The organism is Aeromicrobium sp., from assembly GCF_047607065.1.
Lineage (GTDB): Bacteria > Actinomycetota > Actinomycetes > Propionibacteriales > Nocardioidaceae > Aeromicrobium.
The window spans coordinates 1-51,367 of the sequence record NZ_JASGDU010000016.1 but is presented as its reverse complement, the minus strand read 5'-3'; the positions used below and the strand labels follow the sequence as shown (position 1 = coordinate 51,367).

Genomic DNA, 51,367 nt, shown 5'->3' with positions numbered 1-51,367 from the left:
GGGCCGTGGGAGCTGGCGGCTTCGAGAAGCACGAGCCAGTTGCGGTCTGGTAGGTAGATGACGAGGTCGGGCATCTTGCCGTGCTCGTCAACCTCTACGTTGAGCGACGCGAGGGTATCGCGTTCGAAGAGCGCCCACTTGTCGCCTGCGTCGCCGATGTAGAGGACCTGTCCACCGGGGGTGAAGCGCGGGCAGAAGTCCTCGACCATCGCCTTGAGGAGGACGTTCTGGCCGCCCGGCGTCAGGGTGAAGACCGATCCATCGGCTAGGGTGAGCGGGATGCGATCCATCTCGCGCGCTGCTGCGTACCGGGCCTTGAGGCCGGGCAGCTCGGTGAGGTACCGATCGACAGCGGACGGCCACTCGTCGGTGTCGTACGTGCGCAGAACGTCCAGCGCTTCGGCTGTGACTTGGTAGTTCCACTTTGGCGAGTTGACAGGGCGTTGCGGCTCATCGGGGTTCTGCACGACGAGCTGCGCTTCCACAAACTGATGCAGCGTGAACCGCCGAACCGTTTCACGGGTGTTCGGCGCATAGTCCTTGCCGTACTCGTCGCGGATGAAGTCCATGATCGCGCGCGTGCCGAGCATCGGATTGGCAGCTTCGGCCCAGGACTCGGAGGGGGTGAGTTTCAGGAGCGCTAGCACCACGAGCGCTGATCGTTCGTTGCTGCGCTCGGCATCCATACCGAGCGTTTCAAGAATGATCCGAGCATCCTCCACGCGCTCATGGGCGGCGTCGTTCAGCTCGCTCACGCCGCGATCAACTCCTTGACCAGGGAGTCAACCTCCGACTGGGACGCGACGGAGTTGCGTCCCAGGTCGCGCAGTGCGTCGGCGGTGGGGAACCGGAGGGTTCGAAGGTCGGTGGCGTTGACCTGGGTGTGACCGGAGAACGTGCGGAAGAACTTGTCGATGACCGACGAGTTGAGCCACACAACGATGCCTTTGGCAAGGTCCTCGTCCATACCGTGCCCGCCGATGTGGAAGACGTTGAGGTGGTTCTCGAACGCCACCTCACCGGGGTTGTCCAGCGGCGACCAGACCGAAGCAACGATTCGTCGGCGTTCCTCCTTCGCGCTGAACCGCTTGACAACTGCGTACCAGCCCTCCGGCAGGAGCATCCCACGATCCTTGTCGTCAGTCGGGTGGAACCACTGCGGCTTGCGGATTTCTCTCGGCCAGACCACACCGCCGTCTCGAAGGTTGCCTGGATAGATCAGCGGTACAGCGCCAGGCTGCTCGACAGCACTGAGCGCATGGCGCGACCGGAAATCGACCACGCGACCGGTTGAGACTTGCACACCGAGATCGGTCAGGGAACAAGGCTGAGAAAGCACAACCTCGGCGACCGCCGTGTCGTCGGCGTCGGTCGCAAGCCGGATGAATCGGTTGGGATCGTTTGGGAAGACGACTTGCTCGTACGCGACGGGACGGGTTGAGACATCGTCGGTGTGGTCACGGCTGACGGAAAGCTCGACAACACCCGAGGCCGCGCCGCGCGTTCCAGCGAAGATCACGTTCTCCTGGAGGACGTCGGTGTCGGCGAACACCGTGGAGCGGGAGTCGAAAACGTGCACTCGGTCGAGAGCGATCGAGTCGAGCAGGTGAGCACGGAACGCGCCGAAGTACGGGCCGTTGAAGAACGAGCGGGGAGTGATCGCCACCACTTGCCCACCGATCCTGAGGGCAGCGACAGACAGGGAGAGGAACGCAGCGTACAGGTTCGGCGCATCGACACCGGCGGCACGCATGGCCGTCCGATGCGCGCTCGATACCGCAAGCTTTCCGTACGGAGGGTTCTCGATCACGAGATCGAACTGGCCGTCGAGGTGGAGCGAAGCATCCAGGCCGACGGAGTCGAGAATGAAGTCCGCTTCGACTGCCTTGGCGTGGACTCGGCCACCACCCGCTTGCTCACATGCCGTAAGCGTTGCCCGGAGGCTTGGCAGGACGAGAGGGTCGCGCTCGACCGCGACGATCTCAATCGACAGCTCTGGCTGTTCTGTGAGGGCGCGGCTGACGAGTGCGGCGGCAAGCACGCCTGAGCCTGCGCCTGGGTCGAGCACACGCAACGTCCCGCGCTCGGGCAGGCGGGGAATTGAGGCGATCAGCTGCGCGGCAACTGCGGGCGTGAAGAACTGCCCAAACTCGCTCTGCGTGCGCGCATCAAGCCCACCGAGGGCGGCGACTCGCTCGCTCTCGGCGACGCTCAGCAGGTCCACCATCAACACCCTCCCATCGTATCCGGGGCCACTGACACGCCGCCGGGAACACGCAGACCAGGCGAGCAGTCCTACGACTGATCGTTGACCGTGCGGTGTTCGAGGGCTTCGTGCAGGCTCCTTGCGTGTTGGCGGAGCCTCTCGAACTCCGGCTGGCCGGGGTCGTACTCCTTGCGGCTGCGGTCTTGTACAAGGACAGCGAGCGTCCAGATCACTCGGATCATCGCGTCCTCGTCGGCCAGTACCGACTTGATGCAGTCGATTCGCGGGTGGGGTACCTCGATGCGGCGTTCCCGGACGTCTGTGACCACGCGCTCGACCACCTGAACCTTGGCAGCCCCGTCACGGCGAGCGCGGCGGTTTTCGTACGCGGCCTTCCGGCAAGCAGGGGAACAGTAGATGCGCGGCCTGCCCGTCGGCTTCACATCCTTGAGCTTGCTGCCGCAGCGCGCGCACTTCGTCGGCAGTTCAACCGTGCGCGAAACGCGGGTGGTGCGGTCGAGACGCCGTTGCCTGGCCTTATGCAGTTCACGGAGCCTGGCCGCCTCGTGTGGGCGAAGCTCACTGAGGAGCACGATCAGACGTTGCTCCATAGCCCGTTGCCCGGGCCGTTCGAGGTCGTCGCTCTGGACGGCGAAGAACCTATCGAGTACCTGGCTGTTCAGGGTGGGGATCGCCGCCGTGGCTTCCAGGAGTTCGGCTTCATCGCCGGATTCGAGAGCGGCGAGCCAACGCCGGTAACGGGCATCGAACTCTGCCTCGTCGGGGTCATAGCGTTTGAGAGCCATGTTCTACGGTACGTCGGTTTCGTCACCGACGTAAGTGGCGAGTCCTTGATGTGCAAGAGGCGTGTCGTCTCTGGGGGGAACGATCTTGAAGCAGAGTTTCGTGCATCGTGCGGGCGGGCGTGCACCTGTCCTTCATGGCGAGCGAGACGAGGAATCTACGGCTGCGGGTGACGCGGCGTGATGAGCCTGACCTGGGCAAGCTCATCGAGTGGGTGCTCGGCATCGCCGAAGCCCGACACCGCGCCTGGGTCGCTGGTGAGCCCGACCCCTACAGCCTCCCGCCGCCAGAAGGCCTCGCGGAGGCGCCCTTGCCCCTTCGGTTTGTCAGGGGTGCGCGAGAGAATCGAGACCAAGCACCACACCCGCAAGGAGGCCCACCATGAGCACCACAGTCACCACCGACACTGCCGTTGAGGCGGACGCCCCGGTGCTGCTTGCGGTGTCCTACCTGCGTGTCTCGACGCGGGAGCAGGCCGAGCGTGGCGGCACCAACGAGGGCTTCTCCATCCCCGCGCAGCGTGAGGCGAACGCGAGGAAGGCCGACGAACTCGGGGCACGGGTCGTGCGGGAGTTCGTTGACGCGGGCGAGTCGGCACGCTCGGCGGATCGTGACGGGTTGCAGGACATGCTCGCGTTCATCGCCGCGTCCCAGGTGACGTTCTGCATCGTGCATAAGCTCGACCGGCTCGCTCGCAACCGGGCTGATGATGTGAAGATTCACGAAGCGCTCCTCGCAGCGGGGGTGACCTTGGTGTCGGCAACGGAGTCGATCGATCAGACGCCGTCGGGGATGCTTGTCCACGGGATCATGTCGTCCATTGCGGAGTTCTACAGCCGCAACCTCGCCACCGAAGTCACCAAGGGTCTGACGCAGAAGCTCGCTCAGGGTGGAACGCCGATGCGCGCCCAGGTCGGCTACCTCAACGTGCGCCAGACCGACGATGCGGGCCGCGAGATGCGCACTGTCGAGGTCGATCCCGAACGTGCACCGCTGATTCGGTGGGCGTTTGAGACCTACGCCAAGGGTGAGACGTCTGTCACCGGGCTGTTGCGCGACCTCACGGCCCGCGGGTTGACGACGGTGCCGTCTCCGAAGCGGCCGTCGAAGCCGCTGGGGAAGAACACGCTCTACAAGCTGCTCACAAACCCGTACTACGCGGGAGTGATCCGCTACAAGGGAGCCCTGCATCCCGACGCACACGAGCCGCTGATCGAGCCCACGCTGTTCGATCAGGTGCAGTCGCTGCTGAAGGCGCGTAACGCCAGGATGACCCGGCATGTGCAGCACGTGCACCACCTGAAAGGGCTGCTGCACTGCGGAAGTTGCGGGTCGCGGATGCTGCTGGACTTCGCAACGAATCCGCGCGGCACGACCTACGCCTATTTCATCTGCTCCGGGAGAGCCGCGAAGAAGACGACCTGCACCCGCCGGGCCGTGCCCGTCCAGGTCGCCGAACGACTGGTCGAGGATTCGTACAGGGGCATCACGATCAGCGAGGCCGACTACCTGCACCTCGCCGCCGAAATCGATGCCGCGTTCGATGAGCGGAGCGCCGGACGGGATCAAGAGTTCGCCGACCTCACGGCCAACCGCGCCGGGCTCGAAGCAGAGAGCGACAAACTGCTGGCCGCGCACTTCGCCGACGCCATCGACCTCTCGACGTTGAAGCGGCATCAAGACCGCATCCGCTCAGGACTCGCCGACATCGAACAGCGCCTCACCCATCACGACGAACACCACACCGGGGCGCGGGCGTTCCTCCACGACTCGCTGCGACTCCTCACCGACGCACACCGGGCGTATGCGCACTCGGACGACGGGAACCGCAGGCTCGCGAACCAAGCGTTCTACGACCGGCTGGAGATCAGCGAGGACGAGCAGCTACGTCCACGACTCACGGAACCGTTCAAGACGATCATCAACGAGGCCGTCGTGGACAGGGAAGCCAAACGGGAACACTCAACATCTTCCGATGTCGCGTGTTCCCGTAAGGCACTTTGGGTGGAGCATAGGGGATTCGAACCCCTGACCTCTTCCATGCCATGGAAGCGCGCTACCAACTGCGCCAATGCCCCGTAGTGGGAGTGGCCCGAAGGCCGATCACCGATCCTAGAGCACGCCGCCCCGACACGTCACATCGGGTCGGCATCGGCCCGTCGGCACCTGCCATCGGGCGACCCGCCGCTCGCTCATGTGGTGGGGACCTCGGGACAGTCGCGCCACAGCCGCTCCAGCGCGTAGAACTCGCGCTCCTCGACGTGCTGGATATGTACGACGATGTCGGTGAAGTCCAACAGGATCCAACGCCCCTCGCGGGAACCCTCGCGTCGCACCGCCTTGGCCCCGTGCTCGCGCAGCCGGTCCTCGACCTCGTCCTGCACCGCGCGCGCCTGCGGCGGACTCGTCACCGAGCAGATGACGAAGACATCGGTAATGTACAACTGCTCGGATACGTCGAAGGCCCGCACATCCGTACCGGCCTTCTCGGTCGCGGCCTCGGCGGCGAGGCGGGTCAGCGTCAGGGCGAGGTCCGAAGCGGTCATGGCGTCCCTTGGTCGGTCGGGGTGTAGAGGCGGTGCTTGCCGATGTACTGCACGACGCCGTCGGGCACGAGGTACCAGACGGGCTGGCCGCTGCGCACCCGGTCGCGGCAGTCGGTCGAGGAGATCGCCAGCGCCGGGATCTCCTCGATGGTCACCCGGCCGACCGGCAGCGCGGCGATCATGGCCTCGTCCAGGTCATGTCCGGGCCGGGTGCAGGCGACGAACTGCGCCAGGTCGAACAACTCGTCGTGATCGCGCCAAGTGAGGATCTGCGCCATCGCGTCGGCACCGGTGATGAAGAACAGGTCCGCATCGGGGTACCGGCCGACCAGATCGCGCAGCGTGTCGATGGTGTAGGTCGGGCCGTCGCGGTCGATGTCGACGCGGCTGACCTCGAACCGGGGATTGGCCGCCGTCGCGATGACCGTCATCAGATAACGATGCTCCGCCGGCGACACGTCGCGCCCGGCCTTCTGCCACGGCTGGCCGGTGGGCACGAAGACGACCTCATCGAGGCCGAAGGTCGCCTGGACCTCGCTGGCCGCCACGAGGTGTCCGTGGTGGATCGGGTCGAAGGTGCCGCCCATGACGCCGATCCGGCGGCGTTCGCCGGCACCGGGCGTCGGCTGACTCACGCTCAGGTGTGCTCGCGGCCCTTGCCGAAGGCGAGCAGGATCAACAGCAGCAGGATGAGGATGCCGAGCGCCACGCCACCGATGACGTAGGGACTGACGGCAGCCTCCTCGGCGTGCTCGGCCGAGGCGAGAATCGTGGTCAGCATGGGGTCAACCTACCAGCGCACGTGACCGTCGCTCTCGACGACGTACGTCGTGGTCGTCATCTCCTGCAGGCCCACCGGCCCACCGGCATGCGGTTTCCGCGTCGAGGTGCCGACACCGGCGCGAGAGAGAACCCCGCACGAGGCAACCGGCCGCTTTCATCGGCGGATGCCGGCGGTGCTGATTAGGCTCCTGCCATGAAGCGCACGGCAGCGATCCTGATCGGCACCGCGCTCCTGTTCGCCGGTGCCTGCGGCTCCGGCGGCGACTCGGCGATCGAGAACCTCCCGCCCGACGAGATCGGCCACCTCTCCACAGACCGTCTCCTCGACATCGACCAGTTCACCGTGAGCGGCGAGATGGTCGATGACGGCGAAGAGATGGAGGTCGCCCTCTCCTACGACGGCGAAGACGGCCACGGCCTCCTGACCATGGGCGACGTGGAACTCGAAGTGCTCCGAATCGGCGGCAGTTCCTACCTCCGCGGTAACGAGGCGTTCTGGGACCGCGAACTCGACCACGTCTCACAGGCGTTCATGGAGACCGTCGGCGACCGCTGGATCGACGTCACCGGTGAACCGGACATGGAAGACCTCACCGACCTGGCCGACCGTGACGCCTTCGTCGATAAGGCCCTCGAACTGAAGGGAGAGGTCACCGCCGGCGACACCCGGAAGATCGCCGGCGTCGAATGCCTCGAGCTGAGCGGGGGCGGGCGCCTTCTCTGGGTCGCACTCGACGACGCTCGCCCGATCATGCTCGGGACTTCCGGCGAGGAGGGCGACGACCTCACCTTCGGCTACGACGACGCCGACATCCCCGAGGCTCCGACAGGTGACGAGGTCGCCCGCTGGGCGAGCTGATCGCCTCCGCGCATCACCGTCCCGCGACTCTGGCGCACTCGGCCGAGGCGCCGTCCATCAGCGCACGTGGCCGTCGCCCTCGACGACGTACGTCGTGGTCGTCATCTCTTGCAGGCCCATCGGGCCGCGGGCGTGCAGCTTCTGGGTCGAAATGCCGATCTCGGCGCCGAAACCGAACTCCCCGCCGTCGGTGAACCGGGTCGAGGCGTTGACCATGACGGCGGCCGAATCGACGCCCAGGGTGAAACGACGGGCCGTCGGTGCCGAGGCGGTGACGATGGCCTCGGTGTGTCCCGAGGAGAACCGCCGCACGTGCGCGATGGCGTCGTCCACGGAGTCCACGACGCGCGCGGAGATCTCCAGGTCGAGGTACTCGGTCGCGTAGTCCTCGTCGGTCGCCGGCACGACCGCCGGATCGGCGGCCTGGAAGGCAGCGTCGCCGTGGATCAGGACACCGTGCTCGCGCAGCGCCGCGACGGCTCGCGGCACGAACTCACCGGCCACGTCGCGGTGCACGAGCAGCGACTCGGCGGCATTGCAGACGCTCGTGCGATGGGTCTTGGCGTTGACGACGATGCCGAGGGCCATGTCCAGATCGGCATCGGCGTCGACGTAGACGTGACAGTTCCCGGTGCCGGTCTCGATGACGGGCACCGTCGACTCCTCGACCACCGCGCGGATGAGGCCGGCGCCGCCGCGAGGGATCACCAGATCGACCAGGCCGCGGGCGCGCATCAGCTCGGTGGCCGAGGCGCGGTCGTCGCTGGGCAGCAGGCTGATGAGGTCGGCGGGCAGTCCCGCGGCCTCGACGGCCCCCCGCATGACGTCGACGATCACCGCATTGGACTGGGCCGCCGAAGCCGACCCGCGCAGCAGGACGGCACTGCCGGCCTTGAGGCAGATCGCCGCGGCGTCGGCGGTGACGTTGGGGCGGCCTTCGTAGATCATGCCGATGACGCCCATCGGCACACGGATCTGCGTCATGCGTAGACCGTTGGGCAGCACCGAGCCGCGCACGACCTCGCCGATGGGGTCGGGCAGCGCCGCGATGTCGCGCACCCCCTGGGCGAAGGCGGCGACTCGGCCGGCGTCCAGGCGGAGCCGGTCGATGACGTGCTCGCCGGTACCGGCCTCCCGCGCGGCGGCGACATCGGCGGCGTTCGCCTCGACGATCCGGTCGGTGGCGGCCACCAGCGCCTCGGCGGCCGCGATGAGGGCGGCGTCCTTGACCGCGCGGGTGGCCGTGGCCAACGGGATCGACGCCTCGCGCGCCCGCCGGGCAGCCGCATGGACCTCGTCGCGCATCTGCGTGCTCATGCCCCGATCCTAGGAGGCCGAGGCCGCCGCTCAGGCGCGCAGGGCGGCGGCGACGGCGGTCCGGGAGTCGACGCCAAGCCGGTCGAAGACGGCAGTCAGGTGCTTCTCGACGGCCTTGACGCCGATGCCCAACGCCTCGGCGATCTCGCCGTTCGTGCGTCCCTGCGCGACGAGTCCGGCCACCTCCGCCTGTCGCGGCGTGAGCGCCGTCGCCGCTCCTGCCGACACCTCCGGCACCCCCATCGGCACGACCCGTGCCAGGTCGACGCGCCTCGGCGCGGCCAGCAGTCGCAGCACCGTCGAGATGTCGCGCTCCACGGTCTTGACCGAGATGCGCAACACCTCGGCGATCTCTCGATTACGCCGCCCGAGGGCCGCGAGCCGGGCGACGATCTGCTGGCGGGCAGTGAGCCGATCCCAGCCGATGCCGGGCACCGGTCGCGGCACCGCGCCCAACCGGGTCAGTTCGCCGACGGCCCAAGCGGTGACGTCCTGCGGCCCGGCCCGGCTCGCATCGCGCGCGGCCTCGGCCGGGACCTCGCTGCCCTCGGCGCGCGCGACCGCCTGCAACAGGGCGGCCCGGATCACATACAGCTCGCCGCCGACGTCACCGGCCCGGTTCCCGGAAGCCTCTGCCTGTGCCAGCGCCATCGGCGTGTCTCCCAGGACCACCGCCAGGCGCGCCCGCGCGCGATGCAGGGCCGCTGCGGCCATCGGATGCGCCTCGACGTCGAGCCGGTCGGCGATGGCGACGTACTCGGCGGCCACCGCCACCTGGGCCGTCGCCAGGGACCCCTCGACCATGACGTCGATGGCGTAGGCCCGCGCGAACAGCGGCAGGTCCGGCAGGCCGCGGCCGCCGCAGGAGGTGAAGAGTAGTTCGGCTGCGGCCGTCGGCCGGCCCGCCCCGCTCAGCGACAGCGCCGCGATCAGGTAAGTCATCTGCTCGGCGAACGTCGCCGGACGAGGCACCCGGACCCGCAGCGACTCCGCCCACGTCTCGACCCGTTCGACGTCCCCGGCGAAGGCCGCAGCCATGCATTCGACGGACTCCACGACGAGCAGCGGGGCCGCCCATCCCTGGCGGTGCGCCCGCTCGCGCACCCGCGCGGCCTCGGCCAGCGATTCAGGCAGCCGCCCGAGGAACACCAGTGCCCGCGCCCGCACGAGCCGGGCCGTGAGGCTCCAGACCGACGCCGCAGGGAGGGCGTCAACGGCGGCCGCCGCCAGCTTCTCCGACTCGGCGACCAGCCCGGCGGTCATCGCAGTCTCCGCGCGCAGGTAGCGGACGAAGGCCGCGGCATCGGGGTCCTGCGGCAGGGGACCGGATAGGTGCCGCGGCGCCCGCGCCAGGCAGGCCGACTCGACCAGATCGCGCACCGCCACGGCCACGGACTCCGCACCGACCGACTCTCGTGGCAGGGCGGCCACGGCCTCCCGGTAGCGCCGCGCCAGCAGGAGGGCGTAGGGCCATTCGGGTCGCTGCACGTCGGCCGCGCCGACGACCCCGCCTAACAGCGCACGCACAGGCAAGGGGGTCACGACAGCAGCGTAGTGCGGCGGCCTGCCGTTCCTCGCGGGTCCTGAGGTGCCTCGAAGGGCGCACCTCAGCCAGCGGGCTGGCCGAGCAGCATGAGGTCGTCGCGGTGGACCACCGTGCGGTCGTAGTCCGGACCCAGTTCGGCGACGATGTCGTCGGTCGAGCGGCCCAGCAGACCGGGCAGCTCGTCGCTGTCGAAGTTCACCAGGCCCCGCGCCACCACGGCACCGTCCGGCCCGAGCACGTCGACGGGATCACCCGCGCTGAACTCGCCCGTGACCCCGGTGATGCCGGCCGCCAGCAGCGATGCCCCCCGGTCGGTCAGCGCCCGCACCGCACCGGCGTCGAGCCGTACCGCGCCCTTGGTCTGGCTAGCGTGCGCGAGCCACAGCAGCCGCGACGGACGGCGCTTGCCGGTCGGGGCGAACCGGGTGCCGACCGGCTCCCCGCCCAGCGCCGCAGCGGCCCGTCCCGCGCTGGTCAGCACGACGGGGATGCCCGCGGCCGTGGCGATGCGCGCCGCCTCGACCTTGGTCACCATCCCCCCGGTGCCGACCGCCGAGCCGACCCGCGCGATGTCGGCATGTGCCAGATCGGCCTCCGAAGCGACCTGCTCGATCAGCCGCGACCCCGGTTCGGACGGATGCGCGGTGTACAGGCCGTCGACATCCGACAGCAGCACGAGCAGATCGGCCTGAACCAGGTGGGCGACGAGCGCGGCCAGCCGGTCGTTGTCACCGAAGCGGATCTCGCTCGTGGCCACGGTGTCGTTCTCGTTGACGATGGGAACGATGCCGAGTTCGAGCAGCTTGGCAAAGGTCTGGTGGGCGTTGCGGTAGTGCGAGCGGCGGGTCACGTCGTCGACGGTCAGCAACACCTGCCCGACGGTCAGCTCGCTGCACGCGAAGCGCGCCGAATACTGCGCCATGAGCGCGCTCTGCCCGACGCTGGCGGCGGCCTGCTGCGTGGGCAGGTCGCGGGGGCGCTCGGGCAGTCCCAGCGGACCGAGGCCCGCCGCGATGGCACCGGAACTCACCAGCACCACGTCGTCACCGCGCGCCCGTACCGCCGCGACGGCATCGACCAGGCCCTCCAGTCGTTCGGGGTCGATGTGCCCGTCCGGCGTGGTTAGCGACGACGAGCCGACCTTGACGACGATGCGGCTCACTGGTCCGCCTCGTCGTACTCCTCGTCGAGGCGGTGTCCTGAGCCTGTCGAAGGGTCGAAGTAGTCGTCGTCGGACTGCGTGGCCCGCAGCTCACGCGCCTGCGCCTCCTGCGCACGCTTGGCAGCCAGCTCCTCGCGGCGCGCGCGGTTGGTCCGGCGGTCCGACGGATCAACGCGCAAGTCACCGCCCCGTGGGCCGAGTACTTCGGCTCCCACGGGCGTCTGCGGATCGAAGTCGAACACGACCGCGCCGTCGTCGTCGGGACCGCTGCCGCCGATGATGACGTCGTCGCCCTCCTGAGCACCGAGCTTCAGCAACGTGTCCTCGACGCCGAGCCGGTTGAGCCGGTCGGCGAGGAAGCCGACGGCCTCGTCGTTGCTGAAGTCGGTCTGACGCACCCAGCGGGCCGGCTTCTCGCCGCGCACGACCCACTCGGGGGCGTCCTCGGGGCCGCGACGGATGATCGTGAACTCCTCGCCCACGCCGGCCTCGGCCTGGGGCCGCAACACGATACGGGTCGGCGCGGCCTCGGGGGCCTCCGCGCGGCGGCGCGCCACGAGGTCGGCCATAGCGAAGCCCAGTTCGCGCAGGCCCGCATGGCTCGCGGCGGACACGTCGAAGACCCGCAGTCCGCGAGCCGTCAGGTCCTCGCGCACGAAGGAGGCGATCTCGGCGGCGTCGGGCACGTCGGTCTTGTTGAGCGCCACCAGCCGCGGCCGTTCGAGCAGGTCGGTGTCGGTGGCCTCGGCGTAGCGGGCCAGCTCGGTCTCGATGACGTCGAGGTCGCTCAGCGGGTCGCGGCCCGGCTCGACGGTGGCGCAGTCGATGACGTGGACGAGCGCGGCACACCGCTCGATGTGCCGCAGGAAATCGTGGCCGAGACCCTTGCCCTCGCTGGCACCCTCGATGAGACCGGGAACGTCGGCGACGGTGAACGTCACCTCGCCGGCCGTCACCACCCCGAGGTTGGGCACGAGGGTCGTGAAGGGGTAGTCGGCGATCTTGGGGCGCGCCCGCGAGAGGGCCGCGATCAGGCTGGATTTGCCCGCGCTCGGGAAGCCGATCAGGCCGATGTCGGCGACGACCTTCAGTTCGAGGGAGACCGTGCGCTCCTCGCCCGGCTCGCCTTTGAGCGCGAAGCCGGGCGCCTTGCGCTTCGAGGAGGCCAGGGCCGCGTTGCCCAGGCCGCCGCGTCCGCCGGCGGCGATGACGACCTCGGTGCCGACGCCGACCAGATCGGCCAGCTGCTCGCCCGTCGCGGCGTCGATGACCACGGTGCCGTCGGGGACGGGCAGTACGAGATCGGCTCCGCTGGCACCGCTGCGGTTCGAGCCGGCCCCCGGAGCGCCCTTGCCGGCGGCCCGGTGCGGCTCGTGGTGGTAGTCGATAAGCGTCGTGACGTCGGCGGCCACCCGGAGGATGACGTCACCGCCGTGCCCGCCGTTACCGCCGTCGGGGCCGCCGAGCGGCTTGAACTTCTCCCGATGCACCGAGGCGACGCCGTGGCCGCCCGCACCGCCGGCGACGTGCAGGGTCACCCGGTCGATGAAACTGGGAATGGCCATCGGTCAACTCCTGGGGTCGTGGCTCGGAAATGACGACAGGACGGCCCGCGCGAAGGCGGACCGTCCTGTGTCGGAGAACTTCTGCGTCAGCGCCGTATCACTCGGCCGGGACGATGTTGACGACCTTGCGGCCGCGCTTGGTGCCGAACTCCACGGCACCGGCAGCGAGGGCGAACAACGTGTCGTCGCCGCCGCGGCCCACGTTGGTACCGGGGTGGAAGTGCGTGCCGCGCTGGCGGACGATGATCTCGCCGGCGCTGACGACCTGGCCGCCGAAGCGCTTGACGCCGAGCCGTTGAGCGTTGGAATCGCGGCCGTTCTTGGTGGACGCCGCGCCCTTTTTGTGTGCCATGTGTCAGATCCTCACTTGATCCCGGTGATCTTGACCTGGGTGTACTGCTGGCGGTGACCCTGGCGCTTCTTGTAACCGGTCTTGTTCTTGTACTTCTGGATGACGATCTTCTTGCCCTTGGTGCCACCGAGCACCTCGGCCGTCACGTTGACCTTGGCCAGCGCGTCGGCGTCGGCCGTGACCGAGTCGCCGTCGACCAGCAGCACGGCCGGGAGCGAGACGGACTCGCCGGCGCCCTGCGCCACCTTGTCGATCTCGATGACATCGCCGACAGCCACCTTCTGCTGGCCGCCGCCACTGCGCACGATTGCGTACACCACGGGAAATCCTTCGTCGAAAGCCTTGCGGGAATGATGCGCGTGGGCCGCGCACCGACATCGTTGGGGGTGCAGCGCAGGAGAACCCGCACGCACACCGACGGCCCAGTCTACGGAGGCCGACCCCCGTCGGTCAAAACGGGGTGGGCCGAATCGCTCCCACCGCGAACAGTTCACGGCGCTCAGTGATCGCGCGGATAGGCGGAACCCGGTCATTGAGGTGCGAACTTGCGACCCGGTCCCTGAGGTGCGAGGGCGCCCCGCGCCCGAGCCTCGAAGGGACGTTGCGTTGGCTCATTTCGAGCCTCCGCTCGTTCCTCGCTACGCACCTCAACGAGCGGGCGGTACCCGGTCCCTAAGGTGCGAGGAGCCTCGAAGGGACCCAGCGGGCCTACTGGAGCAGGTCCTCGGCCACCGGGGGCGGCGGGGGCGGAGGCGGGGTCGACCCGGCGGCCGGCTCGGTCGTGGGTGTCTCGGACGGGGCCTCCGGCTCGTCGGCGGGGTCCTTCGTCGCTGCGGCCTTGTTCTGCTGCTTGTTCTGGCCCTGCTTGCCCTGATTCTGGCCGCCGTTGCCGCCCTTGTTGCCCCGGCCACCGCGGTTACCTCGGCCACCGCGCCGGCCGTCATCCTTCTTCGGCTCGATCGGCTCGGCCTGGATCTGCACGCCACGGCCCTTGCAGTGCTCGCACTCGGTGCTGAACGCCTCCACCAGGCCCGTGCCGATCCGCTTGCGGGTCATCTGCACCAGACCCAGCGAGGTCACCTCGGCCACCTGGTGACGGGTACGATCGCGGCCCAGGCACTCGACCAGCCGGCGCAGAACGAGATCGCGGTTGGACTCCAGAACCATGTCGATGAAGTCGATAACGATGATGCCGCCGATGTCGCGCAGCCGGAGCTGGCGCACGATCTCCTCGGCCGCCTCCAGGTTGTTCTTGGTGACCGTCTCCTCGAGATTGCCGCCCGAACCGGTGAACTTGCCGGTGTTGACGTCGACGACCGTCATCGCCTCGGTGCGGTCGATGACGAGCGATCCGCCCGACGGCAACCAGACCTTGCGGTCGAGGGCCTTGTGGATCTGCTCGTCGATACGGAACTCCGCGAAGGCGTCTGCGGCAGTGTCCTCGCCCGGCTCCCAGCGGTGCAGCCGCTCGGCCAGGTCCGGTGCCACGTGGTTGACGTAGCCGGAGATGTTGTCCCAGGCGTCACGCCCCTCGACCACGAGCGAGGCGAAGTCCTCGTTGAACAGGTCGCGGATGACCTTGATGACCAGGTCCGGCTCGGCGTACAGCAGCTCGGGGGCGCGGCCGCCTGCGGCGACCTTGCGCTCGATGTCGTCCCAGCGCGCCTTGAGCGAAGTGACGTCGCGGGTCAACTGCTCCTCGGTGGCCCCCTCGGCGGCGGTGCGCACGATGACCCCGGCTTCCTCCGGCAGCACGCCCGACAGCAGCGTCTTGAGCCGCGCGCGCTCGGTGTCGGGGAGCTTGCGCGAGATGCCGTTGTTCTGGCCGCCGGGTACGTAGACCAGGAAGCGGCCCGGCAGGCTGATCTGGCTGGTGAGCCGGGCCCCCTTCTGGCCGACCGGATCCTTGGTGACCTGCACCAAGATGACCTGGCCGGGCGTCAGCGCCTCCTCGATCTTGCGCTGCTTGCCGCCCGCGAGAGCCGACCAGTCGACCTCGCCGGCATACAGCACGGCATTGCGGCCCGCGCCGATGTCGACGAAGGCGGCCTCCATGCTCGGCAGCACGTTCTGGACCTTGCCCAGGTAGACGTTGCCGATGAGCGAGGTCTGCGACTCCCGTGCGACATAGTGCTCCACGAGGACCTTGTCCTCCAGCACGGCGATCTGCGTGTAGTCGTCGTGCTGGCGCACGACCATCGAGCGGTCGACCGACTCGCGGCGCGCCAGGAACTCGGCCTCGCTGACGATGGGCGCGCGGCGGCGGCCGGCCTCCCGGCCCTCGCGGCGGCGCTGCTTCTTGGCCTCCAGACGGGTCGAACCGGTGACGCCGGTGATCTCGTCCTCGGCGCTGCGGCCCTCGCGGACCTTGACCACGGTGTTCTCCGGATCGTCGGTCGAGGTGTTCGAGCTGTCCCCGGCCCGGCGACGGCTGCGGCGACGGCGGCTCGTGGCCGATCCGCCGCCTTGGCCGGCTGCCTCGTCGTCTTCGCCGTCGTCGGCGGTGTCCTCATCTGCGGCCTCGTCGGCCACGGTCTCGTCGCCGCCCTGGCCGCCTCCGGCCTTGTTACGGCGACGGCGACCGCCACGGCTGCGGCGGCGGCGCTTGGCGGCTCCGTCGTCGTCGGCGTCCTCGGACTCGTCGGAGTCACCGGATTCGGCGGCATCGCCGTCGGCGTCGGTATCGCCGTCGTCCTCGTCTGCCGGGCGGGCCGGAGCCAGGCCCGCAGGCGGTGCCTGGAATAGCAGTCCGCCGAGGGGGGCCGCGACGGCAGGGACGTCCTCGACCGAAGGCTCTTCGACCGTGGACTCTTCGGCCTGCGGCACCTCGGTCTCGGTGTCCTCGGCCTCGTCGCCGGTGACATCCTGCGGCTCCGGGGTCGTCACGACGCTGCCGGGGACCGCGAAGATATCGCCGCTGACGGCGGTCGGCGGACCGGCGGGCCTCCCGGCCGCGCGACGGCGGGGCCGGCGCGTGGTGACGGCGGGCGCCTCGCCTTCAGCAGGGGTCGCGTTGGTGGCCGGAGTCGAGTCCTCGTCGAGCATGTGCTCTCCATTCACCTCGACGGCCGCAGCCGCCGAGGAGTGTCACGCCCACCGCGAGGCGGGCTACAAAGTCTGGTGCGAAATCCGGCCGCCAAGCCGGACGGGCGGCGTTCGGGCCGTCAGGGTGCTGAATCCACCGCCGCGGTCGTCACCTGGTGGGTGCGTCGCGGTCGAGGCGGGGGCCATCACGATGCTGGTCCGGCGTGCCGTCCCGGTCGAACAGCGTCGGTGACGCAGGAACGACCGAAGGCCAGTATCGCACAGCCACCGGCCCGACACCTGCGTGTCACCGAACTCGGCTACCTGGCCTACGCCAGCGGATCGGCCACCCGGCCATCGTCGAGCGGCCCCTGCTCGATGCGTGTCGCCACCGGAGCGCCCGGAATCTCAGCCCCGAACTGGCGCAGCGACGCCACCACGTCGTCGGGCCGGACGGTGGGCACGGTGGCACGGACGACGGCCGAGATCTGCTCGCCGGACGCCTCCAGCCCGACCACGGCCGCCCGGACGTCGATATCGCGCAGACCCCGCTTGGTCATGCGCTCGACGGCGACCTCGGCGGCCGCGAGGAAGGCCCCGGCCGCCGCCTCGACCCCTGAAGCCCCCGACAGCTCGATGCGCCACAGCGAGGCCTCCAGCCGGTCGGCGAGGCTGCCGCCGCCCTCGGGCGCGGGAACCACCGCCACGACGTCCAGGCCCGGCGGCAGCGCCGCATCCAGGCTCGCGCGCACCTGCTCGGGGTCGCACACCCGTGTCAGCCCGATCTCCAGGAACTCCGCCTCGCTCGCGGCACCCGTGGGCGCGGCGTTGGCGTAGGAGATCTTCGGATGCGGGGTGAAGCCCGAGGAGTAGGCGATGGGGACCCGCGCCCGGCGCACCGCGCGCTCGAAGGCACGGCCGAAATCGCGGTGACTGGTGAACCGCAGCCGCCCCCGCTTGGCGTAGCGCACGCGGAGCTTCTGCACGATGGGCAACTGCGGATTGGGGGCCTCCGGATTGGGGGTGCCCTCGAGGGTCGTGCTCACACTGTGGAGCCTACCGACGGCTCGTGGCACGGGGCGCACAATGGTCCGGTGCCCGACGCCCCCAGCCGCTCCGGACGTCTTCTGGTCGGAGCGGCGATCATCCTGCTCGCCCTCAACCTCCGCGAGGCCGTCAGCAGTGTCGGTGTCCTGCTGAACGCCCTGCGCGCCGAGCTCGGCATGAGCACGACCGTCGCCGCCGTGCTGACCTCCTTGCCCGTGGTGTGCTTCGCGGTCTTCGGCGGCACGACACACGGTCTCGTGCGACGCGTGGGCCTCAACCGTTCGGCCGCCGCGCTCCTGACCATCGCAGCGCTGGCCCTCGGCCTGCGCGCCGTGGTCGACGACCAGTTCGTGTTCATCTTCGCCTCCGCCGTGGCACTCAGCGCCTGCGCCGTCGGCAACGTCATCCTGCCGGCACTCACGAAGGCGCACTTCCCCGACCGTGTCCCTCTGATGAGCGCCGCGTACGGAGCCGCGATCATGTGCGGCGGGGCGATCGGATCGGTGGTGTCGGTGCCGATCGCCGATGCGTTCGGCAGCTGGCGTGCCGGAATCGGCGTCTGGGCCCTCCTGGCGCTCGTCGCCGCACTGACCTGGCTCAGATTCCTCGGCCGTGACGTCCACGTCGATCCGACGGCTCCGACGCATCTGCCGTTGAGGGTCCTCGCTCGGTCCCGCCTCGCCTGGGCCGCCGCCTTGTGCTTCGGCTTCCAGGCCGCACAGGCCTACGCCCAGTTCGGCTGGTTCCCGGCGATCCTGACCGACGGCGGGTTGTCCCGGGGCGAGGCCGGAGTCATGCTGGCGGTGATCGGCGCCGTCGGCATGCCGGTGACCCTGTCCATGCCCCTGCTGGTGCGCTGGGCCGGCGATCGGCCGATCCTGCCGTGGTCGTTCGCGCTCCTCACGATGAGCGGCTGGGTCGGGGTGTTGACCTCCCCCACGGACGTCACCTGGCTGTGGGCGGTGCTCTTGGGCGTCGGCGGATGCTCGTTCACCTGGACCTTGACGATGCTCGGCCAACGAACCCGGACCCCGGACGGCACCGCAGCCTTGTCCAGCTTCGCCCAGGGGCTCGGCTACGTGGTGGCCGCCCTCGGTCCTCTCGGGGTCGGCGTCCTGCACGACGTCACGGGCGCGTGGACCGCATCGGTCTGGATGCTGCTGCTCGGCACGCTCCTGATCGGCTTCTTCGGGACGATCCTCAATCGCGACGTCTATCTCGAAGACACCCTCCCGCCCCGCGATCCGCGCGCCTAAAGATGCGTGCGGGTCAGACCACGGACAGCGGCAACAGCTTCTTGCCGGTCGGGCCGATCTGGATCTCGGTGTTCATCTCGGGGCAGACGCCGCAGTCGAAGCAAGGGGTCCACCGGCAGTCCTCGACCTCGACCGGATCGTCGGCCAGCGCGTCCTGCCAGTCCTCCCAGAGCCAGTCCTTGTCCAGGCCGGAATCGAGGTGGTCCCACGGCAGGATCTCCTCCGGACCGCGCTCGCGCGTGGTGTACCAGTCCAGATCGACGCCGGTGCCGGCCAGCGCCTCGGCGGCCTTGGTCTCCCAGCGCTCGTAGGAGAAGTGCTCGCTCCAGCCGTCGAAGCGGCCGCCGTCGCGCCAGACGGCCTCGATGACCTGGCCCACCCGCCGGTCGCCGCGCGAGAGCAGTCCTTCGACGATGCCGGGCTTGCCGTCGTGGTAGCGAAAGCCGATGGCGCGGCCGTACTTTTTGTCGGCCTGCACCGACTCGCGCAGCTTGCGCAGGCGCGCGTCGGTCGTCTGGTGGTCGAGCTGCGCGGCCCACTGGAAAGGCGTATGCGGTTTGGGCACGAAGCCGCCGATGGAGACCGTGCAGCGGATGTCCTTGCGCCCGGAGACCTCACGGCCGGTGTCGATGACCCGCTTGGCGAGTTCGCCGATCTGTAGGACGTCCTCGTCGGTCTCGGTCGGCAGGCCGCACATGAAATAGAGCTTGACCTGCCGCCAGCCGTGCGAATACGCCGCCGCGACGGTGCGGATCAGGTCCTCCTCACTGACCATCTTGTTGATGACCTTGCGCAGCCGTTCGCTGCCGCCCTCGGGGGCGAACGTCAGTCCCGAGCGGCGGCCGTTTCGGCTGAACTCGTTGGCGAGGCTGATGTTGAAGGCGTCGACGCGCGTCGAGGGCAGCGACAACGAGGTGTTGGTGCCCTCGTAGCGGTCGGCCAACTGGGTCGCGAGCTCGCCGATCTCGGAGTGGTCGGCGCTCGACAGGCTCAGCAGGCCCACCTCGTCCAGGCCCGACTGCTCCAGACCATTGGCGACCATGTGACCGATGCTCTGCAGCGACCGCTCGCGCACCGGCCGGGTAATCATTCCGGCCTGGCAGAACCGGCAACCGCGCGTGCAGCCGCGGAAGATCTCGACGCTGTAGCGCTCGTGGACGGTCTCGGCCAGCGGCACCAGCGGCGTCTTCGGATACGGCCAGGAGTCGAGGTCCATGAGCGTGTGCTTGGCGACCCGGTCCGGTGCGGCCGGCTCGGTCACGACGATGGCCTCAATGTGCCCGGCATCGTCGTAGGCGACCTCGTAGAACTGCGGCACGTAGATGCCGCCGGTGGCCGCGAGGCGGCGCAACAGCTCGCGGCGGCCGCCGGGCGAACCCTCCTGCCGGAACTCGCGCACGATGTCGCTGATCGCCAGCACGATCTCCTCGCCGTCGCCGAGCACGGCCGCATCGATGAAATCGGCAATCGGCTCGGGGTTGAACGAGGCGTGGCCACCGACCAGGACAATCGGATCGTCGTCGGTGCGGTCAGTGGCGTGCAACGGGATGCCGGCCAGGTCGAGCGCGGTCAACAGATTCGTGTAGCCGAGTTCGGTGCTGAACGAGACGCCCAGCAGGTCGAAGGCCCTGACCGGGCGGTGTCCGTCGACGGTGAACTGCGGGATCGCGTTCTCGCGCATGACCTGCTCCATGTCGGAGAAGACCGCATAGGTGCGCTCGGCGAGGATCCAGTCGCGCTCGTTGAGGATCTCGTAGAGGATCTGAACACCCTGGTTCGGCAGGCCGACCTCGTAGGCGTCCGGGTACATTAGCGCCCAGCGCACCTGCACCGCATCCCAGTCCTTGAGCGTCGCGTTCAGCTCTCCGCCCACGTACTGAATGGGTTTGCTCACCTGGGGCAGCACCGGCTCCAGGCGGGAGAAGAGCGACTCGACGGGCATGGTTCAAGCCTAACGGCCCGCGCGGCGACGGCGGTGTCTAGAGTCGGCGCATGGGCCTGTTCACGAAGAAGACCCACCCGCTGACCGTCGGGTACCGCTCCGTAGCGACCGACGGGGGTCCCGACCAGGTGTTGACGATGACGAACAACACCGACAGCGACCTGGTGCCGATCCTGCGGCTGCGACCCCTGGACCTGCGCGGCCGGGAGTTGCCGCTGACCTCCGTCCGGTCGGTGCAGGGCATCACCCGTGGCCAGGTCGTCGTGCCGGCACACTCCTCGACCCGCGACGTCCTGCGGTTCGACGGGCCGGGCTGCCGCCAGGTGCATTTCGTCGACACCGAGGTCGTCGACCTGATCGAACTGGACCCGCCCTCGGAGCTGCCGATCACGCCGACTGCGGTGATGGTGAATCTGGACAAGAAGTTCGTCGGCGACCCGGCCGACTTCTGGGGCATCGGTCTGGCCAACGACAACGAGGCCGAGATGCGGGTCCGGGTGAGTCTGCTCGAACTCGAGCCGCCGCACACCGACAAGCGGCTGCGCGAGGCACCGCGCCAGGCGGTCGATTGGGTCAGCCTGGAGGGCGACGTGCTGCTCGGCCCGCGCGACAACGACGTGGTGTGGCTGCCCGACGACCTGCGCGGGAAGTACCACGCGGTCATCGGATCGGTCGCCGCCCCACCTCTGGACTGAAGGCGCACCCCGCTCATTGAGGTGCGTAGGCCGCCTGCGGCCGAAGCCTCGAAATGAGCCACCCCAGCAGGCTTCGAGGCTCGTCGCAAGCTCCTCGCAGCTCAGCCAGCGCGAACCCCGACCCCCTACAGGTTGGGGAACCAGAGGGCGATCTCGCGGGCGGCGGACTCCTGCGAATCCGAGGCGTGGACGAGGTTCTCGCGGTTCGACAGCGACAGGTCGCCGCGCACGGTGCCGGGCGCTGCCGCGCGGCCGTCGGTGGCACCGTTGAGGGTCCGTACGACGGCGATGGCCTCGTCGCCTTCGAGGACGAGCGCCACGAGCGGCCCCGACACCGCGAACTCGCGCAGCGGCGGATACCACGACTGCGCGACATGCTCGGCGTAGTGCGCGTCGGCCATGTCCGCGTCGATGGCGCGATGCTCCATCGCCACGATGGACAGGCCCTTGGCCTCGTAGCGGCCGAGGATTTCACCGACCAGTCCGCGGCGGACAGCGTCGGGCTTCAGGAGAACGAGCGTGCGTTGCGTCATGCGGCCTAACCTACCGATCCGTCGTCCGCCTCGGCGGCCCAGCGGGCCTTGTCGGCGTCGATGGCCCCGCCCAGGAAGAAGGCCCCGAGCCACAGGCCGGCGAACAGCCCGCCCACGAAGTACATCGCCGGGGTGAGCAGACCCAGCGCGACGGCGGCCACCTGGAGTCCGTGACCCAGCCACAGGCCGCCGGGGCGGCGCAGCATCCCGGCGACCAGGAGGCAAGCGACCATCAGCCCCAGGCCGACGGACAACGCTAGCGATTTATCGATATTTTCCACCGCGATCATCACCGGCGTCGACAGCCCGAGCAGGATCGCCTCGAAGCACAGCATCGCCGCGCACAACCGTATCCGGGTCACGCCGCACCTCCCCCGAGCAGGAGGGTGCGGGCCTCGCCGACGGTCACGACCGAGCCGGTCACGAGCACGCCGCCACTGCCGATGGCGTCCTCGAAACCCTCCAGCGCCTCGGCCAGCGCGATACCCCGCTCCAGCGCATCGTCCAGGCGCGCGACCACCGTCACGCGGTCCTCACCGAGCAGATCGGCGGCGATCTCCCCCAGTTCGGCTGCGGGCAGGCAGCGGTCGGAGGAGTTCTGCGTACACACCAGGTGCGCGGCAACACCGTCGAGGGCCGCCACGATCTCGTCGACGTCCTTGTCGGCCATCACCGCCGTCACCACGATCAGCGGGCTGAAACTGAACTCCTCGGCCACCGCCGCCAGGCACGCCGCGATGCCGTGCGGATTGTGCGCCGCGTCCAGCAGGACGGTCGGGCTTCGGCGCACGACCTCCAGGCGTCCCGGCGAGGTGACCGAGGCGAAGGCCTGCCGCACGATCTCGCCATCCAGCTCCCGCCCGCCCAGCAGCGACTCGACCGCCGCGAGCGCCAGAGCGGCGTTGCGTGCCTGGTGAACGCCGTGCAGCGGAAGGAAAACGTCCTCGTACAGGCCCGACAGCCCCTGCAGGTCCAGCTGCTGCCCGCCCACTGCGGCCAGCCGCGCGGCCACCCCGAAGTCGACGCCCTCGCGGGCCATCGGCGCGCCGACCTCGGCGGCCCGGCGTCCGATGACGTCCAGCACGCCCGGCTCCTGCTGGGCCAGCACCACCCGCGAGCCGGGCTTGGTGATGCCGGCCTTCTCGTGGGCGATGTCCTCGGGCGTGTCGCCCAGGTACCGGCGGTGATCGACGGCGATGGGCGTCAGCACGGCAACGTCGGCGTCGGCGACGCTCGTCGCATCCCACGCACCCCCCATGCCGACCTCGACCACGGCAACATCGACCGGAGCGTCGGCGAAGGCGGCATAGGCCATCGCGACAAGCATCTCGAAGAACGACAACCGATGCGGCTGGGCCTCGTCGACGATCTGCGCATACGCGGCGATATCGGCAAAGGCGTCGACGAACGCCTCTTCACCGACCGGCGAACCGTCGAGGCTGATCCGTTCGGTCATCGACTGCAGGTGCGGGCTGGTGAAGCGTCCCGTACGCAGGTCGAGCGCCCGCAGCAGCGCGTCGATCATGCGGCTGGTGGAGGTCTTGCCGTTGGTGCCGGTCAACTGCACGACGCGATAGGCGCGCTGCGGATCGCCGATCAGCTCGCACAGCGCGGCGATGCGGTCGAGCGACGGCTCCAGGCGGGTCTCAGGCCAGCGGCTCAGCAGAGCGCGCTCGACCTCGGCGTAGGAAGGTCTCATCCCCTCCAGTATCGAGGCCGGGCACCAGCGCCGACACAGCGGTGCGGGCCGGACGCCTCAGGGTCCGCTCCGTGATCTCCCCTATTGCGCCGACCAGCGCCCCTGCGACATGGTGACTGCCAAGCACCCGTCACGAGATCGAGGACTCCCCATGAACCGCCAGCCGACCGGATGGATCACCCACCGACCGACGAGGTGGATCGCCTGCGTCCTCACCCTGCTGCTTGTCGGTGCCCTGGCCTCGCTGGGCGGCAAACTGACCGGCGCCCAGGACAACGACGTCGCCAACTGGCTGCCGGCCCAGGCCGAGTCCACTCGGGTCATCGAGAAGGCCGGGGAGTTCGTCAACGACGACGACGTACCCGGCGTCGTCGTCTACGCGCGCGACGGCGGCATCACCGCCGAGGACATCGTCACCCTCCGCAGCGCGCTGCTCGAACTCAGCCAGATGGACGACGTCGTCGCCGTCGTCTCCCCCGCCTTCACCGCGCTCTCGGCCGACGAACTCGCGACGCTGCAGAGCGCACCGGCCGAGGCCATCTCCGACGACCTGCTCGACCGGCTCACCTCCGGTGACGGCGAGGCCGTCCAACTGATCGTCACCTACCGCATCAACGACACCGACGGCTTCATGGCGCTGCCCGATGCCGTCGACGCCATGCGCGAGGTCGTGGAGTCCTACGCCGGCGACGGGCTGCACGGCTATCTCGGCGGGCCGCTGGCCTTCGGCGCGGACCAGGCCACCGCGTTCTCCGGCGTCGACGGCATCTTGTTGGCTGCGGCGCTGGGGGTCGTCGTCATCATGCTGCTGCTCACCTATCGCAGCCCGTTCCTGTGGCTCATCCCGCTGTTCTGCGGCGGCATCAGCGTCTTCGCCGCCGAGGGCGTGGTCTACCTGCTCGCCGAGTACGCCGACCTGACCGTCAACGGGCAGAGCGCGGGCATCCTGGCGGTGCTGGTACTCGGCGCGGGCATCGACTACGCCCTGCTCCTGGTCGCCCGCTACCGCGAGGAGTTGCGCCGCTACGAGAACCGCTTCGAGGCGATGGGACACGCCCTGCACCGTGCCGCCCCGGCCATCCTCGCCAGCGGCGCGACGGTCATCATCGGCCTGCTGTGCCTGAGTTTCGCCGACCTGAACTCGACCTCGGGACTGGGTCCGGTGTCGGCGGCCGGCATCACCGTGGCGCTCGTGGTCATGCTGCTCCTGCTGCCGCTGGTACTCGTCGCCTTCGGCCGGTGGGTGTTCTGGCCGTTCATCCCGCGTTTCGGCCCAGAACAGGCCGAAGGCACGGGCCTGTGGGGGCGCGTCGGCACGCGGGTCGCCCGACGCCCGCGAGCCGTCTGGGTGGTCACCACGGCGGTGCTGCTGCTGGCCTGCGCGGGCATCGGCCAGTTGAACCCCGGCTTCCTGTCGAATGCCGACACCTTCACCACCGAGCAGCCGTCGACGGTGGCGGACCGGGCCATCGGCAAGCACTTCCCGGCCGGCGAGGGTTCCCCGCTGCAGGTGATCGCCCGCGCCGACCACGCCGAGCAGGTCGAGGCCGCGCTCGACGGGATCGACGGCCTGGAGCCGGCCGAGCAGGGCAGCACTGTCGAGCAGGGCGATCTGGTGTACCTCGAGCGCACCATGAGGGCTGCGGCGGACTCCGAGGCCGCCTACGATCTCGTCCGCGAAGCCCGCGACGCGGTCCACGGCATCGACGGTGCCGAGGCCCTCGTCGGCGGCCAGTCGGCGATCAACCTCGACATCACCGACGCCTCGGCCCACGACAACCGGCTCATCATCCCGCTGGTCCTGCTCGTGGTTCTGGTGATCTTGATGATCCTGCTGCGTGCCCTGCTCGCGCCGGTGATCCTGCTGGGGACCGTGGTGCTCTCCTTCGGCGCGGCCCTCGGGCTGAGCGCCCTGGCTTTCCGGCACCTCTTCGGCTTCGCGGGCACCGATACGGCCTTCCCGCTGTTCGCCTTCGTCTTCTTGGTGGCGCTGGGCATCGACTACAACATCTTCTTGATGACGCGCGTCCGCGAGGAGGCGCTGCGGATCGGCACCCGGCGCGGCGCGCTCGTCGCGCTGGCGGCGACCGGCGGCGTCATCACCTCGGCGGGCCTGGTGCTCGCGGGCACCTTCTCGGTGCTGGCGACGCTGCCCATGGTGTTCCTGGCCGAACTCGGTTTCGTCGTGGCGCTCGGGGTGCTGCTCGACACGATCATCGTGCGCTCGGTGCTCGTCACGGCCCTCAACCTCGACCTCGGCCGCGCAATGTGGTGGCCCAGCGCCCTGTCGCGCGCCGACAGCGACGCCGGGGAAACTCAGCATCCATGACAACTTTGCCATCGCGGCTCAGAGGTTCCGCAAAGAGGCCCGCCGGCTGAGGTGCGCCCGTCGAGGTGTGCTGCGCCGCACCTCAGGGACCCGGCACCACCCCGGTCCCTGAGGTGCGTAGGCCGCCTGCGGCCGGAGCCTCGAAGGGACCCCACCACGGCAGGCTTCGAGGCTCGTCGCAAGCTCCTCGCACCTCAGCCAGCGGGAAACCCGGTCTCTAAGGTGCGAGTTTGCGAGCCTCGAAGGGCGCTGCGCACTGGGGGGTACCTCCCGCTTACGGGGGACAATGAGCGGCATCGACCTGTAAATCAGCGATTCCCTAGACTTGGGTCCCGTGACCACAACGAACCGCGTCCCGGAAAAGCCCGTCCTCGAAGGTCTTGAGGAGCGGTGGAGCGCCGTATGGGAGGACGAGGGCACCTACCGCTTCCGCGCGCCCGAGTCCCGCGAGGCCGTCTACTCGATCGACACGCCCCCGCCGACGGTCTCCGGCTCGCTGCACGTCGGTCACGTGTTCAGCTACACCCACACCGACGTCATCGCGCGCTACCAGCGCATGCGCGGCTACGAGGTGTTCTACCCGATGGGCTGGGACGACAACGGCCTGCCGACCGAGCGTCGCGTGCAGAACTACTACGGGGTCCGCTGCGATCCGTCCATCGCCTACGACCCGGACTTCACGCCGCCGGCGGTTTCGACAGGCTCAACCAGCAGCAAGGGTCAGAAGCAGGTTCCGATCAGCCGTCGCAACTTCATCGAGCTGTGCAACGAACTCGTGGCCGAGGACGAGAAAGTCTTCGAGAAGCTGTGGCGCACGCTCGGGCTGAGCGTCGACTGGACGCAGACCTACACGACCATCGGTGCCGACGCGCAGATCACCAGTCAGCGCGCATTCTTGCGCAACGTCGCGCGCGGCGAGGCGTACACACAGGACGCGCCGACGCTGTGGGACGTCACCTTCCAGACCGCCGTCGCGCAGGCCGAGCTGGAGGCACGCGACTACCCGGGCGCCTACCACCGGGTCGCCTACCACTTCTCCGACGGCACAAAGGTCCATGTCGAGACGACCCGCCCGGAACTGACCCCGGCGGCGGTCGCACTCATCGCGCACCCCGACGACGAACGCTACGCCCACCTGTTCGGCAGCACCGCGACCTCGCCGATCTTCGGGGTCGAGGTGCCGGTCATCGCCAGCACCCTGGCCGACCCGGAGAAGGGTTCGGGCATCGTCCACTGCTGTACCTTCGGCGACCTGACCGACGTGCAGTGGTGGCGCGAGCACCAGCTGCCCAACCGCACCGTGATCGGCCGTGACGGCCGCATCCTGCGCGAAGTGCCCGAGTGGATCGCCACCGAGGCCGGACGCGCGCTGTTCGCCGAACTCGCCGGCAAGACGACCTTCTCGGCGCGTGAGACCATCGTCGCCGCGCTGCGCGACAGCGGCGACCTCGACGGCGAGCCGGAGCCGACGCAGCGCAAGGCGAACTTCTACGAGAAGGGCGACAAGCCGCTGGAGATCGTCTCGACCCGCCAGTGGTACATCGCCAACGGCGGCCGCGACGCCGACCTGCGCGCCGCCCTGGTCGCGCGCGGCGACGAGATCGACTGGAAGCCCGGCTACATGCAGAGCCGTTTCACGAACTGGATCGAGGGCCTCAACGGCGACTGGCTGGTGAGCCGCCAGCGCTTCTTCGGCATCCCGTTCCCCGTCTGGTACCGCCTCGACGCAGACGGCGAACCGGACTACGACGACCCGATCTTCGCCAGCGAGGACATGCTGCCGGTCGACCCGGCCTCGCAGGCACCGGAGGGCTACGACGAGTCCCAGCGCGGCGAGCCGGGCGGGTTCATGGCCGATCCGGACGTGCTCGACACGTGGGCCACGAGTTCGCTGACCCCGCAGATCGTCACCGGCTGGGAGCGCGATCCGGAATTGTTCGCGCTGACGTACCCGATGGATCTGCGCCCGCAGGGTCACGACATCATCCGCACCTGGCTGTTCAGTTCGGTCGTGCGTGCGCACCAGGAGTTCGGCGGCGTGCCGTGGAGCCACGCGGCTCTGTCGGGCTTCGTGGTCGATCCGGACCGCAAGAAGATGAGCAAGTCCAAGGGCAATGTGGTCGTGCCCGACGAGATCATCGACAAGTACGGCGCGGACGCCGTACGCTGGCGTGCTGCGGGCGCGCGGCCGGGTGCCGACTCGCCGTTCGACGAGGCACAGATGAAGGTCGGCCGACGACTGGCGATGAAGGTGCTCAACGCGGCCAAGTTCGTGCTGGCCGCCGAGGACGCCTACGGCCTGGGTGCCGATGCCTCCCACCTCGATCCGGCGAAGGTCACCGAACCGCTCGACCTGGCAATGCTGGCCGGGCTGCGCCGGGTGGTGGCCGAGGCGACCGAGCAGTTGGAGGCTTATGACTACGCCTCGGCACTGGAGATCATCGAGAAGTTCTTCTGGGACTTCTGCGACGACTACCTGGAGCTGGTCAAGGAGCGCGCCCGGCGTACCGATGCCGGCGGCACGTCGGCCAAGGCCGCCTTCGTGCTGGCACTGTCCACGCAGTTGCGCCTGCTCGCCCCGTACCTGCCGTACGTGACCGAGGAGGTCTGGTCGTGGTGGCAGGAAGGGTCGATCCACCGTGCGGACTGGCCGGCGGTCGACGAGTTGGCGACGGCTGAGGCCGACGCAGGCGTGCTCGCCGCAGCCGGTCAGGTGCTGGCGGGCATCCGTGGCGCGAAGTCGGTGGCGAAGGTGAGTCAGCGCACCGAGGTCGCGGCCGCCACGGCCACCGGACCGGCGGCGCTGCTCGACCTCGCCGCGCTCGCCCTGGACGACATCAAAGCCGCAGGCCGAGTCGTAGGCGATCTGGTACTGACCCCGTCACCGGACTCCCCGGAAGTCACCGTCGACGCCCGGCTCACCCCCACCGACTGACCGGTCAGGTACGGGAGAGCGTCTCGAACTTCACGATGTCGGGGTGCAGACGGTCGATGAGGGCCTGGCCCATCGCGACGGCGGTCGTGGTCTGACCGCTGACCTGCGGCAGGTCATCGAAGGCCAGGCAGAGGGCCGCCTGGCTCAGCATGCGCGCCGTCCCGCCGTAGCCGGGGTCCTTGCCGCTGACGCGCGTATGCAACGTGCGACCGCCGGCCTCGGCGATCAGGTCGAGCTTGAACCACGACTTCGCGCGCGCAGCCTCGTCCGGCCCGTCACCCGGACCCTTGGCCTTGAGCAGCAGCGAGCGGATCGGGCCGATCTGCGAGCCGAGCGCCAGCGCCCCCAGGCCGAGTCCTGCGGCGGCCAGCATGCGCGTCGTACGCACGTGCGCGAAATGTTCGTACGTGAACTCCGGCCCGTAGACGGGCATAGCCCGCGCCGAGCGCAGGACGATCTGCGGATCGATCGTCGGCAGCGGAACGGCCCACCCTGTGTCGTGAGGCGTGCGGCACAGCTTGCTCGCCCCGCCGCGCACCCGGCGACCCGTCGGGCGCTCTTCGGCCAGACGCCGCCGCTTGGCGACCGCCACCGACTCGCGGAAGCTCGAGAACTGTCCGATGGCCGAATGGTAGGTGCCGCCCGAGGGTGCCGCGCCGGCCCGGATGTAGCCGCTGACCGTGATCGGCACGTCGCCCGGCAACTGGGAGACCGTGTACAGCACGCCCAGGTCGTAGGGGATCGAGTCGAAGCCGCTGGCATGGATCAGCCGCGCACCGGTCTCGACGGCCAACTCGTGGTATTTCAGCCACATCTCGTCGACGAACTGCGGCTCGCCGGTCAGGTCGAGGTAGGCGATGCCGGCCTCGGCTGCGGCCTTGACCGCGCCCTCGCCGTGGCGCAGATACGGGCCGACCGTGGTGACGAGCACCCGCGTCCGGCCCGCGAGCGCGGCCAGCGCCGCGTCGTCGGAAACATCGACCACGACGACCTCAGGACGCCGCCCCCCGGCCCGCTCTACCCGGTCGGCCACCGCCTGCAACGTGGCGGCATTACGTCCGGCAATCGCCCACGTGGCCTCCGGCGGCAGCACCGTCGACAGGTAATCGGCCGTCAGCCCACCGGTGAAGCCCGTAGCCCCCAGCAGCGTGATGTCACGCGCGGCGGCCACCTCAGGAGGCCTTCTGCTCGGCTTCGTCGTGCGTCAACACCGTGGGCATAGCCTCGCCGCGCACCACGGCACCGTCGACGATGACGCGCGCCGCGTGCTCGTTGCCGGGCACCTCGAACATCGTCTGCTGCAGGACCTCTTCGATGATCGAACGCAGGCCTCGGGCACCGGTGTCGCGCCGCAGGGCCAGGTCGGCCATCTCGTCGAAGGCGTCGTCGGTGAACTCCAGCTCGATGCCGTCGATCTCGAACAGCCGCTGGTACTGCTTACTCAGCGCGTTGCGCGGCTCGGTGAGGATGCGGATGAGCGCTTCCTTGTCGAGCTTCTCAACACTCGCGATGACCGGCAGGCGGCCGATGAACTCCGGGATGAGACCGAACTTGAGCAGATCGGTCGGCTCAACCTTGGCGTACACCGGTGCGGGCAGGTCGCTGACGACCTGGATCGACTCGGCGTTGAAGCCGACGCCGACCTTGCCACGGCGCTGCTCGATGATCTCCTCCAGGCCCGCGAACGCCCCGCCGACGATGAACAGCACGTTGGTCGTGTCGATCTGGATGAACTCCTGGTGCGGATGCTTGCGCCCGCCCTGCGGCGGCACCGAGGCGGTGGTGCCCTCGAGGATCTTCAGCAGCGCCTGCTGCACGCCCTCGCCGGAGACGTCGCGGGTGATCGACGGATTCTCGCTCTTGCGGCTGATCTTGTCGATCTCGTCGATGTAGATGATGCCCGTCTCGGCCTTCTTGACGTCGTAGTCGGCCGCCTGGATGAGCTTCAGCAGGATGTTCTCGACGTCCTCGCCGACATAGCCCGCCTCGGTCAGCGCGGTGGCGTCGGCGATGGCGAAGGGCACGTTGAGCATGCGGGCGAGGGTCTGGGCCAGGTACGTCTTGCCGCAGCCGGTCGGGCCGACCATGAGGATGTTGGACTTGGCCAGCTCGACCTGCTCGTCCTTGGCCCGACCGCCGGCCTGCTGGGCCTGCACGCGCTTGTAGTGGTTGTAGACGGCCGTGGCGAGCGACTTCTTCGCGCCGTCCTGGCCGATGACGTACCCGTTGAGGAACTCGTAGATCTCGTGCGGCTTGGGCAGTTCGCCGAGAGTCAACTCCGAACTCTCGGCCAGCTCCTCTTCGATGATCTCGTTGCACAGATCGATGCACTCGTCACAGATGTAGACGCCCGGACCCGCGATGAGCTTCTTCACCTGCTTCTGGCTCTTGCCGCAGAACGAGCACTTGAGCAGATCGGCCGTTTCACCGATACGCGCCACAGGGATTCCTTTCCTCGGGTGTCGTCCAGACTAACCGCGGCCCGAGGTGATATCACCGCCTCGGGCCGCGTGTCTTCAGGACACCGGCTTCTTGAGGGTGTCGAGCACCTGGTCGATGAGGCCGTACTCGAGGGCCTGCTGGGCGGTCAGGATCTTGTCGCGGTCGACGTCCTTGCTGACGTCCTCGGGACTCTTGCCCGAGGCGTTCGCGATCATCTCCTCCATGAGCGTGCGCATGCGCTGGATCTCGTTGGCCTGGATCTCCAGGTCCGAGATCTGCCCGCCGGTGCCCTCGGTGTAGGGCTGGTGGATGAGGATGCGGCTGTTGGGCAGCGCGTACCGCTTGCCGGGCGTGCCGGCGGCCAGCAGCACCGCAGCGGCCGAAGCGGCCTGGCCGAGGACGAACGTCTGCACGTCGGGCTTGAGGTAGCGCATCGTGTCGTAGATCGCCGTCATCGCGGTGAACGATCCGCCCGGTGAGTTGATGTAGATGCTGATGTCGCGGTCGGACTCCATGACCTGCAGACACAGGAGCTGGGCGATGACCGCGTTGGCGACATCGTCGCTGATCGGCGTGCCGAGGAAGATGATGCGGTCCTCGAACAGCTTGGCGTAGGGGTCGATCCGGCGGAAGCCGTAGGACGTCCGCTCCTCCCACTGCGGGATGTAGTAACTCATCACTTGCCGCCCTTCGGGAGGTCGCCTTGGCTGGTCAGAACGTGGTCGATGAAGCCGTACTCCTTGGCTTCCTCGGGGCTGAACCAGCGGTCGCGGTCGGCGTCCTCTTCGATCTTGGCGATCGGCTGGCCGGTGTGCTTGGACTGCAACTCGTTGAGCCGCTGCTTGAGCAGCCGGCTCTGCTCGGCCTGGATGCGGATGTCCGCCGCCGATCCGCCGATGCCGCCGGAGGGCTGGTGCATCATGATGCGCGAGTTCGGCAGGGCGAAGCGCTTGCCCTTGGTGCCGGCGGCCAGCAGGAACTGGCCCATCGACGCCGCCAGCCCGAAGGAGACGGTCACGACGTCGTTGGAGATGAACTGCATCGTGTCGTAGATCGCCAGGCCCGAATCGACCGAGCCGCCGGGCGAGTTGATGTATAGCGAAATGTCGGCCTCGGGGTCCTCGGCGTTGAGCAGGAGCATCTGCGCGCAGATCGCGTTGGAGTTCTGGTCGCGCACCTCCGAGCCGAGGAAGACGATGCGCTCGCGGAGCAGGCGTTGGTAGATGTGGCCGTCCAGATCGGACGGCCCCGCCTGCGCGGACATGCGGGGAGAAAGGTCGGGCTGTGGATTCACGTGCTCGACCCTAGACGGCCGACGGCCGCGACACACGGGAGAACACGCCCTGTTCGCTGACGGCAGACAGGCCGCTTCGCGCCTGCCGCTTCAGCATTCCAGGGCGCTTCGCGCTCGCGGCGGGTGGAACTCGATCCCTGAGGTGCGTAGGCCGGTCACGGCCGAAGCCTCGAAGGGACCCCAGCGCGGCGGGCCCCTTCGAGGCTTCGTCGCAAGCTCCTCGCACCTCAGGGACCGGGTGTGCCGCGAGGAACGAGCGGCCTCGAAGGGCGCACCTCAGGGACCAAGGTCCGCCTTCTGGCTCAGGCCTGCTCGACCTCGGCCTTGATCCGCGCGAGCGTCTGCTCCATGCCGGCGACGAGTTCGGCGTCGTGGCTCTCGATGCCGCCGAGCGCCGTGGACGCGGTGACGAGCGAGGCGAAAGTGCGCCGGTTCTTCAGCAGTTCGCGGCGCTCCACGAGGCGGGTGCCGGTCTCGGTCGGCTCCAGGGTGTAACTCCACACAGCGCCCGGCCCGACGACCCGGAAGGCGAGGTGCCGCTCGGGCACGAATGCGGTGACCTTGCTGAGCGTCGGCCAGACGAAGCCCTTGCGCTTGTTGAGGTTCACGCTGACGGTGCCCTCGCGGACGGGATAGCCGAAGAACTTCTGCTTCCAGGTCTCCGGACTCCACTCGTTCATCCGACGCTGGTCACTGACGACGGCCCACACCGCAGCAGGCGGGGCGGCGATGTCGACGGCGGCCTCCAGCGGCGCGACGTAGCCGCGCGCCATCAGGCGGCCTCGGCCTCGGCCTTGATCCGCGCCAGAGTCTGCTCGATGCCGGCCTGGAGACGGTCCTCGAACTGCTCGGTGCCTCCGAGCACATACTTGGTCAACACATTCGAGATCGCCGAGACGCCATTCGGGGCGGTGCGCGACTCGGTCAGGCGGGTACCCGTCGCGGTCGGCTCCAGGTCGTAGGTCCAGACCGTGCCGTTCTCGGCGACCTTGATCGCGAGGGTCTTGTTCGGCTCGAAGACCTTGACGTACGAGCGGGTGGGCCATACCTTCCAGCCCTGCCGGTTGATGTTGATCGTGCGGGTGCCCTGCTTGACCTCACCGCCGCGGACGATCATCTTGCGGCACTGCGGACTCCACTCCCCCATGCGCTTCAGATCGGACACGATGGACCAGACGCGCTCGGGCGACGCCTCGATCTCGATGCTGGCCGTGATGAGATCACGATTGGTCATGGAATCCTCCGGGACGGTCAGGGGGTGCCTGCGGCGATGGCGCGACGCTCACGCGAGGACGCCTTGACCCACTCGACCAGCCAGTCGCCCACCTGGGGGTGGTTGAGCAGGGCGAAGTGGTTCGAACTCGGAAGATACTCGAAGCGCGCGCCGTCCACGACGGGACCCGACCGACCGATGCCTGCGGCCGAGGAGAAATGCACCAGCAAGTCGCCCAGGACGGCGCTCAGCGGGTGCCTCCTCGTGGCACCAAGAGTGGCGGCGACGAAGTGGTATTCGGCGTGCGCCAGAGGTGCTGCGGCGATGCGGTCCAGGCCCCAGCGCGCGGTGAGATCCTGGCCTTCCCACTCGTCGGCGCTGATGTAGCCATGTCGCAGGTCGACGATGCCGGACGAGCGGGTGTCGAGGATGTGGCCGAACGGACGGGACTCGGGCAGGAAGCGCAGGACCCGCGCTCCGGCGTGGGCGGCCTTCTCCAGCGCGGCACCGGCATGGGGAGTACCGAGGCAGACGACGTCGCGGACCAGCCCCGTCCAAGTGCCGCCCGAAGCGGTCGCGTGGTTGGTGGCGGCGCGCACGACGAGGCCGCCCATCGAGTGACCGACCAAGGTGATCCGGGTGACCCGCTCGGGCCAGTTCTCGACCATCTGGCCGATCAGCGCGTCGAGGTGCTTGCCGTTCTCGGAGATGTGCAGGCCGGTGTTGTACCGGACGAAGACGGGCGTGCCGTCGGTCTCGGCCACGATGCGCTCGGCGTAGGTGGTCCCCTGGGTGCGGCGCATCGCGTTCCACGACTCGTCGTCCTCGCACAGGCCGTGCAGGAAGATCACCAGGTGGCTGGTGGCGTCGCGGAATGCCTCGCGCAGTGGCCAGCCCGTGACCGGCACGTCGGCACCGTCGACGCGGACCGACATGGTGATGGCCTGCGGGTCGTCGAGGCGGCGCAGCTCGTCGCCGACGAGGCCGTTGAGGGCCGCCACGACGCCCCGGCCGAGGCGCGTGGACTCCACGGGGCGGCCGATGCCGCGCGCCGACAGGGCGCGGACCGATCCGCTGGAGACGCGCAGGACGCCGCTGATCGCCCCGTAGACGGAGGTGACGACGGCGTCGTGCAGGGATTCGGGGACGCGGCTGCCGACGACGCGGGTGGCCCGGAAGGCGCGCTGCGCGACGGCCTGGTGAACGTCGCGCACGGTGCCGACGATGAGACGGTCGCCGTATTCGAGTGCGAGGGCGGCGACGTCGGTCGTGCGGGCGGGTTCGGAAGGCATGCCTCTATTGTGCGGTGTCGGCCGCGTCCCTGCCAAGTAAATGTAAACGAGCGTTACATCACGTGAGCCGCGTCTCCGCCACCGCCGGGGGGCGCTGATTTATTCGGGTTGTGTGCCGTGGCCGGTCCCTGAGGTGCGAGCAAGCCTCGAAGGGACCCAAACCGCAACTCATTTCGAGGCTCCGCTCGTTCCTCGCTACGCACCTCAATGAGCGGCATCGACCTAATAAATCAGCGGATCCTCAGGCCTCGTCGGTCTTCAGGGAACCGTCGCCGGCCAGCGCGGCCAGGTCGATGACGTTGCCCGCCTTGTCGGCGACCTTCGCACCCTCGACGAGGGAGGCGAGCGCCTTGCCGCGCAGCACCTCGCCCATCATCTCGGGCACGTGGTTGTGCTCCATGATGTGCTGGATGTAGGAGTTCGGGTCTTCGCCGGACTGCTGAGCGCGCCGCATGATGTGCTGCATCAGCTCGTTGTCCTCCAGGCCGATCTCGCGGGTCTTGACGACCTGATCGAGCACGAACTGCGAGACGATGGAGTCGCGCACGGCCTTCTCCAGCTCGGCCTCGAACTCGTCGGCGGTCTGCTCCTGGTCGTCCAGGTACTGCTCGAAGGAGATGCCCGAGAAGGCGAGCTGCTGCTCGATCTGCTGACGGCGCGCGGTGATCTCCTCGGTCACGAGATCCTCCGGCAGCGCCACGTCGACCTGGGCCAGGATCTCGTCCAGGACGAGGTCGCGGGCCTCGGCGGCCTGCTCCATGCGCTTGCCGCGGGTCAGCCGCTCGCGCAGGTCGGCGCGCAGCTCCTCGACGGTGTCGAACTCCGAGGCCATCTGCACGAACTCCTCGTCGAGGTCGGGCAGATCGGTCTGCTTGACCTCGGTCACGGTGACCGTGACGTCGACCTCGGTGCCCTTCAGCTCACCACCGACGAGCGTCGTGGCGAAGGTCGCGGTCTCGCCCTTGGCCAGACCGGTGACGGCCTCGTCGAGGCCGTCGAGCATCTCCGAGCCGCCGACGCGGTAGGGCAGGCCCTCGGCCGTCGCATCGTCGATGGCCGTGCCGTCCTTGTGGGCGGCCGACAGGTTCAGTTCGAGCTGATCGCCCTCGGCGGCGGCCCGCTCGACGGAGGTGAAGGTCGCGAAGCGCTCCCGCAGCGAGTCGAGCTGCTCGTCGATGTCGGCGTCAGTGACCTCGATCTCGGCCACCTCGACGGCGATGCCGGCCAGGTCGGGCAGCTCGATCTCCGGGCGCACGTCCAGCTCGGCGGTGATCTCGATGTCCTCGCCGTCGGCGAACTTGGTCAGGTCGATCTCGGGCTGGCTCAGCGGCTGCAGGTCGGCCTGCGTCACGGCCTCGCGGTACCAGTCGGGCAGAACCGAGTTGATCGCCTCGTCGAGCACAACCGTACGGCCGACGCGCTGATCGACGATGGCCGCCGGGACCTTGCCGCGCCGGAAGCCCGGCACCTGGATCTGCGCACCGATGGTCTTGTAGGCCTTGTCGAGAGCCGGCTTGAACTCCTCGAACGGCACCTCGATGGTCAATTTGACCCGCGTGGGGCTGAGGTTCTCGATGGTGCTCTTCACGTGGCTGACTCCTGCGATCGGTGCTGTGCTGATGGGATGGCTGCGCGCCATGAACAAACGCGACCCGCGGACATCCTCACGCGGGCCGCCGGTCAGTCTACGGCCTGCCCGAGCACCCGATCTGTCCGGCTAGGCCGGAGGCGGCGGCGGGGCGCCGTGCCCGGCCGTCTGCTGGGGTGCGGCCGCCGCCGGGGCGGCCCCGGCCCGGCCGCCTGCGTTCAACCCCTGCGCGGCCAGCACCGCGCCGGCGAGGATCAGCGCCGCACCGACGATGGTCAGGCCCAGACCCCCCGCACGATCATTGGCCAGGCCGCTCTCCGTCTGCTGAACCACAGCGACGAGGTCCCCCGGGGAGCTGCCCTGCCAGCTGCACTCCTGCCAGTTCTTACCGCCGTCGGGCGGGTAGCAGTACTCCTTGCCCAGCGTGGGCACGAAGTCCGGATCGTTGACGTTGCTGAGCACGATCAGGCCCACCATCGCGACGATGGCCCCCAATCCCAGTGTCAGGAATCCCATGACAAGTGACATCGCGCGCATGAACGAACCTTTCCCCGGAGTGTTCTGACGCGCCCAGGCTAGCCTCGTTCGTCCCCGTGCGCCGATGAACGACACGAGCGGCGACGCCGCACCGCTGGAGCACATGACGAAGCCCGGACCCCCGCGCGTGCGGGAGTCCGGGCCTCGTCATGGGCGAAGCGCACGAATCAGGCGGCGTCCTTGGCCTGCTCGAGCACGTCATTCAGAGTGTCGAGCGCGCCACCGGAGGGCGCGTTGTCGATACCGGACCAGTCCGGCGTCGGCAGGATCTGCTCGGTGCTCTCGCCCTGCTGGACGGCGCGGATCGCGTCGACGATCTCCTCGATGTTGTTCGGCACCGCGCGGTTGCAGGCCTCCAACTCGCTCTCGATCTTCAGCGTGAGCCGGGGCTTACCCGCCTCGACGGCCTCGGCGGTCGTACCCGAGATCGGATCACTGTTCTTCAGGTCCGACACGTTGGCGCACACGTGGTAGACCTCGCCGCCACCGGCCCAGTAGACCTGGTCCTCGCCGAGCAGCTGGATGACGGCCTGCTTCTCGGCGGTGTACTTCTCCACCGACGGCGGGTCGTAGTCGGCACCGAGGGCTGCCGCGACGAGGGCCACGACGATGCCCACGACACCGGCGATGGTCTTCTGCGTCTTGTCCATGTCCTTGTTGAGGAAGATCAAGATGATGATCGGCACGAACGCCAGCAACGGGATCGCGGCACCCAGCTGGTTCTGGACGAAGAACTTCACCGGCTGCGCCCGCGAGGCCGGGTCGTACTGATTGGCCTTCTTCCAGAGCATCGAACCGATGACGACGACGATGCCGTCGAGGATCAGCAGCGCGATCAGCGTGACGAGCGCCCACGTCGGGAACGACTCCGAGGACGACAGCACGCCCCGGTCGTCGACGCTGGCCTTCTCGGTGAGGATCGACTTGTTGAGCAGCAGGCCGAAGATCGCACCGACCTCCAGCGCGATGCCGAGCAGCCACAGGAGGACCGCGAAGATCCGCAACTTCTTGGCCTTGGCCTCGGCCTCGGGGGTGGCCTTCCAGGTCCCCTCGGACTTCTTTTCCGTCATTGACATCTCCATTCGGGCGTGAGTCAGGCACAGCGTACCGGTATTCGCGCTGGTCAGGCATCACCTCGCCGCCGTGGGTGACGGGTCCCCAAGGGGCGAGCTGAACCACTGGGTCGAAGCCGCTCATTGAGGTGCGCAGCGAGGAACGAGCGGAGCCTCGAAATGAGCTGCGGTTGAGTCCCTTCGAGGCTCCTTCGTCGCACCTCAGGCGCCGGCTGCGCAGTCCCTGAGGTGCGTAGGCGGCCTGCGGCCGGAGCCTCGAAGGGTGCGCCTCCTAAACCGACAGCGCTCGTCGGGATGACAGGACCCCGTCGGCGCTGGCGCGCCTCCTCCTCAAATCCTCGTCACCGCTCCTCGCTGCGCTCGTCGGGATGACAGGATTTGAACCTGCGACCTTCCGCTCCCAAAGCGGATGCGCTACCAAACTGCGCTACATCCCGTGGCCGGTGGCCGAGTCTAGTCGCGGCCGGTCGACGCCGTGCGTATGGCATCATGGGGGTGCCGCTGTGCTGGCATGCGAACGTAGCTCAATTGGTAGAGTCTCTGCCTTCCAAGCAGAATGTTGCGGGTTCGAGTCCCGTCGTTCGCTCCACCGCGTCCCCGCGACGGGCGCATTCAAGGCCGGTCCCGCTGCGGAAGCCGAAGCTGTCAGCCCCGGCGCTCCACGATCAGCACCGCACGGTCGTCGCCGCCTGCGGTGACGAGTGACAAGATGCGCTGCGGCGCGTCGTCCAGGCCGACCGCCGCGATGTGCCCGGCCGCCTCGCGCAGCCACTGGATGCCCGCGCCGACATCGCGCGAAGGCGACTCGACAACACCATCGGTGTAGAACATGAGCGCGTCGCCGTCGCTCAGACGGCCCACCGTCTGCTCGAACTCCGGCTGTTCCTCGATACCGAGCGCCAGGCCCCGAGCGCCGTCGATGCTCCACGCCCCGCCCACCGCGTCCCAGCGCATCGCCGGCGGGTGACCGGCGTTGAGGATCGAGTACTCCCCGGTCTCCAGGTCGATCAGGACATGCACCGCAGTCGCGAAGCCCTCGTGCCACTGCTGACGTAGCAAGAAGTCATTGGCTGCCGAGAACAGGCCGATGGGCGGCAGCGCGCCGATCAGTCCCCCGAGTGCCCCGGCGAACTGCAACGACTGGGACCCGGCACCCACCCCCTTGCCGCACACGTCGACCAGAATCATCTCCAGGCGACGACCGTCCTTGCTGAGATTCGCCACCAGGAAGTCGCCGGCGAAGTTGATCCCGCTGGCCGTGCGCATCGCCGACTGGCTCCGCCATCCCGGCGGCAGGTCCGGCACCCGGCTCTGCGACTGCAGCCGGTCGCGCAGGTCGACCAGCATCGCCTGGCCGAGCGGACCGGGAAGGCCCGAACGATGCCGGCTCGCCTGGTAGACGATCAGACTGATCGAGACCGCCATGAGGCACACCGAGGTCGTACGCGGCAGCGTCATCTCACCCTGATGGACCAGGGTGACCGCAATGAAGACTGCGGTCAGGGACACCAACGAGACCAGCGGCCAGAACCGCAGTAACAGCATCCCCAGCAGCAGGGGCACGTAGAAGCCGCTGATCGGCATGCGGTTGTAGTCGTACATCGACAGCACGAAGAAGGCCACGTCGATACCCGAAACCACAGCCAGCACCGTGAGCTGCCCCTCGCGCGATCCGCTGCGCCAGCGCATGATCGAGTCGTTGACATAGTCGGGCACGGCGCGGCGCGCACGCTCGATCCGGCGGCTGCTCACGGATCGACCTTAGAGGATGCGTGCATAGGCGGAACCCGGTCATTGAGGTGCGAGCTTGCGAGCCTCGAAATGACCTACCACCGCAGGCTTCGATCCCCCGAGCACTTCGTGCAGGGAGGTGCCCCCACTCCGGCCGCAAGCGGCCTACGCACCTCAGCCAGCGCCTATCCGCGCACGTTCTGGCAGGCGGGGCACCAGAACAGGCGGCGGCCCGCCAGGTCCCTCGTGGCGACCTGCGTGCCGCACACCCAGCAGGGCATCTGATCGCGGCGGTAGACGTAGACCTCGCCGCCGTGATCGTCGACGCGCGGCGGCCGGCCCATCGCCTCCGGCTCGTGCTCGGGGCGAACGGTGTCGATGCGGTTACGCTCCACCCCGACGGCCATGAGCGCGACCAGATCGTCCCAGATCGCCTGCCAAGTGTCCCGGTCGAGGGCACTCCCCGGCGTCATCGGGTCGATGCCGTGGCGGAACAGAACCTCGGCCCGGTACACATTGCCCACCCCGGCCAGCACCGCCTGATCGAGCAGGAGCACCGCGACCGGTCGCTGCGAGCGGCGCACCCGCTGCCACGCCCGGTCCGGATCGGCGTCGGCCCGCAGCGGATCGGGACCGAGTCGGCCCAGCACCGCAGCGACCTGCGGCGGCATGAGGATCTCGCAGATCGTCGGGCCGCGCAGGTCTGCGGTGACCGGCGGGCCTGAGCGCGCCGAGGCGGTCAGCCGCCAGCGCACCTGCCCGGCCACCGGGTGCCCGGTGCCCGGCGCGATCCGGAAGGACCCGTACAGGCCCAGATGCACATGCACCGACCACGGCACGTCCTCGACGGAGACGAACAGGTGCTTGCCCCACGCCCGCGACGGCCCGAGCCGCCGGCCGTCGATCCGCTGCGCGGCGAAGCGGCCCTGCGGACTGAGCGAGCACACCCGCCGACCGGCGAAGGCCTCGGTCAGGTCGCGGGCGAGCCGGTGGAGGGTGTGCCCCTCAGGCACCCGCGTCGCCGGCGAAGGTGCCGGTGCGCTCGTAGCCGAGCAGCAGGTCGATGCGGCGCTGGTGGCGCGCCTCGTCGCTCCACGGCGTCGTCAGGAAGGTCTGCACGATGGCGGTGGCCTCCTCGGTCGTGTGCATGCGCGCGCCGACCGAGACGACCTGGGCGTTGTTGTGCTGACGTGCCAGCGATGCCGTCTCGGTGCTCCACGCGAGTGCCGCCCGGATGCCCTCGACCTTGTTGGCGGCGATCTGCTCGCCGTTGCCCGAACCGCCGATGACGATGCCGAGCGACCCCGGCTCGTCGGCCACCGCCTGCGCCGCAGCGACGCAGAACGGCGGGTAGTCGTCGAGCGCGTCGTAGGCGAAGGCACCGTGGTCGACCGGCTCGTAGCCGTTCTCGGCCAGCCAGGTCAGCAGGTAGGTCTTCAACTCGAATCCGGCATGGTCGGCCGCGACGTGAACACGCATGCGTCCATCCTGTCAGGCGCTTGCCTCCGCCGCCCAGGAGGCGGGGCCGATCAACTGAAGTCGAGGTCGCCGTGGCGGGTGCGCTTCAGCTCGAAGAAGTCCGGATACGAGGCCAGCGCCCGCGCACCGTCGAAAACCGCTCCGGCGACCTCGCCCTTGGGGATCGACTGCAGGACCGGGCCGAAGAAGGCAACGCCGCCGATCTCGATGACCGGGGTGCCGACTTCCTGGCCCACCTTGTCGATGCCGACCTGGTGCGAGTCGCGCACCGCCTGGTCCAGGGAGGCGTCCTCGGCCGCAGCGGCCAGTTCGGCGGGCAGCCCGATCTCGGTCAGCACCTCGGCGAACAGTTCCGGGCTGAAGTCCCGGCCCTCGTTGTGGCGCTTGGTGCCGATGGCCGTGTAGTAGTCGCGCAGCGCCTCGGAGCCGTGCCGGGCCTCGATGGCGATGCCGAGGCGCACCGGTCCCCAGCCCGCCGCGATCATCTCGCGGTAGTGCTCGGGCACGTCCTTGTCCTCGTTGAGCACCGACAGGCTCATCACGTGGAAGACGGTGCGCACGTCGCGCACCTTCTCGACCTCCAGCATGAAGCGCGAGGTGATCCAGGCGAAGGGGCACAGGGGGTCGAACCAGAAGTCGACGGTCTCAGTCATGTCGACGGCAACACCGGACGGCCCGTGCGCATTTCCTCCACCAGCGACGACACCACCCGGTCGAGCGCTCCCCCGTGGCGCGCGGCCACCTCGCGCTGACGCTGATAGGAGGCCCCCCGCGCCACGATGTCGGCGACTCCGGCCAATTCCGCAGCGCAGCCGAGATCGACAGCGACGGGTTCGAGCACGCGCAGCCAACCGGCGAGATCGTCGCCGACCAGCCGTTCGTCACCGGCGCGGTCCACGATGAGGATGGCATCCATGCCGTAGCGGGCGGCACGCCATTTGTTCTCCTGCACGAACCACTGCGGCATGGTCGGCAACTCGCGGCCCGCATCGAGTTCGCGAGAGAAGTGCTCGACGAGACAATGGATGAGCGCCGAGATGCTCAGCACTTCCCCAAGCGTCGGGATCCCGTCGCAGACCCGCACCTCCAGCGTGCCGAACTTCGGGGACGGCCGGATGTCCCAGCGGATCTCGTCGAAAACATCGATGACCCCGGTGTGCAGCATGTCGTCGACATAGCCCTCCAGCTCGGCCCACGTGTCGAACTGGAAGCCGAGTCCGGCGGTGGGCAACTGCTGGAACATCAACGCCCGGTTGGAGGCGTAGCCGGTGTCCTCGCCGCCCCAGAACGGCGACGACGCGCTCAGCGCGAGCAGATGACCGTAGTGACCGAGCAGGGCACGGCCGATCGGCAGCACCTTGTCGCGGTCCTCGATGCCGACGTGGACGTGGACGCCGTAGATGAGCATCTGCCGGCCCCACCACTGGGTGCGGTCGATGAGAGTCGCGTAGCGCTCCTTGTCGGTGACCTTCTGCATATCCCAGCGGGAGAACGGGTGGGTGCCCGCGCACATCAACTCGACCCGCAGCCGGTCGGTGACCGAGCGGATCAGCTCGATGCTGCGCTCCAGATCGCGGCCCGCTTCCGCGACCGTGCGCGAAACGCCCGAGACCACCTCGACGGTGTTGACCAGCAACTCCTGGCGGATATTCGGATGCTGGCCGCCACCGACCGGTGCCACCGCGTCGAGGACGTATTCGGCCACCTGGCGCAGATCGCCGGAGTCGGCGTCGACGAGGGCCAGTTCCCACTCGATGCCGAGCGTCGACCGCTCCGAAGCGGCGAAACCGATGGCCATGACCCCATCCTGCCGGACACCGAGCCACCACGCGCCTCTGTCCGCCCACCGGACTCCTCGGGTGCTCCCGAGGAGGCGCACCGCTCAGAAAGGCCAACCGCCTTCGCCGCCTATGCTCTCGTCATGGTGAACCCGAGCCGCGCCTGGCAGCGCGACCACCCCTGGGCGCTCGTGTACGACCGCATCTCCGCTGACCCGCAGATCGGCGCGCTGCTGTGGCGGATCGGCACCGGAGCAAGCGTGGCACACCTGCACCGGCTCGCGGCCGCAGAACTGCGCCGGCTCCCGGCCGGGTCCACGGTGCTCGACATCCCCTGCGGTGGCGGCATCGCGCTGCGCGACCTGCCGCGCGAGCACCCGCTGCGCTACCTCGCGGCCGACATCTCTCCAGCGATGCTCGACCGCACCCGCAGCCAGGCCCGCGAACTCGGCGTGCCGGGCGTCGAGACGGTCCAGATGGACGTCGGCGACCTGCCTCTGCCGGACGGCTCGGTCGAGCTGGTCATGGCCTTCACCAGCTTGCACTGCTTCCCCGACCCCCGCGCAGCGCTCGCCGAGTTCGGCCGCGTGCTGGCTCCCGGCGGGCGCCTCGCGGTCAGCACGATCACCACCGACTGCCCGCTGCGCTATCGCGGGGTGTGGCCGCTCGGCCGCGCGGCGGGCGTGCTGGGCCCCGGCTGCTCACTGCCTGAAATCCTGCAGTGGCTGGATGAGGCGGGCTTCGCCGAGGCCGAGGTCACCCCGGCCGGTGCGCTCGTCTACGTCACAGCCGACCGCACTCATGGGCACCGATGAGCAGACCGCTGACCCGTGTCACGCGACCGCCCGTGAAAGAGTGAGGACATGCCCGGCACCAATCTCACCCGTGAAGAAGCCCAGCAGCGCGCGGCGGTCGTGTCCGACCCGGCCTACGACGTCGCGCTCGACCTCACCACCGGCGACGAGCGATTCGGCTCGGTCACGACGCTGACGTTCGCGGCCACGCCCGGTGCCTCGACCTTCGTGGACCTAGTCGACGCCGAGATCGACTCGATCACCCTCAACGGCGAGGCCGTCGATCCAGGTGCCTACGCCGACAGCCGCATCGCCCTGACCGGCCTCCAGGCAACCAACGAACTGGTCGTGGCGGCGCGCTGCCGCTACTCGCACTCCGGCGAGGGCCTACACCGCTTCGTGGACCCGGCCGACGGCTTGGTCTACCTCTACACCCAGTTCGAGGTGCCCGACGCCCGCCGCGTGTTCGCCACCTTCGAGCAGCCCGACCTCAAGGCCGAGTTCACCTTCCACGTCACCGCTCCCGCGCACTGGCAAGTGGTATCGAACTCACCCACGCCGGAGCCGGTCCCTGAGGTCCCTTCGAGGCTCGTTCCTCGCACCTCAGGGACCGATACGGCCACCTGGCACTTCGCGCCGACGAAGAAGATGTCCACCTACATCACCGCGCTGGTCGCCGGTGACTACCACGTCGTGCGCGACACCTACTCCGGCGAGTTCGGCGACATCGGCCTCGGCGTGTTCTGCCGCCAGTCGCTCGTCGAACACCTCGACGCCGACGACATCTTCCTCATCACCAAGCAGGGCTTCGAGTTCTTCGAGGGGGCCTTCTGCATGGGCTACCCGTTCGGCAAGTACGACCAACTGTTCGTGCCCGAATACAACATGGGCGCGATGGAGAACGCGGGTTGCGTGACCTTCCGCGACGAGATGATCTTCCGCAGCCGTCAGACGGTCGCGGCCTACGAGTCGCGCGCGAACACGATCCTGCACGAGATGGCGCACATGTGGTTCGGCGACCTCGTGACGATGAAGTGGTGGGACGACCTGTGGCTGAACGAGTCGTTCGCCGAGTTCGCCTCGCATCACGCGCAGGTCAACGCGACCCGCTTCCGCGACGCCTGGACCGGCTTCACCAACAACCGCAAGAACTGGGCGTACCGCCAGGACCAGTTGCCCTCGACCCACCCCATCGCGGCCGACAACTACGACCTGCACGCGGTGGAGGCGAACTTCGACGGCATCACCTACGCCAAGGGTGCCTCGTCGCTCAAGCAGCTGGTGGCCTGGGTCGGCGAGGAGGACTTCTTCGCCGGGCTGCGCAGCTACTTCGCCAAGCACGCCTACGGCAACACGACGCTGACCGACCTGCTGGCCGAGTTGGAGGCGGCTTCCGGGCGCGAACTGCAGTCGTGGGCGGCCGAGTGGCTGCAGACCACGGGCGTCAACACGCTGGCGTCGGACTTCGCGGTCGGCGAGGACGGCGCGTTCACATCGTTCGCGGTGACCCAGACGGCCCACCCGGATCATCCGACGCTGCGTCGTCACCGCGTCGCCATCGGCCTGTACGACCTGACAGGCGGCTCCCTCGTGCGCACGGGTCGGGTCGAGACCGACATCAGCGGCCAGCGCACCGAGATCGCCGAGCTGGTCGGCACGAAGCAGCCCGACCTGGTGCTGCTCAACGACGACGACCTGACCTACGCGAAGATCCGGCTCGACGAGCGCTCCTTCGCCACCTTGGTCGGGCACATCGCGTCATTCGCGGACTCGCTACCGCGCGCGCTGTGCTGGGGCGCGGCGTGGGATATGACGCGCGACGCCGAGTTGGCGTCGAGCGACTTCGTGGACCTGGTGCTAGCGGGCGTCGGCACCGAATCCGACCTGGTGGCGGTCGGCTCTCTGCTGCGGCAGGGTCTCGGCGCGGTCAACCTGTACACGCCGCAGGCCCGGTTCGAGGAGCTCGCCGAGCGCTGGGAATCGGGGCTGCGCGCCCTGGTGGAGGCCGCCGAACCGGGCAGCGACCACCAGCTCGCGCTCGTGCGCGGCTACGCGGGCGCGGCCCGGTCGCCGGAGTTCCTGCACTCACTGCTGGCCGGCGAGTTGGACGGCCTCACGGTCGACGCCGACCTGCGCTGGACGCTGGTGTCAGCGCTGGCCCGGATCGGCGCGGCCGACGCCGACGCCATCGCCGAGGAGTTGCACCGCGACGACACGAACTCCGGCCGCGAACGTGCGGCGGGCGCACTGGCGCTGCGACCGACACCCGAGGCGAAGGCCGAGGCCTGGCACCGGGCCGTCGAGGACCCCTCGACCCCCAACGAGACGCGCCGCTCCATCGCCGGCGGTATCCAGGTCACCGGCCAGGCCGACGTGCTCGCGCCGTACGTCGAGAAGTACCTGTCGATGGCCGAGACGGTGGTCGACGAGATGGGCGTGTGGATCGGCCAGATCGCGCTCATCAACCTGTTCCCGAACGCCAACCCGAGCGCCGAGACGCTGGAGCGGGTCGATGCCTGGCTGGCCTCGACCACGGCACCGGCCGCGGCGGTGCGCTACGTCAAGGAGGGCCGCGACGACCTCGCCCGCTCCCTGCGCGCCCGCGCCAAGACCTGGTGAGGCCCCCAGGTCCCTGAGGTGCGCCCTTCGAGGCTCGCTCGTTCCTCGCTCGCACCTCAGGACCCGCGCAGCGCGCCTCGAAGGGACCCGAACCTCAGTGGTGGTCGGGAAGATCGCTGGGGACGTGGATCTCGGAACCGGGAGCCGGGGGCGTGTAACTGCGCCGCGCGGTGGCCAGGGCGAGGATCGTGATGACGACGAACAGGCCCGCCGGGATACCGACGAGCAAGGTCACGTAGCCGAGGAAGTCCAGGCCCTTCTCGCTCTCCCAGGTGACGGGGGTGCCGGCCAGGGCGGCCGCAGGGGCCACAGCGACCATGACGAGCACGGACGAGACGAGGGCGAACAGGCGCACGGGAGTCGACATGGCCACATCGTAGCGCCCGTAGGCTGGAGTCATGCCGGACCTCGATCTGTCACTGCCCGAGGGCAAGCTCTACGAATATCTCGTCGAGCGCCCGAGCGGGGTACTGCTCATCGTCGCCGTGGCCTTCGGCGCGCGCTGGCTCATCAAGCGCTTCCTCGCGCGCATCGTCCGGCGGGCCGCAGAGGGCAGCGTACCGAGCGTCTTAGCCAACTCCAAGGCCGGCGAGATCCTCGCCGACCTGCGGCCGGGGGCCTCGGAGCGCCGCAAGCAGCGCGCCAAGGCCATGGGCGACCTGCTGGCCTCGATTGCCACGCTCGCCATCGTCGCCATCGCCGTCGTGATGATCCTCGACCAGCTCGGCGTCAACATCGCCCCGCTGCTGACCGGCGCGGGCATCTTGGGCGTCGCGCTCGGCTTCGGCGCGCAAACGCTGGTCAAGGACTTCCTCGCGGGAGTCTTTATGATCCTGGAGGACCAGTACGGGGTCGGGGACTCAGTCGACCTGGGCGAGGCCGGCGGCACCGTCGAGGCGGTCGGGTTGCGGGTCACGCGGCTGCGCGACGTCAACGGCACCGTCTGGTACGTCCGCAACGGCGAGGTGCTGCGGGTCGGCAACCAGTCGCAGAACTGGGCGCGCACGGTGCTGGACGTGACGGTGGGCTACGAAGCCGACCTGGACCAGGTGCAGGCGATCCTCGCCGAGGAGGCCGAAGCGTTGTGGCGCAGCGAGCGCTATCAGGGGGTCATCATCGAGGAACCCGAGGTATGGGGCGTGGAACGGTTCGCCAAGGACGGCGCGGTCGTGCGCGTGGTCCTGAAGACCGCGCCGCTGGAGCAGTGGGCGGTCGCGCGCACGATGCGCCAGCGGATCAAGGTCCGCTTCGACGAGGCCGGTATCCGCATCCCGACCTCCTTCCAGACCACGGTGCAGGAGCAGCAGTGACCACCTTTTACGAGGACATCGGCGGTGAGGAGACCATCGCGACCATCGTGCGGGTCTTCTACGAGGGCGTCGCCGACGACCCGGTGCTGCGCCCGATGTATCCCGAGGCCGACCTCGGCCCGGCCGAGGAGCGCTTCCGGCTCTTCCTCATGCAGTACTGGGGCGGCCCGACGACCTATAGCGAGCAGCGCGGCCATCCCCGGCTGCGCATGCGTCACGCCCCCTTCGCCGTGACCCCGTCGGCCGCCGGGCGCTGGCTGACCCATTTCCGCGCCGGCCTCGACGCCGCCGCCCTACCCCCCGAGCAGGACGCGGAGTTCTGGAACTACGTGGCCCGCGCGGCGCACTTCATGGTCAACACGGCGGAGCCGGGGTGACCTGAAGATCGGCACCGCATGGTCAACACGGCGGAGCCGGCAAAGCCGCTGGCTGGGGTATACCCTTCGATCCCCCGAGCACTTCGTGCAGGGAGGTACCCCCACTCCGGCCGCAGGCGGCCTACGCACCTCAGGGACCGGGCGGTGGGCGGTACCGGGTCCCTGAGGTGCGAGCGAGGAACGAGCGAGCCTCGAAGGGACTTCTCGCGGTGCAAGCGAGCCGAGTCCTGCCTCGGCAGGCATCTCCTCGCTCACGGGGTGGGATCGGCGAGGGAGGAGAAATCGTCCAGGTAGGCGCGCTCGGCGTCACTCATCGGGCGCGACGACTGCGTCTCGACGTCGAAGGCGACCAACACCGCGCGGTTGCGGGCCAGCACCAGCGGCCCGTCGCGCCACTCGCACTCCAGCGTGAACGACTTCGATCCGATGTGAGTGATCGTCGAGACCATGTCCCACGGCTCGCTCCGCCACGGGACCGGCAGGCCGTAGTCGACCTCCAGACGGGCCACGACCATGCGCCCGAGAGCGCCGGAAGACCAGCCCTGCGCCATCGCGATGATGCGGGCCTCCTGGAAGTATTCGAAGACCCGCACCGCATCGACGTGACCGGATTCGTCCACGTCGCCGCGCCGACCGCAGAACCGGGCGCGCGGGCCGTCGATCCGTGGCGCGCCGAGGGCTGCCGGGGTGCCGAGCTGGCTGCGCACGGCGGCGAACTCCACCGTCTCGCCGTCGACATCCTGGGTGACCGACTGCTCCAGCACATCGCCGTCGAGGCGCTGTTCCACGATGACCGGTCGCCGCGACAGCAGCAGAGGCCGGTAGAAGTCAATGGCGGTCGTCACCGGCCGCAGCGCCGGGTCGAGTTCCCCCTGGGCGACGAGTGCGGCACGGGCCTCGGCGGCGTAGGCGAGATACACGACATTGTTGACGTGGCCCAGTTGGTCGAGGTCGGCCCAGCGCATGGGCAGCCGGTAGGCGTTCACCCGACGACCCTAGAGGTCGCGCAGTTCGGTGCCCGGACCGCACCCGTATACGGGAGACGCCTCGATGCGCTACCGTGCGAGGAGGACTAAGCAAGCGCTTAGCACAGGACCACGCCAAGGAGAAACTCGTGACCGAGACCCGCACCGCCATCGTGACCGGAGCCGCCCGTGGCATCGGTGCCGGAACCGCCCAGCGCCTGGCCGCCGACGGCCTGCAGGTCGCCGTCCTCGACCTCGACGCCGCCCAGGCCCAGCCCGTCGTCGACGCCATCACCGCCGCCGGGGGCAAGGCCCTCGCCGTCGGTGCCGACGTCTCCGACCCCGAGAGCGTCAACGCGGCCGTCGAGACCGTCGCCGCCGAACTCGGTGCCCCCACCATCGTCGTCAACAACGCCGGCATCATCCGCGACAACCTGCTGTTCAAGATGACCGTCGAGGAGTGGGACCTCGTCATGGCGGTCCACCTGCGCGGCGCGTTCAACACCGTCAAGGCCACGCAGAAGTACATGACCGAGGCGAAGTTCGGCCGCATCGTCAACCTGTCGTCGACCTCGGCCCTCGGCAACCGCGGCCAGGCCAACTACTCGGCGGCCAAGGCCGGCATCCAGGGCTACACCAAGACCCTCGCCATCGAGCTGGGCAAGTTCGGCATCACCGCCAACGCCGTCGCCCCCGGCTTCATCCAGACCGATATGACCGCCGCGACCGCCGAGCGCATCGGCGTGCCGTTCGACGACTTCATCAAGTTCAGTGCCGACCAGATTCCGGTCGGCCGGGTCGGCCAACCCGAGGACATCGCCCACACGGTCTCGTTCCTCGTCAGCGAGGGTGCCGGCTTCGTCTCCGGCCAGGTCATCTACGTCGCCGGCGGACCGAAGGACTGACATGACAGAGGCGGTGGACGGACTCGACCTGGCGGCCTTCGGCAGCTGGCTGGCGCGGGAGGTCCCGGGCCTGCTAGGCGAGCCGTTGTCGGCCTCGCTCATCACCGGCGGCAAGTCGAACCTGACCTATCGGGTCGGCGACGGCCGCACTGAGGTCGTCGTGCGCCGTCCACCGCTCGGCCATGTGCTCGCCACGGCGCACGACATGGGCCGCGAGCAGCGGGTCATGTCGGCGCTGGCCGGCACCGCCGTTCCCGTCCCGGCCGTCCACGCCCACTGCGAGGACGCCGGGGTGATCGGCGCTCCCTTCTACGTCATGCAGGCCATGCCGGGCACCGCCTACGCGCGGGCGAGCCAGCTCGACCCGCTGGGCGCGGAGCGGACGCGGGTGATCTCCGAACGACTCGTCGACACCCTGGTCGCCCTCCATGCGGTCGATCCGTCCGAGGTCGGATTGGCCGACTTCGGCCGCCCCGACGGCTATCTGGAACGCCAGGTGCGGCGCTGGAACAAGCAGCTGGACGCCTCCCGCAGCCGCGACCTGCCCGGCATCGACGAACTCGCCGGACGCCTGGCCCGGCAGTTGCCGGCCCATTCCGATGCGACCATCGTCCACGGCGACTACCGGCTCGACAACGCGCTGGTGGACGCCGACGACCGGATCACTGCGGTCCTCGACTGGGAGATGAGCACCCTCGGCGACCCGCTGACCGACGTCGCCGTACTGCTGGCCTATCAGCAGATGGCCCAGGCCGGCGGCGAGAATGCTGCGGTCGTCAACGACGCCCCGCTGGCCCCCGGCTACCTGTCGGCCGGCGACATCCTGCAGCGCTACGCCACCGGCTCGGGCCGCGACGTCACCGCAATGGGCTTCCACCTCGGGCTGGCGTTCTTCAAACTCGCGGTGATCCTCGAAGGCATATATTTCCGGCACAGCCAGGGGCAGACCGTCGGTGCCGGCTTCGACGGCCTCGGTGATGCGGTCGGTGCCTTGGTGAACGCCGGCCTGGAGGCCACGCAGCCGTCCTAGACAGTGCTGATGTTTTTGGGTTGCGTGCCGCCAACCGGTCCCTGAGGTGCGCCCTTCGAGGCCCCTCCTTCGTCGGGGCACCTCAGGATCCGCGCAGCACACCTCGAAGGGACCGGCCAAGGCGGACTTCGCCCTTCGAGGCTCGGCCGCGAGCGGCCTCACACCTCAGGACTCGGCTCGCTCGTTCCTCGCGACACCTCAGCCAACGGGACTCCTAGGGCGTGTTGATCAAGTGGTTTCGTCTTCGCATGGGTGAGTCTTGAACGGTGATGCGGCAGGAGATCTCTGACGAGGTGTGGTCGGTGATGGAACCGTTGATGCCGACGGTGACCGGGAGGTC

General features: G+C 69.0%; 46 protein-coding genes, 3 tRNA genes and 1 pseudogene. 13 read left to right on the top strand and 37 right to left on the bottom strand.

Annotated features, from left to right (window positions below; all coding sequences use genetic code 11):
- From QM597_RS02395 to QM597_RS02385, 3 genes are all read right to left on the bottom strand, one after another.
- A partial coding sequence (locus QM597_RS02395) for a BsuBI/PstI family type II restriction endonuclease (protein WP_415003270.1) occupies positions 1 to 755 on the bottom strand: 755 nt, incomplete at its 3' end.
- Positions 752 to 2,227, bottom strand: a complete 1,476-nt coding sequence (locus QM597_RS02390; protein ID WP_415003273.1) for an Eco57I restriction-modification methylase domain-containing protein — start codon at positions 2,225 to 2,227, stop codon at positions 752 to 754. The genes QM597_RS02390 and QM597_RS02395, both read right to left, overlap by 4 nt.
- 68 nt (positions 2,228 to 2,295) lie before the next feature.
- The gene (locus tag QM597_RS02385; RefSeq protein WP_415003269.1) at positions 2,296 to 3,012 is read right to left on the bottom strand and encodes a hypothetical protein; all 717 of its coding nucleotides are present in this window, start codon (positions 3,010 to 3,012) and stop codon (positions 2,296 to 2,298) included.
- Positions 3,013 to 3,391: 379 nt separating this feature from the next.
- Here QM597_RS02385 and QM597_RS02380 point away from each other — a divergent pair.
- A pseudogene (locus QM597_RS02380) lies at positions 3,392 to 4,477 on the top strand (recombinase family protein); the annotation flags it as partial.
- A 538-nt stretch (positions 4,478 to 5,015) separates the two neighbouring features.
- On the opposite strand, the gene QM597_RS02375 reads toward QM597_RS02380, so the two are convergent.
- From QM597_RS02375 to QM597_RS02360, 4 genes are all read right to left on the bottom strand, one after another.
- A tRNA-Ala gene (locus tag QM597_RS02375) sits at positions 5,016 to 5,088 on the bottom strand.
- 114 nt (positions 5,089 to 5,202) lie between these two features.
- Entirely contained in the window at positions 5,203 to 5,556 is a 354-nt protein-coding gene (gene rsfS / locus QM597_RS02370) for a ribosome silencing factor (protein WP_415003268.1), read from the bottom strand.
- Positions 5,553 to 6,191 (bottom strand): nicotinate-nucleotide adenylyltransferase, encoded by a 639-nt coding sequence (nadD, locus tag QM597_RS02365; RefSeq protein WP_415003267.1) that lies wholly within the window; start codon positions 6,189 to 6,191, stop codon positions 5,553 to 5,555. The genes rsfS and nadD overlap by 4 nt, the downstream gene beginning before the upstream one ends.
- Before the next feature lie 2 nt (positions 6,192 to 6,193).
- Positions 6,194 to 6,337: a hypothetical protein gene (locus tag QM597_RS02360; RefSeq protein ID WP_415003266.1), complete on the bottom strand. Its 144-nt coding sequence runs from the start codon at positions 6,335 to 6,337 to the stop codon at positions 6,194 to 6,196.
- Between the two features lie 195 nt (positions 6,338 to 6,532).
- Between QM597_RS02360 and QM597_RS02355 the strand changes: the two genes are divergently transcribed.
- Complete coding sequence (locus QM597_RS02355) at positions 6,533 to 7,198, top strand: hypothetical protein (protein ID WP_415003265.1); 666 nt, start codon at positions 6,533 to 6,535, stop codon at positions 7,196 to 7,198.
- Between the two features lie 57 nt (positions 7,199 to 7,255).
- On the opposite strand, the gene QM597_RS02350 is transcribed toward QM597_RS02355, so the two are convergent.
- The 8 genes from QM597_RS02350 to QM597_RS02315 all read right to left on the bottom strand — a co-directional run bounded on the left by QM597_RS02350 (position 7,256) and on the right by QM597_RS02315 (position 17,210).
- On the bottom strand, positions 7,256 to 8,515 hold the full coding sequence (locus tag QM597_RS02350) for a glutamate-5-semialdehyde dehydrogenase (RefSeq protein ID WP_415003264.1): 1,260 nt from the start codon (positions 8,513 to 8,515) through the stop codon (positions 7,256 to 7,258).
- Positions 8,516 to 8,545: 30 nt separating this feature from the next.
- Positions 8,546 to 10,057: a LuxR C-terminal-related transcriptional regulator gene (locus QM597_RS02345; protein ID WP_415003263.1), complete on the bottom strand. Its 1,512-nt coding sequence runs from the start codon at positions 10,055 to 10,057 to the stop codon at positions 8,546 to 8,548.
- A 65-nt stretch (positions 10,058 to 10,122) separates the two neighbouring features.
- Positions 10,123 to 11,223, bottom strand: a complete 1,101-nt coding sequence (proB, locus tag QM597_RS02340; protein ID WP_415003262.1) for a glutamate 5-kinase — start codon at positions 11,221 to 11,223, stop codon at positions 10,123 to 10,125.
- Positions 11,220 to 12,788 (bottom strand): GTPase ObgE, encoded by a 1,569-nt coding sequence (gene obgE, locus QM597_RS02335; RefSeq protein ID WP_415003261.1) that lies wholly within the window; start codon positions 12,786 to 12,788, stop codon positions 11,220 to 11,222. Before obgE ends, proB begins: the two co-directional genes overlap by 4 nt.
- A gap of 97 nt (positions 12,789 to 12,885) precedes the next feature.
- Positions 12,886 to 13,140, bottom strand: a complete 255-nt coding sequence (rpmA, locus tag QM597_RS02330; RefSeq protein WP_415003260.1) for a 50S ribosomal protein L27 — start codon at positions 13,138 to 13,140, stop codon at positions 12,886 to 12,888.
- A gap of 11 nt (positions 13,141 to 13,151) precedes the next feature.
- Positions 13,152 to 13,457 carry a 50S ribosomal protein L21 gene (gene rplU / locus QM597_RS02325; protein WP_415003272.1) on the bottom strand — a complete coding sequence of 102 codons (306 nt, stop codon included), beginning with the start codon at positions 13,455 to 13,457 and terminating at the stop codon, positions 13,152 to 13,154.
- Positions 13,458 to 13,848: 391 nt separating this feature from the next.
- Positions 13,849 to 16,185: an Rne/Rng family ribonuclease gene (locus QM597_RS02320; RefSeq protein WP_415003259.1), complete on the bottom strand. Its 2,337-nt coding sequence runs from the start codon at positions 16,183 to 16,185 to the stop codon at positions 13,849 to 13,851.
- A 308-nt stretch (positions 16,186 to 16,493) separates the two neighbouring features.
- Complete coding sequence (locus QM597_RS02315) at positions 16,494 to 17,210, bottom strand: TIGR03936 family radical SAM-associated protein (RefSeq protein WP_415003258.1); 717 nt, start codon at positions 17,208 to 17,210, stop codon at positions 16,494 to 16,496.
- 48 nt (positions 17,211 to 17,258) lie between these two features.
- Between QM597_RS02315 and QM597_RS02310 the strand changes: the two genes are divergently transcribed.
- Positions 17,259 to 18,467 (top strand): CynX/NimT family MFS transporter, encoded by a 1,209-nt coding sequence (locus QM597_RS02310; RefSeq protein WP_415003257.1) that lies wholly within the window; start codon positions 17,259 to 17,261, stop codon positions 18,465 to 18,467.
- A gap of 13 nt (positions 18,468 to 18,480) precedes the next feature.
- Here QM597_RS02310 and QM597_RS02305 read toward each other — a convergent pair whose 3' ends face one another.
- Complete coding sequence (locus QM597_RS02305; protein WP_415003256.1) at positions 18,481 to 20,409, bottom strand: TIGR03960 family B12-binding radical SAM protein; 1,929 nt, start codon at positions 20,407 to 20,409, stop codon at positions 18,481 to 18,483.
- A 50-nt stretch (positions 20,410 to 20,459) separates the two neighbouring features.
- On the opposite strand from QM597_RS02305, the gene QM597_RS02300 reads away from it, so the two are divergent.
- Entirely contained in the window at positions 20,460 to 21,104 is a 645-nt protein-coding gene (locus QM597_RS02300; protein ID WP_415003255.1) for a hypothetical protein, read from the top strand.
- A gap of 125 nt (positions 21,105 to 21,229) precedes the next feature.
- On the opposite strand, the gene ndk is transcribed toward QM597_RS02300, so the two are convergent.
- From ndk to QM597_RS02285, 3 genes are read right to left on the bottom strand one after another with little or no spacing between them, the layout of a single operon-like run.
- On the bottom strand, positions 21,230 to 21,637 hold the full coding sequence (gene ndk / locus QM597_RS02295; RefSeq protein ID WP_415003254.1) for a nucleoside-diphosphate kinase: 408 nt from the start codon (positions 21,635 to 21,637) through the stop codon (positions 21,230 to 21,232).
- A gap of 5 nt (positions 21,638 to 21,642) precedes the next feature.
- Positions 21,643 to 21,999, bottom strand: coding sequence for a DUF4233 domain-containing protein (locus QM597_RS02290; RefSeq protein ID WP_415003253.1), 357 nt, complete (start codon positions 21,997 to 21,999; stop codon positions 21,643 to 21,645).
- Complete coding sequence (locus QM597_RS02285; protein WP_415003252.1) at positions 21,996 to 23,336, bottom strand: bifunctional folylpolyglutamate synthase/dihydrofolate synthase; 1,341 nt, start codon at positions 23,334 to 23,336, stop codon at positions 21,996 to 21,998. Before QM597_RS02285 ends, QM597_RS02290 begins: the two co-directional genes overlap by 4 nt.
- Positions 23,337 to 23,487: 151 nt before the next feature.
- On the opposite strand from QM597_RS02285, the gene QM597_RS02280 reads away from it, so the two are divergent.
- Together QM597_RS02280 and valS are read left to right on the top strand one after the other, a co-directional pair.
- Positions 23,488 to 25,665: an MMPL family transporter gene (locus QM597_RS02280; RefSeq protein ID WP_415003251.1), complete on the top strand. Its 2,178-nt coding sequence runs from the start codon at positions 23,488 to 23,490 to the stop codon at positions 25,663 to 25,665.
- A 334-nt stretch (positions 25,666 to 25,999) separates the two neighbouring features.
- On the top strand, positions 26,000 to 28,600 hold the full coding sequence (gene valS / locus QM597_RS02275) for a valine--tRNA ligase (RefSeq protein ID WP_415003250.1): 2,601 nt from the start codon (positions 26,000 to 26,002) through the stop codon (positions 28,598 to 28,600).
- A 4-nt stretch (positions 28,601 to 28,604) separates the two neighbouring features.
- Here the strand turns inward: valS and QM597_RS02270 are convergent, their stop codons facing one another.
- The 11 genes from QM597_RS02270 to QM597_RS02220 all read right to left on the bottom strand — a co-directional run bounded on the left by QM597_RS02270 (position 28,605) and on the right by QM597_RS02220 (position 38,476).
- The gene (locus tag QM597_RS02270; RefSeq protein ID WP_415003249.1) at positions 28,605 to 29,771 is read right to left on the bottom strand and encodes a saccharopine dehydrogenase family protein; all 1,167 of its coding nucleotides are present in this window, start codon (positions 29,769 to 29,771) and stop codon (positions 28,605 to 28,607) included.
- Between the two features lies 1 nt (position 29,772).
- Complete coding sequence (clpX, locus tag QM597_RS02265; RefSeq protein ID WP_415003248.1) at positions 29,773 to 31,041, bottom strand: ATP-dependent Clp protease ATP-binding subunit ClpX; 1,269 nt, start codon at positions 31,039 to 31,041, stop codon at positions 29,773 to 29,775.
- Positions 31,042 to 31,116: 75 nt separating this feature from the next.
- Complete coding sequence (locus QM597_RS02260) at positions 31,117 to 31,719, bottom strand: ATP-dependent Clp protease proteolytic subunit (protein WP_415003247.1); 603 nt, start codon at positions 31,717 to 31,719, stop codon at positions 31,117 to 31,119.
- On the bottom strand, positions 31,719 to 32,306 hold the full coding sequence (locus tag QM597_RS02255) for an ATP-dependent Clp protease proteolytic subunit (RefSeq protein WP_415003271.1): 588 nt from the start codon (positions 32,304 to 32,306) through the stop codon (positions 31,719 to 31,721). The genes QM597_RS02260 and QM597_RS02255 overlap by 1 nt, the downstream gene beginning before the upstream one ends.
- Positions 32,307 to 32,638: 332 nt before the next feature.
- Positions 32,639 to 33,109 carry an SRPBCC family protein gene (locus tag QM597_RS02250; protein ID WP_415003246.1) on the bottom strand — a complete coding sequence of 157 codons (471 nt, stop codon included), beginning with the start codon at positions 33,107 to 33,109 and terminating at the stop codon, positions 32,639 to 32,641.
- On the bottom strand, positions 33,109 to 33,570 hold the full coding sequence (locus tag QM597_RS02245) for an SRPBCC family protein (RefSeq protein ID WP_415003245.1): 462 nt from the start codon (positions 33,568 to 33,570) through the stop codon (positions 33,109 to 33,111). The genes QM597_RS02250 and QM597_RS02245 overlap by 1 nt, the downstream gene beginning before the upstream one ends.
- A gap of 17 nt (positions 33,571 to 33,587) precedes the next feature.
- Positions 33,588 to 34,841 (bottom strand): esterase/lipase family protein, encoded by a 1,254-nt coding sequence (locus QM597_RS02240; protein ID WP_415003244.1) that lies wholly within the window; start codon positions 34,839 to 34,841, stop codon positions 33,588 to 33,590.
- Positions 34,842 to 35,082: 241 nt separating this feature from the next.
- Complete coding sequence (tig, locus tag QM597_RS02235) at positions 35,083 to 36,429, bottom strand: trigger factor (protein ID WP_415003243.1); 1,347 nt, start codon at positions 36,427 to 36,429, stop codon at positions 35,083 to 35,085.
- A 129-nt stretch (positions 36,430 to 36,558) separates the two neighbouring features.
- Positions 36,559 to 36,966 (bottom strand): hypothetical protein, encoded by a 408-nt coding sequence (locus QM597_RS02230; protein ID WP_415003242.1) that lies wholly within the window; start codon positions 36,964 to 36,966, stop codon positions 36,559 to 36,561.
- Positions 36,967 to 37,133: 167 nt separating this feature from the next.
- On the bottom strand, positions 37,134 to 38,036 hold the full coding sequence (locus QM597_RS02225; RefSeq protein ID WP_415003241.1) for a hypothetical protein: 903 nt from the start codon (positions 38,034 to 38,036) through the stop codon (positions 37,134 to 37,136).
- Between the two features lie 366 nt (positions 38,037 to 38,402).
- Positions 38,403 to 38,476: transfer RNA gene (locus QM597_RS02220), tRNA-Pro, on the bottom strand.
- 76 nt (positions 38,477 to 38,552) lie between these two features.
- Here QM597_RS02220 and QM597_RS02215 point away from each other — a divergent pair.
- A tRNA-Gly gene (locus QM597_RS02215) sits at positions 38,553 to 38,628 on the top strand.
- Positions 38,629 to 38,684: 56 nt separating this feature from the next.
- Here QM597_RS02215 and QM597_RS02210 read toward each other — a convergent pair.
- The 5 genes from QM597_RS02210 to QM597_RS02190 form a co-directional block, all read right to left on the bottom strand.
- Positions 38,685 to 39,791: a PP2C family protein-serine/threonine phosphatase gene (locus QM597_RS02210; protein WP_415003240.1), complete on the bottom strand. Its 1,107-nt coding sequence runs from the start codon at positions 39,789 to 39,791 to the stop codon at positions 38,685 to 38,687.
- A gap of 164 nt (positions 39,792 to 39,955) precedes the next feature.
- On the bottom strand, positions 39,956 to 40,783 hold the full coding sequence (locus QM597_RS02205; RefSeq protein WP_415003239.1) for an Fpg/Nei family DNA glycosylase: 828 nt from the start codon (positions 40,781 to 40,783) through the stop codon (positions 39,956 to 39,958).
- Positions 40,776 to 41,249, bottom strand: coding sequence for a ribose-5-phosphate isomerase (locus QM597_RS02200; RefSeq protein ID WP_415003238.1), 474 nt, complete (start codon positions 41,247 to 41,249; stop codon positions 40,776 to 40,778). The genes QM597_RS02205 and QM597_RS02200 overlap by 8 nt, the downstream gene beginning before the upstream one ends.
- 50 nt (positions 41,250 to 41,299) lie before the next feature.
- Complete coding sequence (locus tag QM597_RS02195) at positions 41,300 to 41,902, bottom strand: disulfide bond formation protein DsbA (RefSeq protein ID WP_415003237.1); 603 nt, start codon at positions 41,900 to 41,902, stop codon at positions 41,300 to 41,302.
- Positions 41,899 to 43,047, bottom strand: a complete 1,149-nt coding sequence (locus QM597_RS02190; protein ID WP_415003236.1) for a glutamate--cysteine ligase — start codon at positions 43,045 to 43,047, stop codon at positions 41,899 to 41,901. The genes QM597_RS02195 and QM597_RS02190 overlap by 4 nt, the downstream gene beginning before the upstream one ends.
- Positions 43,048 to 43,170: 123 nt before the next feature.
- Between QM597_RS02190 and QM597_RS02185 the strand changes: the two genes are divergently transcribed.
- Entirely contained in the window at positions 43,171 to 43,842 is a 672-nt protein-coding gene (locus tag QM597_RS02185) for a class I SAM-dependent methyltransferase (protein ID WP_415003235.1), read from the top strand.
- Between the two features lie 48 nt (positions 43,843 to 43,890).
- Positions 43,891 to 46,440, top strand: a complete 2,550-nt coding sequence (pepN, locus tag QM597_RS02180) for an aminopeptidase N (protein WP_415003234.1) — start codon at positions 43,891 to 43,893, stop codon at positions 46,438 to 46,440.
- Positions 46,441 to 46,534: 94 nt separating this feature from the next.
- Here pepN and QM597_RS02175 read toward each other — a convergent pair whose 3' ends face one another.
- Positions 46,535 to 46,807, bottom strand: coding sequence for a hypothetical protein (locus QM597_RS02175; protein WP_415003233.1), 273 nt, complete (start codon positions 46,805 to 46,807; stop codon positions 46,535 to 46,537).
- Positions 46,808 to 46,838: 31 nt separating this feature from the next.
- Here QM597_RS02175 and QM597_RS02170 point away from each other — a divergent pair, with 31 nt between their 5' ends.
- Positions 46,839 to 47,750 (top strand): mechanosensitive ion channel family protein, encoded by a 912-nt coding sequence (locus QM597_RS02170; RefSeq protein WP_415003232.1) that lies wholly within the window; start codon positions 46,839 to 46,841, stop codon positions 47,748 to 47,750.
- Positions 47,747 to 48,127 (top strand): globin, encoded by a 381-nt coding sequence (locus tag QM597_RS02165; protein WP_415003231.1) that lies wholly within the window; start codon positions 47,747 to 47,749, stop codon positions 48,125 to 48,127. Before QM597_RS02170 ends, QM597_RS02165 begins: the two co-directional genes overlap by 4 nt.
- Positions 48,128 to 48,378: 251 nt before the next feature.
- Here QM597_RS02165 and QM597_RS02160 read toward each other — a convergent pair whose 3' ends face one another.
- A complete protein-coding gene (locus QM597_RS02160) occupies positions 48,379 to 49,113 on the bottom strand; it encodes an acyl-CoA thioesterase (RefSeq protein WP_415003230.1) in 735 nt (244 codons plus the stop codon).
- A gap of 128 nt (positions 49,114 to 49,241) precedes the next feature.
- Between QM597_RS02160 and fabG the strand changes: the two genes are divergently transcribed.
- Positions 49,242 to 49,997, top strand: coding sequence for a 3-oxoacyl-ACP reductase FabG (gene fabG, locus QM597_RS02155; RefSeq protein ID WP_415003229.1), 756 nt, complete (start codon positions 49,242 to 49,244; stop codon positions 49,995 to 49,997).
- A 1-nt stretch (position 49,998) separates the two neighbouring features.
- Entirely contained in the window at positions 49,999 to 51,027 is a 1,029-nt protein-coding gene (locus tag QM597_RS02150) for a phosphotransferase family protein (RefSeq protein WP_415003228.1), read from the top strand.
- Positions 51,028 to 51,367 lie beyond the last annotated feature (340 nt).

Bases quoted from the DNA above. Each gene is read 5' to 3' on its own strand.
- QM597_RS02390 (WP_415003273.1), bottom strand. From the start codon at position 2,227: ATGGTGGACCTGCTGAGCGTCGCCGAGAGCGAGCGAGTCGCCGCCCTC.
- QM597_RS02385 (WP_415003269.1), bottom strand. From the start codon at position 3,012: ATGGCTCTCAAACGCTATGACCCCGACGAGGCAGAGTTCGATGCCCGT.
- rsfS (WP_415003268.1), bottom strand. From the start codon at position 5,556: ATGACCGCTTCGGACCTCGCCCTGACGCTGACCCGCCTCGCCGCCGAG.
- QM597_RS02360 (WP_415003266.1), bottom strand. From the start codon at position 6,337: ATGCTGACCACGATTCTCGCCTCGGCCGAGCACGCCGAGGAGGCTGCC.
- QM597_RS02355 (WP_415003265.1), top strand. From the start codon at position 6,533: ATGAAGCGCACGGCAGCGATCCTGATCGGCACCGCGCTCCTGTTCGCC.
- QM597_RS02350 (WP_415003264.1), bottom strand. From the start codon at position 8,515: ATGAGCACGCAGATGCGCGACGAGGTCCATGCGGCTGCCCGGCGGGCG.
- obgE (WP_415003261.1), bottom strand. From the start codon at position 12,788: ATGGCCATTCCCAGTTTCATCGACCGGGTGACCCTGCACGTCGCCGGC.
- rpmA (WP_415003260.1), bottom strand. From the start codon at position 13,140: ATGGCACACAAAAAGGGCGCGGCGTCCACCAAGAACGGCCGCGATTCC.
- QM597_RS02320 (WP_415003259.1), bottom strand. From the start codon at position 16,185: ATGCTCGACGAGGACTCGACTCCGGCCACCAACGCGACCCCTGCTGAA.
- QM597_RS02305 (WP_415003256.1), bottom strand. From the start codon at position 20,409: ATGCCCGTCGAGTCGCTCTTCTCCCGCCTGGAGCCGGTGCTGCCCCAG.
- QM597_RS02300 (WP_415003255.1), top strand. From the start codon at position 20,460: ATGGGCCTGTTCACGAAGAAGACCCACCCGCTGACCGTCGGGTACCGC.
- ndk (WP_415003254.1), bottom strand. From the start codon at position 21,637: ATGACGCAACGCACGCTCGTTCTCCTGAAGCCCGACGCTGTCCGCCGC.
- QM597_RS02285 (WP_415003252.1), bottom strand. From the start codon at position 23,336: ATGAGACCTTCCTACGCCGAGGTCGAGCGCGCTCTGCTGAGCCGCTGG.
- QM597_RS02280 (WP_415003251.1), top strand. From the start codon at position 23,488: ATGAACCGCCAGCCGACCGGATGGATCACCCACCGACCGACGAGGTGG.
- QM597_RS02260 (WP_415003247.1), bottom strand. From the start codon at position 31,719: ATGAGTTACTACATCCCGCAGTGGGAGGAGCGGACGTCCTACGGCTTC.
- QM597_RS02255 (WP_415003271.1), bottom strand. From the start codon at position 32,306: ATGTCCGCGCAGGCGGGGCCGTCCGATCTGGACGGCCACATCTACCAA.
- QM597_RS02250 (WP_415003246.1), bottom strand. From the start codon at position 33,109: ATGGCGCGCGGCTACGTCGCGCCGCTGGAGGCCGCCGTCGACATCGCC.
- QM597_RS02245 (WP_415003245.1), bottom strand. From the start codon at position 33,570: ATGACCAATCGTGATCTCATCACGGCCAGCATCGAGATCGAGGCGTCG.
- QM597_RS02240 (WP_415003244.1), bottom strand. From the start codon at position 34,841: ATGCCTTCCGAACCCGCCCGCACGACCGACGTCGCCGCCCTCGCACTC.
- QM597_RS02230 (WP_415003242.1), bottom strand. From the start codon at position 36,966: ATGCGCGCGATGTCACTTGTCATGGGATTCCTGACACTGGGATTGGGG.
- QM597_RS02225 (WP_415003241.1), bottom strand. From the start codon at position 38,036: ATGACGGAAAAGAAGTCCGAGGGGACCTGGAAGGCCACCCCCGAGGCC.
- QM597_RS02200 (WP_415003238.1), bottom strand. From the start codon at position 41,249: ATGCGTGTTCACGTCGCGGCCGACCATGCCGGATTCGAGTTGAAGACC.
- QM597_RS02195 (WP_415003237.1), bottom strand. From the start codon at position 41,902: ATGACTGAGACCGTCGACTTCTGGTTCGACCCCCTGTGCCCCTTCGCC.
- QM597_RS02190 (WP_415003236.1), bottom strand. From the start codon at position 43,047: ATGGCCATCGGTTTCGCCGCTTCGGAGCGGTCGACGCTCGGCATCGAG.
- QM597_RS02185 (WP_415003235.1), top strand. From the start codon at position 43,171: ATGGTGAACCCGAGCCGCGCCTGGCAGCGCGACCACCCCTGGGCGCTC.
- pepN (WP_415003234.1), top strand. From the start codon at position 43,891: ATGCCCGGCACCAATCTCACCCGTGAAGAAGCCCAGCAGCGCGCGGCG.
- QM597_RS02175 (WP_415003233.1), bottom strand. From the start codon at position 46,807: ATGTCGACTCCCGTGCGCCTGTTCGCCCTCGTCTCGTCCGTGCTCGTC.
- QM597_RS02170 (WP_415003232.1), top strand. From the start codon at position 46,839: ATGCCGGACCTCGATCTGTCACTGCCCGAGGGCAAGCTCTACGAATAT.
- QM597_RS02150 (WP_415003228.1), top strand. From the start codon at position 49,999: ATGACAGAGGCGGTGGACGGACTCGACCTGGCGGCCTTCGGCAGCTGG.